Consider the following 57,671-nt stretch of genomic DNA (forward strand, 5'->3'; position numbering starts at 1 on the left):
AACGTACGTGGGTTCGGTCCTCCAGTGCGTTTTACCACACCTTCAACCTGGACATGGGTAGGTCACATGGTTTCGGGTCTACGACAACATACTCATTCGCCCTATTCAGACTCGCTTTCGCTACGGCTCCGCTTCTTCAGCTTAACCTCGCATGCTATCGTAACTCGCCGGTTCATTCTGCAAAAGGCACGCTATCACCCATTAACGGGCTCTAACTTCTTGTAGGCACACGGTTTCAGGTTCTATTTCACTCCCCTTCCGGGGTGCTTTTCACCTTTCCCTCACGGTACTGGTTCACTATCGGTCACTAGAGAGTATTTAGCCTTGGGAGATGGTCCTCCCGGATTCCGACGGAATTTCTCGTGTTCCGCCGTACTCAGGATACTCATAGGTGTGTTGTCAATTTCGTCTACGGGGCTTTTACCCGCTACGGCTGACCTTTCCAAGTCGATTCGACTATCCACAACAGCTACCACAGCTGAGTCCTACAACCCCAACAAGCAAGCTTGTTGGTTTGGGCTGTTTCCGTTTCGCTCGCCGCTACTAAGGAAATCGATTTTTCTTTCTCTTCCTGCAGGTACTTAGATGTTTCAGTTCTCTGCGTCTACCTTCTAATAGCTATGTATTCACTATTAGATAATATCCTATAAAAGATATTGGGTTCCCCCATTCGGAAATCTCCGGATCATAGCATACTTACTGCTCCCCGAAGCATATCGGTGTTAGTCCCGTCCTTCATCGGCTTCTAGTGCCAAGGCATCCACCGTGCGCCCTTATTCACTTAACCTTTTCTAACCTTATGGTTAGCTTTTTTTAATTAATGACTAACTAGCGATAGATAATCATTAATACATTTCACAGTTCTTTTTAAAGAAACTGTTCAACGCGGTGTTCTCGGTTTATGTTGATGTCTAACTTCAACTATCCAGTTTTCAATGAACAATTCGTTTGAGAGTAGACCTCTCAAAACCGAACAAAGTAAAGACAAAATGTGTTTTCCGTAATTTTCCTTAGAAAGGAGGTGATCCAGCCGCACCTTCCGATACGGCTACCTTGTTACGACTTCACCCCAATCATCTATCCCACCTTAGGCGGCTGGCTCCAAAAGGTTACCTCACCGACTTTGGGTGTTACAAACTCTCGTGGTGTGACGGGCGGTGTGTACAAGGCCCGGGAACGTATTCACCGTGGCATGCTGATCCACGATTACTAGCGATTCCGGCTTCATGTAGGCGAGTTGCAGCCTACAATCCGAACTGAGAACAGCTTTAAGAGATTAGCTAAACCTCGCGGTCTCGCAACTCATTGTACTGTCCATTGTAGCACGTGTGTAGCCCAGGTCATAAGGGGCATGATGATTTGACGTCATCCCCACCTTCCTCCGGTTTGTCACCGGCAGTCTCGCTAGAGTGCCCAACTGAATGATGGCAACTAACAATAAGGGTTGCGCTCGTTGCGGGACTTAACCCAACATCTCACGACACGAGCTGACGACAACCATGCACCACCTGTCACTTTGTCCCCGAAGGGAAAGCTCTATCTCTAGAGTGGTCAAAGGATGTCAAGACCTGGTAAGGTTCTTCGCGTTGCTTCGAATTAAACCACATGCTCCACCGCTTGTGCGGGCCCCCGTCAATTCCTTTGAGTTTCAGCCTTGCGGCCGTACTCCCCAGGCGGAGTGCTTAATGCGTTAACTGCAGCACTGAAGGGCGGAAACCCTCCAACACTTAGCACTCATCGTTTACGGCGTGGACTACCAGGGTATCTAATCCTGTTTGCTCCCCACGCTTTCGAGCCTCAGCGTCAGTTACAGACCAGAGAGTCGCCTTCGCCACTGGTGTTCCTCCATATATCTACGCATTTCACCGCTACACATGGAATTCCACTCTCCTCTTCTGCACTCAAGTCCTCCAGTTTCCAATGACCTTCCTCGGTTGAGCCGAGGGCTTTCACATCAGACTTAAAAGACCGCCTGCGCTCGCTTTACGCCCAATAAATCCGGACAACGCTTGCCACCTACGTATTACCGCGGCTGCTGGCACGTAGTTAGCCGTGGCTTTCTGGTTAGATACCGTCAAGGTGATAACAGTTACTCTATCACTTGTTCTTCTCTAACAACAGAGTTTTACGATCCGAAAACCTTCTTCACTCACGCGGCGTTGCTCGGTCAGACTTTCGTCCATTGCCGAAGATTCCCTACTGCTGCCTCCCGTAGGAGTCTGGGCCGTGTCTCAGTCCCAGTGTGGCCGATCACCCTCTCAGGTCGGCTATGCATCATGGTCTTGGTAGGCCGTTACCCCACCAACTAACTAATGCACCGCGGGCCCATCCATCAGCGACACTTAAAGCGTCTTTTATGATCTCGCCATGCGGCAAAATCAATTATGCGGTATTAGCACCTGTTTCCAAGTGTTATCCCCCTCTGATGGGCAGGTTGCCCACGTGTTACTCACCCGTCCGCCACTCATTTCTTTTCGGTGGAGCAAGCTCCGGTGAAAAGAAATGCGTTCGACTTGCATGTATTAGGCACGCCGCCAGCGTTCGTCCTGAGCCAGGATCAAACTCTCAATAAAAAGTTGATAACATCTTACGATGTTTAAGCTCATTTGTTTAAAACTTGCTAGCGAATTGCATTCACTAAATATGGTTTGTTTCTACATAGTAGAAACGCCCTACACATTTGGTTTGTCTTACTTTGTTCAGTTTTCAAAGGTCTAAACGTCGTTGCCGTAACAACTTTTATATCATAACAAAACAATAAGTTGTTGTCAACATCTTTTTATTATTTTTTAAAATTAAAAATAAATAATATAGGAAGCAACCAAATGATAATAACACGCATAACATTGATTCGTCAACATATTTTTAAAATTATTTTTAATAAAATAACAACTCATTTAATATACTACTTATTTAAAAAAAAGTAAACATATTTTTTAATTTATTTTTTATTTTAATTTATTTGATACAATGGGTAATATAAATAATTAGGAGGAATTCAACATGCAAATACTAGTAGCTGATGATGATAAAGAAATTGTTGAACTATTAAGCATCTATATAAAAAACGAAGGATATGACGTTGTTAAAGCTTATGATGGTAAGGAAGCTCTTAGTAAGATTATTACAAATCCTAACATCGCATTATTAATTCTTGATATTATGATGCCAAAAATGAACGGATTAGAAGTCGTTAAAGAACTAAGAAAGGAATCTCAAATTCCTATTATAATGTTAACAGCTAAAACAACTGATATGGATAAAATACAGGGATTGATTACAGGTGCTGATGATTATGTTACCAAGCCATTTAATCCTTTAGAAATTATGGCACGTGTAAAATCACTACTGAGAAGGACTAATATGCAAGTCCAATCTGAAGAACCTGACTTATTAGAGGTAGGACCTTTAATTATAAAAAAAGATTCACATGAAGTTGAAACTGATCAAGGTGTAAAAATACAACTAACAGCTTTAGAGTTTGGCATTCTTTATTTACTTGCTAGTCATCCAAATCGTGTGTTTAGTGCTGAAGAAATTTTTGAAAGGGTATGGCAACAAGAAAGTTTAGTTTCTGCGAAAACAGTCATGGTTCATGTTAGTCACTTAAGAGATAAGATTGAAGAAGCTACTAATGGCGAGAAAGTAATCCAAACAGTTTGGGGAGTGGGGTATAAAATTGAGGGATGATGAAAAAAAGAATCGTATTAAGCTAACCTCAAAGGAAACTAGTGAATTAATAATAGAAGGTATCATTACGATTATTTTACTGATCCTTCTGAATTTAGCACTATATATTCTCATCGACCAAATAGTAAATACTTCATTACCTATTGATGAATTTATGTGGCATATACAATATAATATCTTTTATGATTCCAGTCCCCCGATGTTTTGGCAAAAACCATTAATATTTATAATGGTTTTAGCAGATATTATTATACTATATTGGCGCCTAATTCGACGCTTCAAGCAAATGCAACAACAACACATTATTAGCGAGTTACATTATATTTCAAATGGGCATTATAACCATCGTATTCCCTTTGAATTAAAAGGTGACTTAGGACGACTAATAACTAGTATTAATGCCCTTGTCGATAGTACGGTTGATGCATTAGAAGAAGAACGTCGAATAGAACAATCAAAAGATGAATTAATTACCAATGTTAGCCATGACATACGGACACCTTTAACTTCTATCATTGGTTATCTGGGTTTAATAGAAGAAGGAAAATACCAAAATGAAGATGAATTATTGAAATACACACACACTGCCTACTTAAAATCAAGACAGATGAAAGTATTAGTTGATGATTTATTTGAGTATACTAAAGTCAGACAATCGAATGTTCCGTTAAATGCTATTACATTTGACATGAATCAATTAATTGAACAACTTACTGTAGATTATGAACTCGAAGCATCAAAAAAAGAAAAGTTAATAAATTTTATACCTCAAGAAGACTCATTAATGATGATAGGAGATACCGAAAAATTAGTAAGAGTGTTTGATAATCTTCTATCTAATGCTTTGAAATATGGTATTAACGGTTCACAAATAATTATAACATCTGATAAGATTGGAAACGAAGTAGTTATTGTCGTAAAAAACGATGGTGATCCTATACCTCAAGAAGCTTTAGACCATTTATTTGATCGTTTTTACCGCGTTGAAGAGTCTCGCTCACAACAAACTGGAGGTACTGGTCTTGGGCTAGCCATAGCTCAAAGTATTGTTGCTCTTCATGGTGGCTATATATACGCTAAATCAAATAAAAATTGGACTTCTTTTACTATACATCTACCTTTAGCACCGGCACAATAACCTAAACATTTTTAGAGTCTTTAATGAACCTATTGTTTTATACAATATAATTTGTTAAATTAGGTTCAGTTAAAAAATTAGGAGTGTACTATCTATGACACAATCAAACAAATACAAATATAAGGTAGTCATCTTACTTATTATTTTGTCAGTATTCCCAATTCATGTGTTAGCTGCAAGCAACGAACTTGATGTTCCAGCTAAATCTGCTATTGCGGTTGATTTTGACACGGGCAAAATTTTATATGAGAAAAACAGTAGTGAAGCACTACCTATCGCTTCAATGACAAAACTGATATCTGCCTATCTTGTATACGAATCAGTAAAAACTGGAAAAATAAGCTGGAATGATTCTGTTCCTTTTGATGACACTCTTATCAAATTGACTGAAAACCCTGACTTATCAAATATTCCTATAAAAAAAGAGTTAACTTATACTGTTGAAGATAGCCTTAAAGCCATGCTCATTTCTTCAGCTAACGTTTCTACTACCGGTCTCGCCAGACTAATATCTGGTACCGAACAAGCTTTTGTTGACCAAATGAACCTTAAAGTAGATGAATGGGGAATCAAGGATGCTAACTTTATCTCTGCATCCGGCCTTGATACTCAAGATTTACCAAAAGAAGATCGATATCCTAACTCAAAAGATGACGATGCCAACATGATGTCCGCAAAAAGTATGGTCATTGTCGCAAAACATTTGATTACTGATTATCCAGAGGTATTAGATATTACAAAGCAATCTCACTATACTTTGTTTCAAGGGACTAAAGATGAACAAACTTATTGGTCTTCAAATTTGATGTTGCCTGATTTATATTACTATACTAAAGGTGTAGATGGACTAAAAACTGGGACAACCCCTAATGCAGGTGCTTGTTTCATTGGCTCAACCGTTCAAGATGGACATCGCATTATAACTGTTGTCATGAATGTTGATGAGAAGTATAGTCGTTTTGAAGTCACAAGAAATATTCTAAACTATATTAAAACATATTGGGAATACCAAGAAGTTAACAGAGCTGGTTCAAACGCTATTGTTGAAAAATTAGATGTACCTAATGGAAAAGTTGCAACTGTTCCTTTAATTATAAAAAACTCAAGTTCTTTATGGGTAAACAAGCAAACAAGTGAATTAAAACAAGTGTTTAACCAAAAAAACGATAAACTTTCGGCACCACTTCAAAAAAATGATATCGTTGGGCAGCAAGTAACGACCGATATAAACGACAAGCTTGGCTATCTCGATCAAAAAGACACTGGGCAAGCAACTAGTGATGTGATGACAAAAAATGACGTACTAAAAGCGAATATTTTTGTCAGAGTATGGCGATCAATAAAGAACAGCATACAATAATGCTGTTTTTTATTTTATTAATTCTATGAATAGAAAAAGAGGAATAGCTAATGAAAAAATCACGTATGGCATATGATAAATTAAAAAGAAAACAAAAATGGATAGGTTTGTTATTCTTCTTGATTGGAAGTTTAATCACCATTAGTATCATTATTACAGTAATAGCATTGTACCCTAACGAATTGACATCTCTTGTAAAAACACACGCGACATCTCAATCAACTTCTAGTTCTAGTACATCCGTTGACGATAAACCCACATCTACTGATTCGTCAGAACCGTTACAACAAACTCATACATTTACTCCTAGAACTAATTTTGCCGAAAATGCAGAGACTCCACTTCTACTAAAACCATTAAAAGACAAACTAGAACAAGATATTGCATCTAGAGAATTATCAGGAACTTTACTAGCAATTAAAAATAATCAAGTTGTAATGTACAACTCATTTGGTTATGCAACTGATGTCCCTTGGAAGGCCCAAGAAAGCACTTATATGATTGCATCGATTCAAAAATTTTATACAGCATTACTTATATCGACTCTCATATCAGAAAATAAATTGTCATTAGATACTACTTTAAATAAATTCTTTCCGGAAATACCCGGTAGTGATCAGATTACAATTGATAGTATGTTATCTATGACATCAGGATTGAAAATTGATTTTTATAAAAAACCCAAAACTAAAGATGAATGGAAAGAATATGTTTTAAAAAATACTACTAATACATATTCTAATACTTGGACATACTCACCAGTTAACTACACTCTACTTGCAATGATAATAGAAAAATTAACTAATAAAACGTATGAAGAATACTTTAATAACACAGTTAAAGTACCTTTGAATTTAAAGCAAACAGGTTTTTATTCAAAGGAAATCCAAAATATTAATCTAGTTCCTCCATATGAAGAGAATGGGACACAAAAAAAAGATTCTAATGAGGATTATATATATATAAGAGAATTAGGTACTGGAAATATGTATGTTTCTCCAAAAGATTTTGCTATAGTTGTACAAGCTTTGATGGACGGTAAATTTGGTGATATTACATCTATTGAAAATATGTGGTTAAAACCAGGGCAATTTGATCAGACATTTTATAAATCAGGTTTATACAGAAAAAGATTAAATCAAAATGATTCTATTATTTTTTGGGGACATGGGGTTTTTAGAGGATACGAACCTACTGTGATATTTAATGATGATGCTAGCGATATGATCATTTATTTTAGTAATCAATACTTATCGAATAAATCAAATACGATTGCTACTCAAGAATTTTATGATATCCTCTCTTCACCTATAACATTCAATGAAGGGAATTCTTAAACATGAATCTAAATAGATTAATCGATTTATCTAAAAAAGAACCAAAATCTCTGGAAGAAATGGGATTAAAACTAGCTGAAGAAACTGGTGAGGTAGCCGAAGCAATTTTAAAATATAAAAAATCCAGTGGCAGTCAATACAAACATGGTACATTAGACGATTTAAAGGAAGAGTGTGCTGACACTTTACTTGTAGCTTTATCCTTATATTTTCAACTAGAAGGTAGCTCCATAGATGAACTAAACAATATCATTGAGAAAAAAGCTGGGAAATGGGAAAAGCACATGCAAATTAAAGAGTAGTTGACATCGCTACGAAAAATGGCTATAATTTTTGATAAATAGACTAAATATGAAAGACTAGTATTTATTGTGTGTGTTTAAAGAGAGTTAGCGGTTGGTGTGAGCTAATAACAACAAATAAAGAATCCACTTTCTATGATTATCTAACGAACTCATATGAACTAAGTTAGGTCGGCAAAATAGCAAACCGTTAAAAATTGCTTCTTATAGAGACAATTATTTTGTCTAAAATTTGGGTGGTACCGCGAATTCAAACTCTCGCCCCAGAAGGTCATAGGCTTTCTGGGGTGAGAGTTTTTTATTTATTTAAAATATTAAGGAGGAAATAATAATGTTAGATTTAAAATTTATACGTCAGAATACTGAATTAGTCAAAGAGAAATTAATGACACGTGGTGTTGAAGGAGAAAAGATTGATGAATTTGTTCATCTTGACCAAGAACGCCGTGATAACTTAGTTAAAGTCGAAACATTAAAAAAACATCGTAATGATGTATCACAAGATATCGCAAAATTAAAACGCGAAAAACAAAATGCTGATGATAAAATTCAAGAAATGAAACAAGTTGGTGAAGATATCAAAGTGCTGGATGAACGTATCAACACAATTGATGAACAACTAGAGTATATCGCCCATACCTTACCTAACTTACCAGCCGAAGGAGTTCCAATTGGTAATGCTGAAGACGAAAATATTGAATTAAGAAAATGGGAAACACCAAAACAATTTGATTTTGAGCCTAAGCCTCATTGGGAAGTTGCGGAAGAATTAGATATTCTTGATTTCGAACGTGGGGCTAAGGTTTCTGGTAGTCGATTCCTTTTCTATAAAGGTGCCGGAGCAAGATTAGAACGTGCCGTATATAACCTAATGCTAGACACTCATATCTATGAACATGGATATACTGAAATGATTCCACCATACATTGTTAATGACAAATCAATGTTTGGTACTGGACAATTCCCTAAATTTAAAGAAGATGTTTTCCAATTAGAAAACTCAAATTACACATTAATCCCAACAGCAGAAGTACCATTAACAAACTATTATCGTGATGAAATCTTAGATAATGATACCTTACCTGTTTACTTCACTGCTTTAAGTCCTGCTTTTCGTTCAGAAGCTGGTAGTGCTGGTAGAGATACTCGCGGATTGATTAGATTACATCAATTCAACAAAGTGGAAATGGTAAAATTCAGTAAACCGGAAACATCTTATGAAGAATTAGAAAAAATGACAAATAATGCTGAAGCTATTCTACAGAAATTAAATTTACCATATCGTGTCATTGTATTATGTACTGGTGATATGGGGTTCTCAGCAGCGAAAACATATGATATCGAAGTTTGGATTCCAGCTCAAGAAACATATCGTGAAATCAGTTCTTGTTCTAACTGTGAGGATTTCCAAGCAAGACGTGCGAAAATTCGTTACAGAGACGAAGAAGAAAAAGTGCAATACGTTCATACACTTAACGGATCAGGTTTAGCGGTCGGACGTACTGTTGCAGCTATTTTAGAAAACTACCAAAATGAGGATGGCAGTGTGACTATACCAGAAGCACTTGTACCTTATATGGGTGGTATGACTAAAATTACTAAATAACTTAAAAAGATGACTAATAGTCTTTAAAATCAAGAAGTTAACCCAAAAATAACTTTTCAAGTGAAAATCACTCAATTAACAAAACAAAAATCCCATGAAGTCAGTGTTTTACAAAACTGTTTTCATGGGATTTTTCTATTTAAAGACTTGTGGGTCAAACTCTTTTACTTAATGATTGACATATTTTTTTACTTTAGCAATAGATTGTTCAAATAATACCGTCTCTTTAGATGTTAAGTCCAAAGATAATGATTTAATAATTCCTTTTTTTCCAATAAAAGCAGGATACCCTATATGAATATTTTCTACTTCATGATAGATAGATAAAGGGTAAATTCTCTTTTCGTCTTTTAAAATAGACTGAATCAATCGTGATACCGTTGAAGCTATCCCAAAACTAGTCCAACTTTTACGTTGATGAATTTCCCATCCACCTAAACGAGTTGCCTCTTTCATTTCTTCTAATTCTTCTTCAGATAATTTAGTAAATTCTAGTAATTTTTGCGTACCCACTGTGACACTTGACCATGCCACAAATTGACTTTCTCCATGTTCACCTAACACGTATCCCCCGATTGATTGGCCAGAGATACCTAATTTTTCACCAACCACTCTTTTCATACGAATCGTATCTAAACTAGTTCCTGTACCAATCACACGATGAGCTGGAAAGCCACTTTCACGATGAACAAGTGTTGTAATCACATCACATGGGTTTGTAATGACTAAAAAGATACCTTTAAAGCCACTAGCAATCACTTTAGGAACTACTTGTCGAATAGACCTAGCATTATCAGATAGCTCAGACACGCGATCTTCATTATCAATAGACTGACTTCCTACACTAATGACTATAATATCCGCATCATTTAAATAACTGTACTCATGTAATAAAATAGTTGTTTTTACCTCTGTCATCATCATACTATCTGTGAGTTCTAAATATTCTGCTATTACTTTTTCTTTGTTTTTATCAATTAACACTAATTCATCTACTTGACATTTTGTACATAAGGTATAAGCAATATCTGACCCAACATGCCCTAATCCAATAATTCCAACTTTACTCAAATATAATCCCTTCTTTCTAAAAAAAGAGGCAGGAAAATCCCGACCTCTTTTAATCCATTTTATGAAATTGAATAGTTTGGTGCTTCTTTAGTAATTTGAACATCATGAGGATGAGATTCTCTTAAACCAGCGCCACTCATTTCAACAAATTGTGCGTTGTCTCTTAGCTCTTTTAAGTTACCAGCTCCAACATAACCCATTCCGGCACGTAAGCCTCCCAGCATTTGGAAGATAATATCTTGTACACTACCTTTGTACGCTACACGACCTTCAATACCTTCGGGAACTAATTTGTTTGCTTCATTAACAGAACTTTGGAAATAACGGTCACTTGACCCTTTTTCCATAGCTCCTAAAGAACCCATTCCACGGTATGTTTTAAAACGACGACCTTGGAAAATTTCAAATTCACCTGGAGACTCATCTGTTCCAGCTAGCATTGAACCTAGCATGACAACATATCCACCAGCAGCTAATGCTTTTACGATATCTCCAGAGTACTTAATACCACCATCAGCGATGATTGTACGACCATATTCACGAGCGACACCTGCTGCATCATAAATAGCTGTTAATTGTGGGACACCAACACCTGCAACAACACGTGTTGTACAAATTGAACCTGGGCCAATTCCGACTTTCACAACATCTACACCAACGTCATATAATGCACGTGTTGCTTCAGCAGTCGCAACGTTTCCTGCAATTAATGTGACATCTGGAAAGGCATCGCGAATTTCTTTAATTTTACGTATAACTCCCGCGCTATGTCCATGAGCAGTATCAATAACTAACGCATCAACACCAGCTTCAATTAAAGCACCGGCTCTCTCAAATGTATCACTTGTTACACCAACAGCTGCTGCAACTAATAAACGACCATGTTCATCTTTTGCGGCATTAGGAAATTCAATCACTTTTTCAATATCTTTAATCGTGATTAACCCACTCAAACGACCTTTAGCATCTACGATAGGTAATTTTTCAATTTTATGTTGTTGTAAAATATTTTCTGCATCTTTTAAAGATGTTCCAACTGGCGCTGTGACTAGTCCCTCTTTAGTCATAACATCCCTAATCATTAAATTATAGTCCGTCACAAAACGTAAGTCACGGTTTGTTAAAATACCAACTAATATTCTATTTTCTAATGTATCTACAATGGGTACTCCACTAATACGATATTTAGCCATTAAATGTTCTGCATCACTTACTTTATGCTCTGGTGTTAAAAAGAACGGATCGATAATAACGCCACTTTCAGAACGTTTTACTTTTCTTACCTCATCTTTTTGTTGTTCTACACTCATATTTTTGTGGATAACACCTAAACCACCTTGTCTAGCCATAGCAATTGCCATTTTACTGTCTGTAACAGTATCCATACTAGCACTCATAATTGGAATATTTAACTTAATCTTAGATGATAATTCTACACTTAAATCAACATCGTTTGGTAACACGTGACTTTCAGCTGGAATTAATAGAACATCATCAAATGTATACCCTTTTTTTGAAAATTTAGTTTCCCAATTTGACATTAGAAATTCGCACTCCTTTAATTTTGTTTTATTAACAAACTTACCAAATAATCTATCATTCGTCAATCTTATGCAAACGAAAAACCAAACAAATTTTCTTTAAAAAAATGTTTGGTCTTCTTATTTTTTAAGGACGTAAGAACATACTTCCTTGAATATTGTATTTTTTCTTTAATAAGTAACGGATACCAAATGCTACCACACCTAAAATAAGCGTTAAAACTGGGTCAAGTGAAGGATTGATTGCATGTGGGATAAAAGCAGATAATGAAAAAATCATTAACCATGGGATAAAACATAGTGCCATAATCCCACCTGTCTTCCATACACCAGGTCGTTTACTTCTATCAGCTCCTGGCATATCGTATATATAAATATAACGATAGATTAAGTAAAATGATAGACCACCTGACATCGCACCAATCGTGATACTTAATATGCCTTGTGTCGGTTGTGGTGATTTAGATACCATGGTTAAGATACCTGTCATAACTGATAAAAAAGTAAATAGCAATAAGCTATTATCTAACCACATCGAACCAAAATTGGTTTTAAGTGGCGCTGCTGGCTTTGTTGTTATAAATACAACAGCTTCTGTTGGCGTACCATATAGGTGCTTCGCTGTCAGACCAGTTTTTTGTCCTTCTATAAGTTCTTTTAACATAGTATTGAATGTTTCTATTTTTTGGCGTTCATCAACTTCTACGCCTTCTTCATCAAGTATCTTTTTTAAATCAAATATAAACTGATCATTTTTTTTAGTTAATTGTTTTTCTAATTCACGGTTTTCTGCAACTTTTTGTTGCAATTCTTCATTTGTTAACTCAGACATACTCTTGTCACCTATTCTTTCCATTAAACATTAAAACGGAACAACATTACGTCGCCATCTTGTACAACGTAATCTTTCCCTTCTAAACGTACACGTCCAGCATCTTTTGCTGCACTCATGCTGCCATATTCTTTTAAATCTATAAACGATACAGTTTCAGCACGGATAAAGCCACGCTCGAAATCTGTATGAATAATACCCGCACATTCCGGCGCTTTCATCCCTACTTTAAATGTCCAAGCACGTACTTCTTGTTCTCCAGCTGTAAAGTAAGTTGCTAACCCTAATAAATGATACGCTGTACGAATTAATTTATCTAAACCTGATTCTTCAATACCTAGTGCTTCTAAAAAATCTTTTTTATCATCTTCATCAAGTTCAGCTATTTCTTCTTCAGCTCTTGCACATACAGTAATCACTTCTGCATTTTCAGTTGCTGCAAATTCTTTTACTTGTTTGACATAATCATTATTTTCAACATCTGCTATCTCATCTTCAGCCACGTTGGCTACATATAATACAGGTTTAGTTGTTAATAGGAATAATCCTTTAACAATTGGTAATTCATCATCTGTAAATTCAATCGATCTAGCAGATTTACCCTCTTCTAATACTGGCTTGATTTTTTCTAAAACAGCTAGTTCTGCTACTGCTTCTTTATCTTTTGTCTTAGCTATTTTTGAGACACGAGCTAGACGTTTATCAACTGATTCCAAATCTGCCAACACTAACTCTAAATTAATCGTATCAATATCAGCTAATGGATCAACACGTCCTTCAACGTGTGTGATATTATCATCATCAAAACAACGCACGACATGACAGATAGCATCAACTTGACGAATGTGACTTAAGAATTTATTTCCTAACCCTTCACCTTTACTTGCTCCTCTAACAATCCCTGCAATGTCAGTAAATTCAAATGTTGCAGGTACTGTTTTTTTAGGCTTTACTAGTTTTGTTAATTCTTCCAAACGATAATCTGGTACTTCTACCATTCCCACATTTGGATCAATGGTTGCAAAAGGATAGTTAGCCGCTTCTGCACCCGCTTTTGTAATTGCATTAAATAAAGTTGATTTTCCAACATTAGGTAATCCAACTATTCCGGCTGTTAATGACATATTTATTTCCACTCTTTCTCTTATATTCTTTAAATTAGTCTTCTTTTTTCTCTAATACTTTTTTCATTTTTTTCTCAAATTCTCGTCGAGGCATCATGACAATATGCTGACAATTTAAGCATCTTATTTTGATATCCATTCCCATACGAATAATTTCCCATCGATTCGTTTGACAGGCATGTGGTTTTTTCATCTCGACAACGTCACCTAAATCATACATATGAACATCTCTCCTCGATTTTTGTCATACTACGTGATATATCTTAACACAATTTTATTATATTTATACTAGTTTTCATGTGATTTTTGATACTAAATCAATCAAATTGAATGTCTAAAATATCTAAAATTCTAGTCAAATCGGAATTAGATAAATATTCTATTTCTATTTTACCTTTTCCCTCTTTTTCTTGAATACTAACACTCGTTCCAAATTTATCCATTAGTCGCTCTTCACTTTCAATAATATAATATGGCTTTGGAATGTGTTCTTTCTTTTTAAAAGAATCTTTTTTAGTTGCATCATTCATCTGGTTGACAATTTGTTCCAATTGTCGAACTGTTAATCCTTCTTTAATTGCTCTATTTGCTACAATTAAAATGTCTTCTTTTTTCTTCAATCCTAATAACGTTCTAGCTTGTCCCATTGATAGAGACTCATTTTGTACTAAATCTTTCACTACTTTAGGTAAACTTAATAAACGTAGGTAATTTGCTATATATGGGCGACTCTTACCTAATTTTTCAGATAGCTCAACTTGTGTTAAATCAAGATTTTTCATTAACATTTCATAAGCTTCTGCTTCTTCTAACGGATTTAAATCTTCTCTTTGCAAGTTTTCTAGCACAGCTACTTGCATCATACGTGCTTCATCAAACTCGCGTACAATCGCTGGGATTGTTTCTTTACCAGCAAGTTTCGATGCTCTAAAACGGCGTTCACCTGCAATAATTTCATAACCTTTAACAGATGACTTTCTTACTATAATAGGTTGAAATACACCTGATTGTTTAATAGAATCGGCTAATTCTTCTAACGCTTTTTCATCAAATGTTTTACGAGGTTGATATGGATTTGGTCTTAAATCAGATAGTGGTAACTCTTGAACCGTTTCAGATTGAATGTCAACCTCTTCTATTGTTGATAAATCTTGAAATAATGCATCAATTCCTCGTCCTAATCCTTTATTCGGCTTGCTCACGATTCATCACTTCCTTTGCTAGTGCTTGATACACTTCTGCACCTCTAGATTTTGGATCATAATCAATAATCGCTTTACCGTGACTTGGTGCTTCAGACAATCTTACATTTCTTGGAATAATAGTGTCATATACTCGCTCTCTAAAATAAGTTCGTACTTCTTCTACTACTTCTGAACCTAAATTCGTTCTAGCATCATACATCGTTAACAACACGCCTTCTATACGTAAATCTGGATTAAAATGTTTTTGTACTAAACGTATCGTATTTAACAATTGGCTTAATCCTTCTAATGCATAATATTCACACTGAACAGGAATTAAAATGGAATCACTCGATGTAAATGAATTGATTGTTAAATGTCCTAACGATGGTGGACAATCGATTAATATATAATCATATTTATCTTCCACTTCTTTTAGAGCGAGTTTTAATCGTGATTCTCTTGCCATCATAGATGTTAACTCAATTTCTGCTCCAGATAGTTGAATTGTCGCTGGTGCGATATCCATTCCTTCTCTATTCGTTTTCTGAATGACTTCAGTGATGGGAACTTCATTAACTAAGACATCATAAATGTCTTGAGATACATCCGCTTTGCGTATGCCTATACCACTTGTCGCATTTCCTTGTGCATCCATATCTACTAATAATACTTTTTTTCCTTCGTACGCTAAACACGCACCAAGATTGACTGTAGTGGTCGTTTTACCAACTCCACCTTTTTGGTTTGCTACAGAAATAATTCTAGCCATAATAGGTCCCTCCGTTTCTTACTCATTGTGTCTAATGATTCATCAGGCACCTTTATTTTTATACTAATGGTTTTTTATTTGGTAATCCTGCTTTACGAGGATATTTATTTGGTGTAACTTTCTTTTTATCTATTTCAATAATAAATCGTTCATCTTCTGTTATAGGCAAACTAACCTCATGTTCTGATACAACTTTGCCACCAAGTGTTGCTATTGCTTTTTTAGCTTCAACTAATTCTTCCTCACTTTTAGCAGCTTTCATCGCTAAAAATTGACCGTCTTTTTTTACTAACGGTAAGCATAATTCTGCTAATACATTTAGCCTAGCTACTGCTCTAGCTGTCACTAAATCAAATGTTTCACGAAACTCTTTATTTTGTCCAAAATCCTCTGCTCTTGAATGATATAAATTAACTTGTTCTAATCCTAATTCGTTAGTAAGCTCTCTTAAAAAATTAATTCGCTTATTTAAAGAATCTACAATTGAAATTTCCATATTAGGAAAAGCTATTTTTAGTGGTATACTAGGAAAACCTGCTCCTGATCCAACATCGCATAAACTTAAACCATCTCTTGTCATATCTCGTTCAAAAGCTAATGTTAGTGAATCGTAAAAGTGTTTTAAATAAACATCTTTTTTTTCAGTAATTGCTGTTAAGTTGATTTTCTCATTCCATTCAACAAGCCGTTTGAAATACAATTCATACTGAGCCATTTGCTCGTCATTTAACTCTATCCCATATTCTTTCAAACTATTTTTAAACTCTTCTGGGGTCATCTTCATTCTCCTTCATGTGAAACAAAATAGTGTTTCACGGATAAATACACTTTATCGTATCTACCGAAAAAGTTCAATGGCGAGAACTTGTTTTTAATAAAAAAAGCAAACTTAACTAATACATAAGCTTGCTGTTAATCTAATATTATTTCCCAAATGTTTCACGTGGAACATTTTAACTTGTTCGAATATTTTCAAAATACGTTCTTAAAAAACCCACTATTTTTACTCTTTTTTCATCAATAGAATCTAGTGTTGATTCAATATCTCTAATAAAACTATTAATTGAGTCTTGTGTTACATCTTCATAATAAAAATAGTTATATCTTCTTTGTTGAAATTCTCTCAATTCTTTTATTAACTGTTTAAAATCTCTAAACAGTCCCTCTTGTATAAATGGTTCATATTGATTTAGTTTGCTATCTAATTCATTTAAATAATCACTACTTTTCACTATTCCTTCTTGAATTAATTTAATATAAGTTTCTTCTAAACTTGTTTCCGTATTCTCCTGTAGCAACTGTAAACTACCTTTCACACTTTTAGTTTTATCGATTGTTTTTTGCAATAACTCAAACAAATTCCAAAACAAATTGTATTCTTTTTCATATTGCTTTTGTGTCATGAATATAAAGCTTTCTTGTTTAGCAGAAAGTTTACTAATATCTTTATCTTGTTTTACTTGTTTTTCTGTTATTTTTTTATTTATCTGATTAGTTAAGTATATGGAAAAACTACTTAATAAAATAGCAATAATTCCAATAATAATTGATACACTCGTCATAGTATTCACCTCTAACTCTATTATATCAAAGTATCGTTCCTTTTGTGATTTATTTGAAATAAAAAAGACCTATTGCTAGGCCTTTTCACTGTCTATCTTTGCTATTCTTCCTTGTTCGATATAAACCATCAAAATGCTTATATCTGAAGGATTAACGCCACTTATTCGACTTGCTTGTGCAATTGTTTCTGGGCGGATTTTTTCTAACTTTTGAACTGCTTCTGTTGCTAAGCTGTTTATTGCTTTATAATCAATATTTTCTGGGATACGTTTTGCTTCCATACGTTTTAGTTTTTCAACTTTATCTTTGGCTTTTTTAATATATCCTTCATACTTCACTTGAATTTCTACTTGTTCAATCACATAACGAGGAAGTTCTTTTTCAGGACTTGGAATAAACGCACTCACATCATAATAAGTTATCTCTGGTCGTTTTAGAAAGTCACGAGCTAATATACCATCTTTTAATGGTGCTAACCCTCTTTCTTCAAGGAATGTTTGAATTTCTTGTGTTGGCTTCAATCTAATCTTTCCTAAACGTTCTAATTCATTTTCTACCATCTCTTTTTTCTCTTGATATTGAGTAAAACGCGTATCATCAACTAACCCGATTTCATGTCCCATATCTGTTAAACGTAAATCAGCATTATCATGACGTAATAGTAAACGATATTCAGCACGAGATGTTAATAAACGATATGGCTCATTTGTTCCTTTTGTTACTAAATCATCTATCAATACACCTATATAAGCATCACTTCTTTTTAAGATAAACGGTTCTTTACCTTGAATTTTTAAAGCAGCATTTATTCCTGCCATTAATCCTTGACAAGCAGCTTCTTCATACCCTGATGTTCCATTAGTTTGTCCTGCTGTATAAAGACCTGAAATCTTCATTGTTTCAAGTGTTGGACGTAATTGATGGGGCACAACGACATCATATTCAATGGCATAACCACTACGCATAATTTTAGCTTGTTCTAACCCTTCAATACTCTGAACCATCTCTTTTTGCACATCTTCTGGTAATGACGTTGATAATCCTTGTACATAGACTTCTTCAGTATGTTCTCCTTCTGGCTCTAAAAAGATTTGATGACGTGGTTTATCACTAAAACGCACAATTTTATCTTCAATGGATGGACAATATCTTGCGCCCACTCCTTCCACAATCCCAGTAAACATAGGCGCTCGATGTAGATTGTCACGAATCAATGTGTGAGTATCTAAATTCGTGTAAGTTAACCAACAAGGTAATTGATCTGTCAGATAGTTTTCATCATGACTCTCAAAGCTAAAATGATTTGGTTGCTTGTCTCCTGGTTGTTCTTCTGTCACCGAATAATCAATTGTGCTTGATTTTACGCGCGGTGGTGTGCCCGTTTTGAATCGTTCAATCTCTAAACCAATCTCTTTTAAGTTATTTGCTAATCCGATAGACGGTAGTGAATTGTTGGGTCCTGATGAATATTTTAATTCACCAATAATAATTTCTCCACGTAAAGCAGTTCCTGCTGTAATGATGACTGCCTTACTTGTATATTGTGTTCCTGTACTTAACTCAACACCATAACACACATCATCTTTGACTAATAATTTTTCAACGATTCCTTGTTTGACTACCAGATTATCTTCTTTTTCTAGCGTATGTTTTAATTCAGATTGATATGCATGTTTATCCGCCTGTGCTCGTAAGGCCCTTACAGCTGGACCTTTACCTGTGTTGAGCATACGCATTTGAATATAAGTTTTATCAATATTTCTCCCCATCTCTCCACCTAACGCATCAATTTCGCGCACCACTACTCCTTTAGCTGGTCCTCCGATTGATGGATTACATGGCATAAAACCAATCATATCTAAATTCAATGTCACAAGTAACGTACTCATGCCCATTCTCGCTGCTGCTAACGACGCTTCAGAACCCGCATGACCACCACCAACGACAATGACATCATAATCTCTTATTTCAGTATTTTCCATTACGTTAATCTCCTTATTTTCCTAAACAGAACTGACTAAATAACTGGGTAATTAATTCATCTTGAACATTCTCGCCCATAATTTCCCCCAGTAAATCCCATGCTCTTGTCATATCAATTTGCAACAAATCAACAGGCATATCAACTTCGATCCCTTCTAACACTTCATCAAGAGCCATATCAGCTTGTTCTAGCAATGCTACGTGTCTTGTGTTAGAAATATATGTTGCATCTTTTTCAGATGTATTAGAAGCAAAGAATGTGTCTTTTATTAACTGTTCTAATAAATCAATACCTCTACCTTCTAAAACTGATATCGGTAAAAATGGTGTTTCGCCTAATAAATTTTGTAATTCATTTTTATCTAATTTATTTGGTAAATCATTTTTGTTCAGTAATACAATACGTTGCATATCTTTTGTTAAAGAGATTAACTCACGATCCATCTCTGTAATAGCTTCACTTTGGTTTAACACAAGTAACACTAGATCTGCTTCAGATAATGCTTTTCGACTTCTTTCAACACCAATTTTCTCAACAATATCTTCTGTTTCTCGAATCCCTGCAGTATCAATTAATTTTAATGGTACACCACGAACATTGACAAATTCCTCAATAACATCTCTAGTTGTTCCTGCAATATCAGTCACAATCGCTTTATCTTCTCGTAATAAGTCGTTTAAAAGACTAGACTTACCAACATTTGGGCGTCCTATTATTGCTGTTGCTAATCCTTCTCGCAATATCTTTCCTTGTGTTGCTGTTTCTAATAAATGAGCAATGTCTTTTTTTACTTCAAGTGCTTTTTCTTTCATGATTTTAGTCGTCATCTCTTCGACATCATCATACTCAGGGTAGTCAATATTAACCTCTACTTGTGCTAAGGCCACCAACAATTTTTGTCTTAATGAATGAATTAACTGTGATAAACGACCATCTAATTGTCCAAGAGCTAAATCCATTGATTCACTTGTTTTAGCCTGTATTAAATCCATTACAGCTTCTGCTTGAGATAAATCCATACGACCATTTAAAAATGCACGCTTCGTAAATTCACCGGGTTCTGCTAATCTTGCTCCCTGTCTTAGTAATAGTTGTAAAATCTGATTCGCTACTACCATCCCACCATGACAATTAATTTCTACAATATTTTCGCGTGTAAAAGTCTTAGGCTCTAACATCACGGAATACATCACTTCGTCTAACACTTGATTCGTTTTAGGGTCTTTTATGTGTCCGTAGTGAATCGTGTGAGTAGGTACTTTTGTTAAATCTTTTTCTTTATAATTCGTCACACTTTGAGCAATTGTCACCGCATCATCACCACTCAAACGGACAATACTAATGGCGCCTTCACCTGGAGGCGTTGAAATGGCAGCAATCGTGTCAAACTCTTTAGTAATATTCATTTTTACCATCCTTTCTTAAAAAGTGCATATAAAAAAGCGCCCACTCCACCCCTTTACCTATGCAAAAAAGCATATACAAAAAAGTAGATAAGCACTTTGACTGCTATCTTATTTATAATCATAAAAATAATAGCATACTCTTAATCTATTGACAATGTATTAAACCGCGAAAAAAATAAGCCACACAAGAAATTTATGACTTATTTTGATGCAATTATTCAGATACTGATGCTGTTCTTAAGTTAAAGTAATCACCATATAAATGATAACTCATTCCTTTAATATTAGGATTAATTAAATAATTTGATGCACTTTGATAAAGAGGTACTTGTGCTGCATTGTCTTTAATTAAGATTTCTTCTGCTCTTTTATAATCTTCAAATTGTTTATCTGAATTATTTGCATTGACTGTTTTGGCATCATTCACTAATTTATCAAATTCCTCATTTTTGTATTCGCCATAGTTATAAGAAGAATCACTCTTATAAAGATTAAAGTAAGAATCTAAATCACTACTTCCAGCAATCCAACCTGAAAGTGACATTTCAAAATCTTTTTTCGTTCTAGATTCTAATAAATTATTCCTTGGTTGAGCTTTTATCTCTACTTTTAATCCCTCTAAACTATCTTCTAATTGACTTTGGACATATTCAGATATCTTTTTACCATTTTCATCATCAGAGGCTAATAACGATACTGTGACCTTATCACCTAAATCTTTTTTAGCTAGGTTCCATTCCTTTTTAGCTTCGTCCAAATTATGTTCTAGATAGTCGCCACTAAATTCACGAAAATCAGTAGACGTTTTAGGATTAGCATATAGATTTCGTGGAATTAGGCCATTTAATGGCTTTGATCCATCATTTAAAACATTCTCTGTTAAGGTCTTTTTATCTATTGCTTGAGCAAATGCTTTACGTAAATGCTCATTAGCTGTCGGTAAATCTTTTGCTTTATTAAAATCTAAATAATAATTGGCCACATCAGAATGAGTAACATATCCCTTATCTTCTTTATTTTGTGCTACATACTGACCTGTGATACGCACTAAATCCAACTCGCCTGATTGATATAGATTTATACCTGTATTATCATCTTTGATCGTGCTTACTTTTACTTCTTCCAATTTTACCGCATCCGCATCGTAATACTCTTTGTTCTTTTTCAACGTCCACGTGTCTGACGTACTATCCCAATCTGCGATAACAAATGGCCCACTATAGATTAAATGTTCGCTATCAATACCATAGTCTTTGCCTTGTTCTTTGACGTATTTTTCATTTTGAGGTGCTAACCAACCAATAGAAACAACCGTTAGAAATGATGGTTGTGCTTGAGTCAATTCAACCACAAATTCTGTTTCACTTGGTGCTGAAATTCCTAATTCAGAAACATCTGTTTTGCCATTTCTAATGTCTTGGCTATTTTTCACATTGTCTAATAAATAAGCATTAGGTCCAATGGTTTCTGGATTGACTAATTTTTTCCAAGCATAAACAAAATCATTTGATGTAATAGGCTCACCATTACTCCAGTTGATGTCTTTTTTCAAAGTAAATTTATATGTTAATCCATCGTCACTAATATCCACTTTTTCTGCTAATCCAGGAATTGGTGTACTATCATCATCAAATCGATATAGCCCTTCAAATAAATGTTGCACCATCGTAAAAGTATTTTTATCCGTTGTTTGTGTTGTGTCTAATGTTGAAATTGGTGCTGGTGAGCTAATTTCTATCACCTGACTTACTTTACCAGTTTCTTTTTCACCACTCTTTTCTTTCATTTCTCCTCCACTACACGCTGTTAATACAAGTGTTGTTAGAGCTAAACCCACAATCCATTTCTTTTTCATTTATTACCCTCCATATTTGACCTATCTTTACAAACGTCTAACTCTTTTGTTTTGGTTGAACATGACAAAATTATGATTAGCAGCTAGAAAAATGTAAACAAAAAAACTCCCATCCTTCTTTATAAAAGGACGAGAGCTTGCCGTTTAGCTATCGCGGTACCACCTTAATTGGCTTTGTAAAAAAGCCCACTTTCCCAGTACTATCATACTGTCACGCTATAACAGGCGTCCCTGAATTGATCTTAACTTATTCAACCAATCTGTTCAAAGGCCATTTTCCTTTTCCTATCACTATCTCTTTCCACCAAGCGAGACTCTCTTTAAGCTATCAAAAAAGTACTTTCCTTATCATCACATTTTGTCAATTAATGTTTGTAAAAGGATTATATCATATAATTTATTTTAGTCAATAAAAAGAGGGATAAAAAAAGTCACACTATCATTCGAAAGTGATAATGTCCTAAGTAGGTCGAAAGACAAAATGTCCCAAAATGATAAAATAACTTTATGAAAAGGATAAATCTAACAATGAATGAAACCAAAAAGTATCAAGTTATTAAAGCTGTCGCTGAAAATAAAAAACAAAAAAAGAGAGCTAGTGTTGAACTTAATTTATCTATACGACAAATTAACCGTTTAGTGAAATCATACAGGGAAAATGGTAAATCAGCATTTGTCCATAAAAATCGAGGGAGAAAAAATAAGCACTCTGTGCCTGAAAAAGTAAAACAACAAATAATCACTAGTTATCAATCGTTTAGTATTAAACCAAATATTAAGCATTTTACTGAAATACTGAAAAACGACCATCATATCTGTTATACAGATACTACAATTAGAAGCATCCTGTACAAAGAAAAAATACTTTCACCAAAGGCTCAAAAAAAGACAAAAAGAAGACTCAAACAATTAATAAAGCAAGAAGGTCAACAAACCAAACAATCAGAGAACCTATTGGTTCCAAGAGCTGAAGACTACCTAGAACTCCCTGAAAAGACCCATCCTAGTCGACCTAGAAAAAAATACAAAGGAGAATTAATTCAATTAGATGCTAGTTCATATAATTGGTTTGGAAATCAAATAACTCATCTTCATTTAGCTATTGACGACGCATCAGGTAATATTGTTGGCGCTTATTTTGACCAACAGGAAACGCTCAATGGTTATTACCATGTTCTTCATCAAATTCTGACAAAACAAGGGATTCCTGCCACTTTTCTAACAGATAAACGAACCGTCTTTGAGTACAACAGAAAATCAACAAAAGCTGTAGAAGAAGATACGTTCACGCAGTTTGGGTTTGCTTGTCATCAATTAGGTATTGACATAAAAACATCCTCTATTCCTCAAGCAAAAGGTCGTGTAGAACGTTTAAATGGGACAGTGCAATCAAGATTGCCTGTTGATCTTGAGATAGCAAATATACATTCTATAGAGGAGGCTAATCAATTTCTATCTGTATGGATTCGAAAGTTTAATCGACAATTTGGTCACAAAACTGCAGAAAGTGTTTATGAAACTTCTCCTACAACAGCTGAAATTAATTTATTACTAGCTACTGTCTCTCATCGTATAGTCGATAATGGCCATCATATTAAGTATCAAAATAAATTTTATCTTCCAACGGAAGGTGGTAGCGACAAATATTTTACAAGGAAAACGAAAGCATTAATTATAAAAGCTTTTAACGGGGAGATTTATGTTAATATAGCAGAAAAAATTTATCCTACTAGACGATTAAAAAACCACGAGACCTATTCAAAAGAGTTTGATGGGGTTTCTTCAGATATAAAAAAAGAAAGACGCAAGTACATTCCACCACAGTCACATCCGTGGAAACTTGAGTCTTTCAAAAGGTATCTTCAAAGTATTGACCGTACTATCGAAGAATATGAGGCTGAAAAAACAGCCTGAAACAAAAAGTACCTTATTTTACCAATAATGGTCACATTAGTGCAAGTTTTACGCAGTAAAGATTGCGCTAATGTGAGCCCTCATTTTGGGACATTTTTATTTTCGATTGACATAAAAAGAGGGATAAAAAAAGTCACACCCATTTTAGGCATGACTAGATAACATCTTATTTTTTTAACTCAACAACCAAATAGCGATGGGGTTCATTACCTTCAGAATGTGTTTTTATATCTTTTTCATTAGACAAAAGGGAATGAACTTGTTTACGTTCAAAGGCTGGCATTGGTTCTAAAAACACTGGCTGGGAAGTATTTCTTACCTTATTGACAGCTTGGTGAGCTAATCTTTTCACCACTATCTCACGTCTTTCACGGTAATCACCGACATTTACAATAACAGTTAAACGATTTTTAACCAATCGATGAATATAAACTTGTGATAAATATTGAATAGCATTTAATACTTTTCCATGCTTCCCGATCAACAAACCTTTTTTGTCTGTATCTAAGTGAAACACGACTTGATTATCATCTCTTTGTACTCGAACCATTGCTGGTGCTCCCAATGCTTTTGTCATGTCTGTTAGATACAATGATAATTCTGTAATCGCGTCATCAAGTGAAACATCTTTTGATGAGGAAACTGGTACTGACTTATCTTCTTCCACTATTTCCGAGTGTGTAACAGTGACAGGTTCTTCAATAACTTCTGTGGCTATGTTGTCTTCTACTACTTCAACAATTTCTTCCACTTCTGGTTCTTTGGCAACAACTGAAACAACGGCTTCTTTCTTACCAATACCTAAAAACCCTTTTTTTCCCTCTTCAATAATGGAGATATCCGCATCGACACGATTTAGATCAAGTGAAGCCAAACCTTTTTTTATGGCTTGATCAACATTTTCTCCTGTAAATGTAGGCATAATACGAACCCCCTCAGTTTATTTTTTTCGTTTTTTTGAAGTATTTGCTTTACGCAATGCTTTTTCTAATTCTCTTTTTCGCTGTTCTTCTGCTTCTTGTTCACGTCTAAGTTTATATGGATTATTAATCAACAACGTTTGTAATACTTGGAACGCATTTGATATTACCCAATAAAGTGATAAACCGCTAGCTAATTTAACACCCATAAATAAAATCATTAAAGGCATCACATAATTCATCGCCTTCATCGCACCTTGAACATTTGATTGGCTCATTGTTGTTAATCTTGTACTAATAAAAGTAAAGATAGCAGCTAGAATCGGTAAGATATATGTTGGATCTGGCTTACCTAGCTCTAACCATAAAAATGTTCCTTGTGTTAATTCTGGTATACGAGAAATTGCTTGCCACAATGCCATCATAATTGGTAACTGAACTAATAAAGGTAAACAGCCTGACAACGGATTAACTCCTGCATCGCTATATAAACGTTGCTGCTCTTCTTGTAACTTTCTAACTGTTTCCGAATCTTTTGATGCATATTTTTCTTGTAACTCTTTTAATTTCGGTTGTAATTCTTGCGTTTTACGCATACTTTTTGTTTGGTAATGCATCAATGGTAATAGAATAATTCTAATAATAATGGTAAAGATGATAATCCCAATCCCTGGATTTCCAAAAGATAACGCTTTAATTGCCTCACCAAAATAATACACAATATATCTATCCCATACACCAGCACTACTTTGATTGATTTCCCCTGTACCACATCCTGTCAAAATCAAGACAAGAACAAACATGGACAGAATAAACACCCATTTTTTCTTATTTTTCACTGACTAACCCTCTCTTATTTCATTAAATTAGCTAATTTAAACACGTGTACGATATTTTTCTTCACTTCTTCGAAAGATAAGTTAATGACTTGAGGTCTTGCAATTAATACAATATTGTAATTCGGCTGAATCATCTCTTTCATGTCGTATAAAGAAGTTCGTATTAATCGTTTCACATAATTACGTGTTACAGCATTTCCTACTTTTTTACCTACAGACAAGCCTACACGAAAATGAGTGTTTTCAGGTGATTCATAGACGTACACTATAAAATTTCTGTTGGCAAAAGATTGCTTATTCTCAATGATTTGTTGAAACTCTTTTTCTTTTTTAATTCGATACGCTTTTTTCATATTAAACCACTCTTATCATAGCATAAAGTCCGCTTTTTTTTAATTTATTATAAAAAAAAATCACTGATTCGTAGAGTCAGTGATTTATGCTGCTAATACTTTTCTTCCTTTACGACGTCTACTTGCTAATACACGGCGACCGTTTTTAGTACTCATACGTTTGCGGAACCCATGAACTTTTTGACGTTTACGTTTTTTTGGTTGATATGTTCTTTTCATCTTCATACACCTCCTATAAACTAATATGCTTTCTAAATAATCACATTAGACAGACTATGACATTATACAAATAAATATCCCCTTTTGTCAACTATATTAAGACTCTTCTTAATATATACTTATCCACAAAATATAAAATCTAATAACATCCCTGTTAAAAAATGATAAGTAATAAAAAAAAGATATATACTTAATCATGAGTTATCAACAACCACACAGCTATTTAAAAGTTATCAACAGTTTTTCTAAATCCTGTTAACAACTATGTATAAATATTGTTATAACAACGTTTGTATTTGTGTATATCTTGTTAATAAATAAAATTAATAAAAGATATACACAAAATAAAACTAGCTGTGCATATCTTTTATTAAGACTTGATAATAAAATATCCACAACTAAAAAATTCAGTGGAAAACTTTTTTTTTTAGTGCTAGAATATAAAAGACTATATTAGTTAGGGGGATAACTATGCCCGATTTTAATTTTATTTGGCAGGAACTTGTTGAAAACTATCGTAAATCACTAACTTCTCCAAGTTTTAGTGCCTGGATTGATCCTGCAAAACCGATTAATTTGCAAAATAATATATTAACAATCGAACTGCCATCAGATTTACATAAAAATTACTGGGAAAAAAATTTAGCTGCAAAAATTGTAGAAACTGGTTTTGAATTAACAGGTGAAGAAATTACGCCTGTTTTTATTATTCAAGACGATGAGCCTATTGTAACCAAAACACAAAAAGATTCTCCCGTAGAATTACCAAACATTGTCAAAAAAAATAGTAAAAAAGCGTTACTAAACTCTAAATATACCTTTGACACCTTCGTCATAGGAAAAGGAAATCAGATGGCTCATGCGGCTGCATTAGTTGTTTCAGAAGACCCTGGAGCCACATATAATCCACTATTCTTCTATGGTGGTGTAGGACTAGGGAAAACACATCTAATGCATGCTATTGGACACCAAATGTTGGCAAATAATGTTGACGCTAAAATAAAATATGTGACAAGTGAGTCATTTGCAAATGACTATATTAATTCAATTAAAAACAGTACTTCTGAAGATTTTAGGCAAGAATATCGTAATGTAGATTTACTACTAGTTGATGATATTCAGTTTTTTGCTGATAAAGAGGGGACACAAGAAGAATTTTTCCATACATTCAATACACTTTATAACGAGGGACATCAAATTGTATTGACTAGTGATCGTTTACCAAATGAAATTCCAAAATTACAAGAGCGATTAGTTTCAAGATTTGCTTGGGGGTTATCAGTAGACATAACACCTCCTGATTTAGAAACGCGTATTGCCATTTTGCGTAAAAAAGCAGATGCAGAAGGATTAGAAATTCCAGACGATACATTATCCTATATCGCTGGTCAAATAGATTCAAATATACGTGAATTAGAAGGTGCCCTAGTACGTGTACAAGCTTTTTCAACAATGAAAGGACAAGATATTACAACTAGTCTTGCTGCTGATGCATTAAAAAGTTTAAAACCTTTGAAAGAAAAAAGTGAATTATCTATTTTAGGTATTCAAGAAGAAGTATGTAAGTATTATCATCTGCAATTAAAAGATTTAAAGGGGAAAAAACGTGTCAAAACCATCGTTGTTCCTAGACAAATCGCTATGTATTTATCTCGTGAATTAACAGATAATTCTTTACCAAAAATTGGCGCAGAATTTGGTGGTAAAGATCATACGACAGTCATACATGCACATGAAAAAATTCAACAATTAATTGAAAAAGATATAACTATACAAAAAGAAGTAAATGATATTAAACAAAAACTTCTTTGAAAAGCTGTGGAAAAAAACAAAATTTAATATTGATTTATCCACAGCTTTTCAACAAGCTGAATCCTTTACCAGTTATCCACAAAAAGGGTTTATCCACAGTATGAACAGCACCTACTACTACTACTATTTTATATAATATTAATTAAAAGGAGATCTCTTAATGAAAGTTACCCTAAATAGATCAGCATTTTTAGAAGAATTAGCTACAGTTCAACGAGCTATTTCAGGTAAAACAACTATTCCTATTTTAACAGGAGTAAAATTAACGATTACAGAATCAGGTTTAACTCTTACAGGAAGTAATGCTGATATATCTATTGAAACATTTTTAAATGTAAACAATGAAAAAGCGAATATGTTAATTGAATCAACTGGCTCTATTGTAATTCAAGCTCGCTTTTTTAATGAAATCATCAAAAAATTACCCGAGCAAACATTAACATTAGAATTAATAGAAAATAATCAAGTCATTATTACATCAGGTAAAGCTTTATTTAATGTTAATGGATTAAATGCAGAGAGTTACCCTCAATTACCTATTGTAGATGATAAAACAAGCTTCAAATTACCTGCTAGGGTATTAAATAAACTAATTAGCGAAACTGTTTTCGCAGTATCTTCTCAAGAAAGTAAACCAATACTCACAGGGGTACATTTAACATTGAATAACAGCCAATTGCTAGCTGTGGCAACAGATAGTCATCGACTAAGTCAACGAAAAATTGAATTAGATAATGTAAATCAAGTATTTGATGTCGTTATTCCTGGAAAAAGTTTACTCGAATTATCACGTTCTTTTAAAGATGAAGAAGAATTAGTTGATATATCTATAATGGATAATCAAATTTTATTTAGAACAGAGACTATGAACTTTTATTCTCGATTATTAGAAGGTAATTATCCAGATACAAATCGATTAATACCTACAAGTTTTAATACAGAAATAAACTTTAATGTTTCTAATCTTTTATCAGCAATAGATAGAGCATCTTTATTGTCTCATGAGGGTCGAAATAATATAGTCAAACTGTCAATCGATTCAGAGAATGTTACTATATATGGAAATTCACCAGAAATTGGAAATGTAGAGGAGAAATTATCTTACTTAGAAGTTGAAGGAGAACCTATAGTTATATCTTTTAATCCAGATTATATGAAGGCATCATTAAAATCATTTGGTGATATTGATATTACAATTCGTTTTATTTCACCTATTCGTCCCTTTACATTACAACCTAAAGATGGAGACATTGAATTTATTCAATTAATTACCCCTGTCCGAACTAATTAAATATGAATTCCTCACTTATAACGTGAGGTTTTTTTATAAAAAGATCAAATTTAACGGAAAATGAAGAGATTAAAAGGAAGGTAATAACATGACTATTTATGATTATGTTGCCACATTGGATAATGGTGAAACTTACTCTATGGAACGATATAAAGGAAAAGTGATGATGATTGTTAATACAGCTACTAAATGTGGTTTAGCTTCACAATTTAAGGAGTTAGAAGAAATTTATCAAACATATAAAAATCAAGATTTTATTGTATTAGGATTCCCATCAGATCAGTTTCATCAAGAATTAAAAGATAGTAAAAAAGCAAGCCAAACTTGTCGAATGACGTATGGAGTAAGTTTTCCAATGCATGAAATATCCAAAGTTAATGGAGCATATGCCAATCCAATTTTTGATTATTTAGTTGGAGGAACATTTGGTTTTTTAGGTAATAAAATCAAGTGGAATTTTACAAAATTTTTAGTAGATAAAAATGGAAATGTCGTAAAACGTTTTGCACCTATGGATAAGCCAGAAAAAATGATTCCTTATATTAATAGCTTACTTGAAGAATAATTTTATCAGTCATTCTTTCAAATTCTAAAACAAAGTATTGATCGCTTCGATACTTTGTTTTTTTTGTTAAAGTAAAAATGCGTATGAAAAGCAAATTAATTTCGCATATCTAAATTCTAAAATAATCTACTTCATTTAATTTAATAACTAACTTTTATTCGTACTGTCGAATTTTATAAAAATATTCATTATTTTACGTTCTAAGAGATTTAGACTTAAAAATGAAAAAAGTATCGATTTATTCTATATATGCTTAAAAAACGATTTTACCAAAGAAAATTTGTTTTTAGACTGTAAAAAGGGTATAATGTAAGTAACCGTAAATTGAAACAGAGAAGGTGAAAATTTGTGAAAAAGGCATTTAAATTAAAGACAGAATACATGACTCTTGGTCAATTTTTAAAAGAAGTTGATGTGATTTCAAGTGGTGGAATGGCTAAGTGGTTTTTACAAGAGAATACAGTATTTGTAGATGGAGAACCAGAAAACCGTCGTGGCAGAAAATTATATGCAGATATGATGATAGAAATACCTGATGTAGGTACTTTTTTTATGGAAAAAAATACATTGGATGAAGAGTAATCATGCAACTAAATCAAATTGCCTTAACAAATTATCGTAATTATAATCAGTTAACATTAGATTTTTCACCTAAATTAAATGTATTTGTAGGAGATAATGCACAAGGTAAGACAAATTTATTAGAAAGTATCTATGTCTTATCATTAACAAAGAGTCATAGAAGTAATCATGAAAAAGAGTTAATTCAATGGAAAAAAGAATTTGCTCGAATTGAGGGGAATATCAGTAAAAAAAATGGGGACATTGATTTAACGATGATTGTTTCTAACAAAGGTAAAAAGACAAAAATAAATGGATTAGAACAGACCAAATTGAGCCAGTATATAGGCTATTTAAACGTCATATTATTTGCCCCTGAAGATTTATCCTTAGTGAAAGGCTCACCACAACATCGTCGAAAATTTCTTGATATGGAAATTGGACAAATCAACTCACAATATTTGCATCACTTAAGTAATTACCAATCTGTTTTGAAACAGCGCAACCAGTATCTAAAAAAATCAGCTTATAATAAAACACATGATGCAGTGTACTTAGATGTATTGAATGAACAATTAGCACAAGAAGGAAGTTTTGTGCTCTTTTCACGTTTGTATTTTATTGGATTATTAGAGAAATGGGCAAATACAATTCATGAGAGTATTTCATATGGTAAAGAAAAACTCAACATTACTTATAAAACATCTCTAGTGTTGACAGAAGAGATGACTCAAGAAGAGCTATATCATTTACTCATGAAAGAACTTAAACAATCAGAAGCAAGAGATTTAGCTCAATTAACAACAAGTGTTGGTCCACACAGAGATGATTTAGTTTTTATGGTTAATGGACAAAATGTTCAAACTTATGGTTCTCAAGGTCAACAACGAACAACAGCTTTGAGTGTTAAGCTAGCGGAAATTGAGTTAATTAATGATGAAATTGGTGAATATCCTATTTTATTATTGGATGATGTTTTAAGTGAATTAGATGATGCAAGGCAAGTACAATTGATGGAATTTATTGATAATAAACTCCAAACATTTTTAACAACAACGAGTGTGTCGCACTTAAATGATAAATTAAACATTAAACCTGAAGTATTCTATGTAACAAATGGAGAAGTAGAAAGGATGAGTGAAGACGTTGACGGATAAACAAGTAAACGAAGGCCAAGCTTCAGCATATGATGCAAGTCAAATTCAAGTCTTAGAAGGATTAGAAGCGGTAAGAAAGCGCCCAGGAATGTATATTGGATCGACCGGTCCACAAGGTTTGCACCACTTAGTATGGGAAATTGTCGATAACTCGATTGACGAGGCGTTAGCAGGGTATTGTACAGAAATTAATGTCACGATTGAAGAAGACAACAGTATCACAGTCAAAGATAATGGACGTGGTATTCCAGTAGGGATTCAAGAAAAAACGGGACGACCAGCTGTTGAAACCGTCTTTACAGTCTTACACGCTGGAGGAAAATTTGGCGGTGGGGGTTATAAAGTCTCAGGTGGTTTACATGGTGTAGGTTCATCCGTTGTAAACGCGTTATCTGAATCACTTAATGTTAAAGTTCATGTTGATGGGAAAATTCATCATCAAGAATTTAAGCGAGGAAAAGTTGTAGATGACTTAGAAGTAATTGGTGAAACAGACCATCGTGGAACAGTTGTTAACTTTAAACCGGATGCTGAAATTTTTAAAGAAACAACCGTTTTTGAATATGATAAATTAGCAACGCGTATTCGTGAATTAGCTTTCTTAAATCGAGGGTTACGTATTAGTATTACTGATAAACGTGTGAGTCCTGAAAAAGAAGAATCTTACCACTACGAAGGTGGGATTAAGAGTTATGTTGAGTATTTAAATGCTGGGAAAACAGTTCTTTTTCCAGATCCAATTTACACAGAAGGTGAACAACAAGATATTAGTGTTGAAGTAGCAATCCAGTACACTGACGATTACCATACTAATTTGTTGAGTTTTGCTAATAATATCCATACCTATGAAGGGGGAACACATGAGTTTGGTTTTAGAACTGCTTTAACACGTGTGATTAATGATTATGCAAAACGTCAAAAATTATTAAAAGAAAATGACGAAAATTTAAGTGGGGATGATGTACGTGAAGGAATGACAGCTGTTATTTCTATCAAACATCCAGAACCACAATTTGAAGGACAAACAAAAACGAAATTAGGTAACTCTGAAGTAAGAACAGTTACAGATCGATTATTCTCAGAAGCCTTTAATAAATTTTTGTTAGAAAATCCTGATGTAGCAAAACGCGTCGTTGAAAAAGGAATTTTAGCATCTAAAGCTCGTTTGGCAGCTAAAAGAGCACGTGAAGTAACACGACGTAAGGGAGCTCTTGAAATTAGTAGTTTACCTGGTAAGTTAGCTGATTGTTCAAGTCGTGATCCTGAGAAAAGTGAATTATATATTGTCGAAGGGGATTCTGCGGGAGGATCAGCAAAAACTGGTCGTGACCGTAAGTATCAAGCCATTTTACCTATTCGTGGGAAAATCTTAAACGTCGAAAAAGCAAGCATGGAAAAAATATTGGCCAATGCAGAAATTCGTTCACTATTTACAGCAATGGGAACGGGGTTTGGTGGCGATTTTGATGTATCAAAAGCACGTTATCATAAATTAATTATCATGACCGATGCCGACGTCGATGGGGCACATATTAGAACCCTTTTATTAACGCTATTTTATCGTTATATGCGTCCAATTGTTGAAGCTGGATATGTCTATATTGCTCAGCCGCCATTATATGGAGTAAAACAAGGGAAAAAGATTACATATATTCAACCTGGAAAAGATGCAGACGAAAGATTAGCACAAGCAGTCGCCGATCTTCCAGCGACACCAAAACCAAGTATTCAACGTTATAAAGGTCTAGGTGAGATGGATGACCATCAATTGTGGGATACAACAATGGATCCAGCCAAACGTACAATGTTACGCGTAACAGTTGAAGATGCTGCTAAAGCAGATGCTGTGTTTGATATGTTGATGGGGGATAAAGTAGAACCCCGTCGTGAGTTTATCGAGGCCAATGCACATTATGTTAAGAATTTAGATATTTAAGTAAGGGAGATACGTTCATGTCTGAAGAAATCAGAGAAAATATTCAAGATATTAATTTGACACAAGAAATGGAAGAGTCCTTTATTGATTATGCCATGAGTGTCATTGTGTCTCGTGCGTTACCAGACGTAAGAGATGGATTAAAACCTGTTCATCGTCGTATTTTATATGGGATGAATGAAATGGGTGTAACACCTGATAAGGCACATAAAAAATCAGCACGTATCGTTGGGGATGTTATGGGTAAATACCATCCTCATGGTGATAGTGCGATTTATGAATCCATGGTGCGTATGGCTCAACCATTTAGTTACCGTAACATGTTAGTTGATGGGCATGGTAACTTTGGCTCTGTCGATGGTGACGGGGCTGCCGCGATGCGTTATACGGAAGCTCGTATGAGTAAGATTGCGATTGAAATGTTACGTGATATCAATAAAAATACCGTTAATTTCCAAAAGAATTATGATGAAACTGAAAGAGAACCAGAAGTATTACCTGCACGATTTCCTAACCTTCTAGTTAATGGGACAACTGGTATTGCGGTTGGTATGGCGACGAATATACCACCGCATAACTTATCTGAAGTCATTGATGCGTTGAAGTTGTTGATGGATAATAAAGAAGTAACAACGAATGAATTAATGGAAGCTCTACCTGGTCCAGATTTCCCAACTGGTGGACTTGTTATGGGAAAATCTGGTATTCGTAAAGCTTATGAGACTGGTAGAGGCTCAATTATTGTTCGTGCTAAAGTGGATATTGAAGAAAAATCTAATGGCCGCGAACGCATCATTGTAACAGAAATTCCATATATGGTGAATAAGGCAAAACTAGTTGAACGTATTGCTGAGTTACATCGTGAAAAACGAATCGAAGGTATTACTGATTTAAGAGATGAATCATCACGTGAAGGTATGCGTATTGTCATCGAGATTCGTCGAGATACAAGTGCATCTGTTGTGTTGAATAATTTATACAAATTAACCTCACTACAAACAAGTTTTGGTTTTAATATGCTAGCCATTGTGAAAGGTGTGCCGAAAGTTTTAGGATTAAAATCAATTCTAGAATATTATCTAGAACATCAAGAAGAAGTCATTGTTCGTCGTACAGAATTTGATAAACAAAAAGCAGAAGCACGTGCTCATATCTTAGAAGGATTGAGAATTGCGTTAGATCATATTGATGAAATTATTAAAATTATCCGTGCATCTGATTCTGATGATGTGGCAAAAGCAACTTTGATGGAACAGTTTGATTTATCGGATAGACAATCACAAGCAATTTTAGATATGCGTTTACGTCGTTTAACTGGTTTAGAACGTGAAAAAATCGAAGCGGAATACCAAGATTTATTAGTATTAATTGCTGATTTGAAAGACATATTAGCTAATCATCATAGAGTACTTGAAATCATCGCTGAAGAGCTTGATGAAGTACAACGTAAATATGGTGATGATCGTCGTACAGAATTATTAGTCGGCGAAGTATTGAGCCTTGAAGATGAGGACTTAATTGAAGAAGAAGATGTCGTGATTACATTAACTCATAATGGCTATATTAAACGCTTGCCAAGTACAGAATTCCGTACGCAAAATCGTGGTGGACGTGGTGTACAAGGTATGGGCGTGCATGATGATGATTTTGTAGAAAACTTATTGTCATGTTCGACACATGATACGTTATTATTCTTTACTGATACAGGTAAAGTCTATCGTGCCAAAGGATATGAAATTCCTGAGTATGGTCGTACAGCTAAAGGAATTCCAGTGATTAACTTGTTAGGCATTGATTCGTCTGAAAAAATTGAAGCGATTATCAATGTTGAAGGTAAAGCTGATTCGAATCAATATCTATTCTTCACAACTAAGCTAGGAACGGTAAAACGTACTTCAGTTCAAGAGTTTGCTAACATCAGGACAAATGGATTGAAATCTATTGGCTTAAAAGATGGGGATTCATTAATCAACGTAGCTTTGACTAATGGTGATGATACAATCATTATTGGAACTAACTTAGGTTATTCAGTTACCTTTAAAGAAGAAGCGGTGCGTTCAATGGGACGTAGTGCTGCTGGAGTTCGTGGTATTCGTTTAAGAGAGCATGATTATGTTATTGGCATGGATATTTTAAAACCAGACATGGAAGTATTAGTTATTACTGAAAATGGTTATGGCAAGAGAACACATGCTAAAGAGTATCCAATTAAAGGTCGTGGCGGTAAAGGGATCAAGACCGTCAATATTACTGAAAAAAATGGTCATCTTGTCGGCTTAACAACTGTTAGTGGCGAAGAAGACATCATGTTAGTAACGAACAAAGGTGTTATCATCCGTTTTGAATTGAATTCAGTTTCTCAAACTGGACGTTCAACCCAAGGTGTCCGCTTGATTCGTTTAGAAGAAGATGCTTTAGTATCTACTATGGCGACAATTGAAGTTGAAGAAGATGAGGAAACTATTGTCTCAGAAGAAATTGAAATTGAAGTCACAGAAGAAGTAGAAGAAGAAAATAATTCTGAAGAATAAAAGTAAAACCATTCAAAATATACTGTATTTTGAATGGTTTTTTTACAAAAAAGTTTAAATAAAGGGGTGTATAAATGAATGAAGTAGGATTTATAGGACTAGTTTTTATAGGAGTGATTTGTTTTATTATATTTGTAAGCATGAAAGAACGCCGAAGATACCGACAAATGATTCAAAAGAGATGGGGAAAAGATCCATCTGCGTATCACTCTCCAAATGAGGAGTACTTGACTGAAGCAACGTATTACCTACTTAGTATGATGAATAGGAAAGACAATGTTAATTCAGCTACTTGGCATGATTTAGACATGTTTGACGTGTTTAAAAAGATAAATTTAACCTATAGTAAATATGGTGAAGACATGCTCTACTCATCTTTAAAGTCAGTGGAATTAGACTCACCACATCATTATATTGTAGTGGAAGAATGGCAAGACTATCTGGGAAAAAATAATGATGTTAGGGAAGAACTGCAATATCAATTGAATCAATTAGGAAAAAGGTAAACACAAATGGGATTTATCGTTATTTTTCTGATGAGTTAATGCCACTTACTATTTTATCCAGTCCATTTATTAAGATTGCAGCATGTTTACCAATTATATCGCTTTTTCTGATGATACTGACACCTAAAATTGGTTTAGGAATTTTTATTGCATCAATATTTTTCAATGTAGTTTTTTATTTGATTTATAAAGCAAAACTAGAGATGGAATTAATAATGTTATCTTATTTTGTCCAAACAATAGGTATATCGGTTAAAGTATCTAAGCTGTCTTTCATTGAAGATAAAATCAGGCCATTAATTAATCCCTTAAAGTCAGTATTAAAATATGGATTTTTTTTCAGAATAAAATCAGGTAGTGAAGTAGAAGTCTTGATAGAATCAATTTCAGCGATGTTTTTATTACCTTTTGTATCTTTTCAATTGGTGGATAAAAAATTTAGACAACATCAAGATGAGTTACAGGAATTATGTTTATTGTTAGGGAAACTGGATGCTAATTGTGGTGTTTTAAATTTTAGACAAATGAATGAAGGTGATTGGTGTAAACCAGATTTTTCTAATGAAACAGCCATTGAGGTAAAGTCGTTAATTCATCCTTTAATCCAACGACCAGTTGCTAATTCGTTTGATTGTCATAAAACAGTCCTTATAACGGGCTCTAACGCTTCTGGAAAGTCAACCTAAAATCATTAGGTATTAGTTGTATTCTCTCTCAGACGTTAAATATGGCTTTAGCAGATGAGTTTAAGTTAAGACCTGGTCTAGTGATGTCATCTATGGGAGTCAGCGATAGTATTTCTGAAGGTGATAGTTATTTCATGTCTGAAATAAAGTCATTAAAAGAGATGATTGATAGTGTCGCTACGGGGTGTTTTAGCTATTGTTTTATTGATGAGATTTTACGTGGAACGAATACAATCGAACGTATTGGTGCTTCTGCAAATACAATAAAATGGTTGAGTCAGAATGATTGTCTATTATTTGTAGCAACTCATGATGTGGAACTTCCGCATATTTTATCAAAACATTGCGAAATGATTTATTTTTCAGAAACTGTAAGAGATGATCAATTTTCATTTGATTATAAACTAAAAAGAGGTATTAACACACAAAGAAATGCTATTAAATTATTAGATATTGTTGGGTTTCCTAAAGAAATTACCCAGAATGCCACTCATGATATTAAACAGTTTGAAGAAACACATCATTGGCAAGAAGTCGATTAAAATAAAGATATTATAAATTTATATTGCAATGAATCATCTAAAAGTGTATAATTTAATACTGTGAGTAAATGAAAATTTACTCTCCTTGTTCCTTACAAATAAGGAACCTTTAGTCCATAAGGAGGTGAAAATCAATGAGTCAGGTATCAAATTATGAAATCATGTATATAATTCGTCCTAACATTGATGAGGAAGCAAAAAATGCTCTAGTAAATCGTTTCGATTCAATCTTGAAAGATAATGGAGCAGAAGTTTTGGAATCTAAACAATGGGAAAAACGTCGTTTAGCTTACGAAATCCAAAATTTCCGTGAAGGTATCTACCATATCGTTAAAGTTTCTTCTACAGATGCTGCAGCAATCAATGAATTTGATCGTTTAGCAAAAATCAATGATGACATTTTACGTCACATGGTTGTTAAAGAAGAAAACTAATAATGTTTCACGTGAAACATTTATAACGAAAGGAGATTAACCAATGATTAACAATGTTGTATTGGTAGGTAGACTTACTCGCGACCCAGATTTGAGATATACGTCAAATGGTTCTGCCGTAGCCACTTTTAACTTGGCTGTTAATCGTAATTTTACTAATCAAAGTGGAGAACGAGAAGCAGATTTTGTTAACTGTGTGATTTGGAGAAAACCAGCTGAAACTTTAGCAAACTATGCTAAAAAAGGAACTCTTTTAGGAGTTGTTGGCCGTATTCAAACAAGAAACTACGAGAATCAACAGGGACAAAGAGTGTATGTGACTGAAGTGGTTTGTGAGAATTTCCAATTATTAGAATCTAAAAACGCATCAAGTCAAAGACAACAACAATCTGGTGGCTTTGATAACAATGCTGGTGGATTTAATGATTTTTCTCAAAATAATCAAAATACACAATCATCATTTGGCCAATCTTCAAGTAATGACATGCCGAACTTCAATCGTGATAACAGTAATCCATTTGGAAACTCATCATCGATAGACATTTCGGATGACGATTTACCATTCTAATAATAGAGGAGGGCATAAAATGGCAGCTCAACAAAGAAGAGGCGGACGCCGTCGTCGTAAAGTATGTTACTTTACAGCTAACCATATTGATCATATTGATTATAAAGATGTTGAATTATTATCACGCTTTGTTTCAGAACGTGGTAAAATTTTACCTCGTCGTGTGACAGGTACATGTGCTAAACATCAACGTAAATTAACGATTGCAATTAAACGTGCAAGAATTATGGGATTATTACCATTCGTTAGTGAAGACTAATTAAAATCAATCAAAAGACATTCTAATGAATGTCTTTTTTTTGTTTCACGTGAAACAATGAAGAATAGTTTAGAAATACTATGGATTATGGTAAAATGATAAGAGTATATAACTAGAATCGTTAGGAGAGTGGATATAGATGAAAGTTATCTTTTTAGAAGATGTTAAAGGAAAAGGAAAAAAAGGAGAAGTGAAAGATGTTGCCGTAGGGTATGCACAAAACTTTTTGATAAAAAAAGGATTAGCTAAAGAAGCAACATCTCAAAGCTTAAGTGAATTAAAAGGAAAAGAAAAAGCTAAAGCAAAAGAAGATGCTGAGATTTTAGAGGAAGCGAAACAATTAAAAGAAAAATTTGAATTTGAAGGTTTTGAAGTTATTATAAAGTCAAAAGCCGGAGAAGATGGACGCTTATTTGGATCTATTCCTTCAAAACAAGTTGCAGATGGCTTACAAAAGCAACATAACATTAAGGTAGATAAACGTAAAATTGAAATGGAACAACCAATTAAAGCATTAGGTTATACAACTGTTCCAGTGAAATTACATAAAGAAGTGGTCGCAAAACTACGCGTTCATGTTGTAGTTGAGTAACCGGAAATTGAGGGTTGTAATCTATGGAACATATTCAACAAGATAGAGTGCCACCTCAAAGCATCGAGGCAGAACAAGCAGTTTTGGGTTCTGTCTTTTTAAATGCCGATGCTTTGATTGAGGCAATGGAATATATTGATTCAGCAGATTTTTATCGTCGTTCACATCAATTACTTTTTCAAACGATGTTAGATTTAAATAATCGTAATGAAGCAATTGACGTCATTACAATGAAAACAGAACTAGAGCAGAAACAATTAATTGAAGATGTAGGCGGTATTAGTTATTTATCTGAATTGACAACGAGTGTTCCAACTGCAGCAAATGTCGGTTACTATGCAAAAATAGTGGAACAAAAATCATTGCTACGTCGATTAATACAAACAGCTACTGATATTGTAACTAGAGGGTTCGAGCAAGACGAAGATGTGGAATTTATTTTAGATGAAGCTGAACGTCAAATACTGGAAGTGTCAGAAAAAAGAAATAGGAGTGGCTTTTTAGCGATATCTGATGTATTAAGTGACTCCATCGCGCAGATTGAGCAGTTATCACAACAGGGTGACGATATCACGGGATTGCCTACAGGTTATCATGCACTAGATAAAATGACAGCAGGGCTTCAATCGGAAGAATTAATTATTTTAGCAGCTCGTCCAGCGGTAGGTAAGACCGCTTTTGCCTTAAACATCGCACAAAACGTAGGAACTAAAACAGATGAATCAGTTGCTATTTTTAGTCTAGAAATGAGTGCTGAATCGTTAGTAAATCGTATGCTATGTTCAGAAGGTTCTATCGAAGCAAGTCATTTGAAAACGGGTCAATTAACTGATGAAGAGTGGAATAGTCTAATTGTTGCGATGGGTAGTTTGTCACGAGCAAATATTTTTATTGATGATACTCCAGGAATCAAAATATCTGAAATTAGAGCCAAATGCCGAAAATTAGCTCAAGAACAAGGTGATTTGGGATTAATTTTAATAGATTACTTGCAGCTGATTGAGGGAACAGGACGCGAGAACAGACAACAAGAAGTGTCTGAGATTTCACGTCAGTTAAAAAAATTAGCTAAAGAGTTAAAAGTTCCTGTTATTGCGTTATCACAGTTATCACGTGGTGTCGAACAACGACAAGATAAACGTCCCGTATTAAGCGATATTCGTGAATCTGGTTCTATAGAGCAAGATGCAGATATTGTAGCCTTTTTATATCGTGATGATTATTATCAACGAGATGGTGAGGACGGTGATGATGAGCCGGTACAAGAGTCTAATAATATTATCGAAGTTATTATAGAAAAAAATAGAAGTGGTGCAAGAGGAACAGTAGAATTGATGTTTATCAAAGAATATAATAAGTTTACCTCCATTTCACCACGCGAAGAGTTTTGATGTTCGTGATTTGTGATTGAAATGTGTTTTTTTATTTTAAATGTTCTGATTTAGTTGTGTTTGAGGTTTCTTTTTGGTAATATAGTCAAGTAATGAATAAAAGAGAAGAACGGAGTGTTCGTATGTCATCAGTTGTAGTAGTAGGAACTCAATGGGGAGACGAAGGTAAAGGGAAAATCACTGACTTTTTAAGTGAAAATGCAGAAATTATTGCAAGATACCAAGGTGGAGACAATGCAGGCCACACTATTCAATTTGATGGAACAACTTACAAACTCCATTTAATTCCATCTGGTATTTTTTACCAAGATAAAATAAGCGTGATTGGAAATGGCGTAGTAGTGAACCCAAAATCATTGATCAAGGAATTAAACTATTTAAAAGAGCACAATATTCCAACAACTAATTTAAGAATATCAGACAGAGCGCATGTAATTTTGCCATACCATATTCTTTTAGATCAACTTCAAGAAGATGCTAAGGGTGATCAAAAAATCGGAACAACAATTAAAGGGATTGGTCCTGCTTATATGGATAAAGCTGCTCGTGTAGGTATTCGTATAGCTGATTTATTAGATAAAGATATTTTTGAAGAACGTTTGAAAGTGAATTTAGAAGAAAAAAATAAATTATTCACTAAAATATATGAAGTCGATCCAATTTCATTTGAAGAAGTGTTTGACGAATATTATGAGTATGGTCAATTAATCAAAGAATACGTAACTGATACATCAGTTATCTTAAATGAAGCATTAGATAATGGAAAACATGTACTATTTGAAGGTGCTCAAGGAGTTATGCTAGATATTGATCAAGGGACGTATCCATTTGTCACATCATCTAATCCATTAGCTGGTGGTGTAACAATCGGAACAGGTGTCGGTCCTTCAAAAATTGATAAAGTGGTGGGTGTTTGTAAAGCTTATACCTCTCGTGTTGGTGATGGACCATTCCCAACAGAATTATTTGATGAAACAGGACACCAAATTAGAGAAGTAGGTCGCGAATATGGAACAACAACAGGCCGTCCAAGACGTGTTGGTTGGTTTGATAGTGTTGTGATGAGACATTCTAGACGTGTGTCAGGTATTACGAATCTTTCATTGAACTCTATTGATGTATTAACAGGATTACCTGTCATCAAAATTTGTGTAGCTTACGAACTAGATGGTAAAGAAATAACTCATTATCCAGCGAGTTTAAAAGAGTTATCTAGATGTAAACCAATCTATGAAGAATTACCAGGTTGGGAAGAAGATATTACAGGTTGTAAAACATTAGAAGAACTACCAGAAAACGCTAGAAATTATGTTAAACGTGTATCAGAATTAGTTGATGTCCGTATTTCAACGTTCTCTGTAGGTCCAGATAGAACACAAACAAATATCTTAGAAAACGTTTGGGAACAAATTTAAATGCCCAATAAATAGAACAAAAATGGAGAGTTATCGAACTCTCCATTTTTTTATTATATAATAGCGTGAGACCAATAATAGGGAGAAAATAAAAAATGACTTATAAATTTGATTTGTTGGTAGATTCATGTTGTGATTTATCACATGAACTGTTGCAAGAAACAGGTATTCGAAAAATAAGTATGACAATCCAATTAGATGGTAAAGAGTATCTTGATGATTTTCAAGAAACGCTTGATTATGAATGGTTTATGTCTGAATTAAAAAATGGTGCAACACCAACGACCTCACAAATTAACATTGGCAATTATTTAGATATTTTTAGAGATTACGCTTCAGGCAATCAACCGTTACTTTATGTTTGCTTCTCTTCAGGGCTTAGTGGTTCATATAATAATGCACTCACAGCTTTAGCTATGTTGGAAGAAGAAAGTGGCAGTAGTGTGCCTATTACTATAGTTGATTCATTAGCGGCTTCTTTAGGAGAAGGACTAATCATAGAGAATGTCTTATCACTTAGACGACAAGAAAAAGAAATATCAGAAGTTTTAGATTGGCTTAAGACTAATATACCGCGTGTTCATTCATGGGTGACGGTTGATGACTTAAAACATTTGGAACGTGGTGGAAGAATTTCGAAAACGAGTGCTGTGATTGGTAGTATGATTAAAGTTAAACCAATTATTTGTATGAATGCAGAAGGAAAATTAATTAATACCGGAAAAGTTAGAGGACGCAAACATTCTCTTGATAAGATTGTGGAGTTAACGAAAGATACGATAGAAAATGAAACAACACAAGATATTTTGATTGCATACGCTGGGGATGAAGAGTCAGGAGAAGCATTAAAAAGAATATTAGAAGAAAAAATTAATGTGCAGAGTATCTCAGTGCGCCGAATGGGACCAACTATTGCTAGTCATACAGGATATGGCGCATTAGCTATTTTTTCATTTGGTAAAGAAAAATAAATAACCAAACAGACATCCATTAATTAACGGTAATAGATGTCTGTTTTGTTATTATATTATCTATTTATTATGATAAATAGTATAATTATGTCATCATTAAAATTAGGAGTTGCGATATATGGAGTTTTTTACATACAATTATTTTGTTAATCAATCTAGTAACAGCCATATTTATCAATATTTATTAGTTATATTGGCTTTGATAATTATTCTATTATTGATTCTAAGGCGTTCAAAAAATAAAAGTCGATTAAAATATCGTGATTTGATTATTCTATTATCATTACTTTTAGTCTTTTTAATAGGAATTCAGACAAATGACTATCAAAAAGGTAAGGCAGAAAAAGGAAACTACTCTCAGATGCTTTTCTTTTTAGATGCAGTTAGTAAGAAAAAATTAGTTGATCCTGAAACAATCAGCGTGAATTATAAGTATTTAAAAGATGAGATGGTACTTAAAATAAATAATAAGTATTATCAGGTAAACTTTAACAGTGATTTTACAACATTTAAACTAGAAGAGACAGTGTTAGTCAATGATGAATCAATCAAGGTAACAGGGAAGTGATGAGAAAATGAAAGAGTATTTAGATATAGGAATTAAGTTAGCTATAGGGATTATTACATTGATTTTTCAGATGAATTTATTAGGAAAAGCTAATTTGGCGCCAACGTCACCACTAGATCAATTACAGAACTTTGTTTTAGGGGGAATTATAGGTGGGATGATATACAATGCTCAAATATCAATCTTACAATACTTTCTGGTGTTGGTGATGTGGACATTTTTAGTAACATTGTTTAAATATTTAAAAGAGAATGTTGCGATTGTAAAAAAAATGATAGATGGATATCCCACAACATTGATAAAAAACGGCAAAGTATTGGTAGATGAATGCAGTAAAAAAGGCATTTCCGCTAATGATTTAATGTTTAAATTAAGACAAGCCAATGTCTATGAAACACGTTCAGTAAAACGTGCAATCCAAGAACAGAATGGTCAGCTGACTATTATTTTATATGGCGAGGAAAATGTTAAATACCCTATAATTACGAATGGATACATTAATCAGGAAGTATTAGAAATGATTGAACGAGATGAATCTTGGTTATTTAATGAATTAAATAAACAGGGAGTAGAAATTCAAAATGTTTACTTAGGTGAATGGATAAATGGTGAGTTAATTCTTAGTTTATATGATTAAAAAAGAGGCTGACCCAAAAGTCTTAAAATAGAAAAATCCCATGAAATCAGTTTATTAAAACACTGACTTCATGGGATTTCTATTTTGTTAGTTTAGTGATTTTCATTTAAAAAGTTACTTTTTGATCAGCCACTTTTATTTGAATATCTTTTTTAATTGCTCTTTTACTGTCTCATTTTCTAAGAACTCATCATAGGTTGTTTCTGCACGGTCAATTACACCTTGATCTGACACTGCGATGATACGATTTGCAGTTGTTTGGATAAACTGGTGGTCATGTGACGAAAAAAGAATAGAACCGCTAAAGGCGATTAAGCCATCATTTAGAGCTGTAATTGATTCTAAGTCTAAATGGTTGGTTGGATCATCTAATACAAGTACGTTTGACTTAGATAACATTAGTTTCGACAACATACAACGTACTTTTTCTCCCCCAGATAACACATTAACAGGTTTTAATACATCTTCGCCTGAGAAAAGCATACGTCCTAAGAAACTACGTAAAAATGTATTATCATTTTCTTCTTTTGAAGCATATTGGCGTAACCAATCCACGATGGTCATATCATTGTTGAATTCTTCTGTTGTGTCTTTAGGTAGATAAGCTTGAGATGTTGTAACACCCCAACGAACCGAACCAGTATCTGGCTCCATTTCACCCATAATAATTTTGAAAAGAATAGTCGTTGCGATATCATCTTTTGCAATAAAGGCTACTTTATCATCTTTTCTTAGTGTAAATGAGATATTGTCTAGAATTTTCTTCCCATCAATTGTTTTTGACACATTTTCAACTTGCAATAAGTCATTTCCAATTTCACGTTCTGGGTTAAATCCTACAAATGGGTAACGACGTGATGATGGTTGGATATCATCTAGTTCAATTTTATCTAACATTTTTTTACGAGAAGTTGCTTGTTTAGATTTAGAAGCATTGGCACTAAATCTTGCAATAAAGGCTTGTAATTCTTTGACTTTTTCTTCTTTTTTCGCATTTTGATCTGCTTGAAGTCTAGCAGCTAACTGGCTAGACTCTAACCAGAAATCATAGTTCCCAACGTATAGCTTAATTTTTCCGAAATCTAAATCAGCCATGTGTGTACATACCTTGTTTAAGAAATGACGGTCATGGGAAACCGTAATAACAGTATTGTCAAAGTTGATTAAAAATTCTTCTAACCATGCGATAGACTCTCTATCAAGACCATTTGTTGGCTCATCTAGTAGTAATACATCAGGTTGGCCAAATAGTGCTTGAGCAAGCAATACCTTTACTTTTTGTCCGGCTGTTAGTTCACTCATTTTCAGACTATGTAAGTCTTCTGTGATATTTAAACCTTGTAGTAAACTTGCCGCTTCTGGTTCAGCTTCCCAACCATTTAATTCCGCAAATTCTCCTTCAAGTTCAGCTGCTTTAATCCCATCTTCATCAGAAAAATCTTCTTTCATGTAGATGGCATTTTTTTCTTGCATCACTTCATAAAGACGTTTATGTCCCATTATAACAGTATCTATCACCGTTTCGTCCTCATAGTCAAAATGATTTTGTTTAAGTGTTGCTAATCGCTCATCAGGTCCTAAAGCAACATATCCTGTGGTTGGTTCAATTTCATTTGAAAGTATCTTTAAGAAAGTTGACTTTCCAGCACCATTTGCACCAATTAATCCATAACAATTTCCTGGTGTGAATTTTATATTTACATCGTCGAATAGTTTTCTATCCGGGAATTGTAAACTTACATCTGAAACAGTAATCAAAATAAATCCCTCACTTTTTCTTTATTAATGTTGTTGTAATGTCTATCGTATCTCCCCGATTATATCGGGTTTAAACACTTGGTGCAACCATATGAATAAAAAGAACCTTAATCAAGGAAATGATTAAGGTTTAAAACGTTCTTTGTAAAATCGATTTTGTAATAGTATAGATTATTTCTTTAGTGTTTTGTTTATTATTAGGAAGAGATTGGATGCCGTCTAGAGCACGATTTGTGTAGTGAGATGCTAATTCATAGGCTTTTTCTACACCATGGCAATCGATTACTAAATCATGGATTTTTTTCGCATCTTCTTGTGTCATGGCTTCTTTTTTACTAAGTATCGGCTCAAAAAAGTCAGGATGTTCTGCAATACTACAAATCAAAGGTAAGCTATAAATCCCTTGCCTAACATCTTCTAATACAGGTTTTCCAAGAGTTTCTTCACTTTGAGAATAATCTAAAATATCATCCACAATTTGGAATGCAAGACCGATGTCTTTTCCAATTTCACGACATTTATTCGCAAGATTTTTACTTCCGCCATTTTCAAAGCATCCAATAAAACAACTTAATGCAAATAATTCCGCTGTTTTTCCGGTGATATTGGCTAAATAGTCATCAACAGTGACATTGATATTATAGCGTTCACTCATTTGGCCAAGTTCTCCTAGTAGAACTTTTTCCATACTTGTTGTATTAAGCTCAATACTTTTTAATGAATTTTGGTATTGAATTAATAATTTAAAACAAACGATGAATAGATAGTCACCAGAGTATACCGCGATGTCAGTGCTAAAAGCAGCATTCATCGTTTTAGTTCCACGTCTAGTATCAGCGACATCAACAATATCATCATGAATTAACGTAGCAGTATGAAGTGTTTCAATCGCAGCAGCAAGAGCAATGGTCTTTTTCTTATCCACTTTTGTTCCAAATTCGGAGAATAAAAGCAGATACGCTGGACGAAGTAGTTTCCCACCAGAGTGGAAAATAGCTAATATAGCATCTTCGACTTCTTTATTAGGTAGATAAATTGATTCTGAAATTAAATTTAATGTTTTTTGTAAGTCTTTTTTTAAGGACGGATATGACGTCCACATATCATGAGGTTCCATCAATAGTCTCCTTATTTTAGAGTATGTTTATCATAGGCCAACTGAAATTCTTGTAGTGTTTTCACATGTAACATTAAATAATTGGCAGCAATTCCTATAGCGACCCCGGCTAAAATACCAATCCATGAAAGAATGGGTAGGTAGAGCATAACAGTCCATGATTTGGCAATCCAACTAGCGATGAGAAGTTGTCCCACATTGTGTAGGAAGCCACCAAAAGCACTGATCCCAATTGTACTAATACGTTTTGGACCCAATTGTTTGAGTGTAAGCATCCCAAAATAACTTAGAAAGGCTCCCGCAGCACTATACATTAATGTTGAGACAGTTCCGCCTAGTAGTGTGGTTAAAAACAAACGTAAAACGACTAAGGTAAAACTATCCTTCATAGGCATAGTAAAAATTGCAATAATGGTAATTAAGTTAGCTAATCCAAGTTTGGCACCTGGAGCAAATGCAAAAGGAAAAGGAATCATATTTTCAAGTAAACCTATAATAACACCTTGAGCAACAAGTAGAGCAATGTAGATAATTTTTTTATTTTTTGACATGATTATTCTCCTATCATAGTGAGAATACTATCAATTTATTCATAGTGCAATACTTTGAATAAAAAGAAAGCTCTAGAAATAATTCTAGAACTTTCTGATGAAGTATCTTAGGTTATGATTTTTCACCGTATCGAGCTTTGACGTCTCCATACCACCAATTACCTAATTTGCGTTGAATCCATGGGATAACCCATTTATCTAATCCAAAGGCACGTCCAGAACCATTCATTAAAGCAAAGGCAACAAATAAGAACCAAATGTTAACCCAATAGAACATACCTGACAGACAGAACATAACTACTAAAACAATCGTAGTCTCATTAGCTAACCAAGTAAATAAACCAAAGATAATGGCTAGAGCTAGAGCTACTTCAAATAGTGTCATGAATTTTTGCATAAATAAAGCAACTTCAGTATTTGGCATCATGAATTTCATAATAGAGCCAAACCAGTCAGGCATTGATTTAAAGACAAGCATTGGTTCTTCACCAAAGGCATAACTTAATCCAAACGTTGGATCAGCAGTAGCAGTAGTTGCAGCAGCATCAGCGGCTTGAGAAGCACCTGATGTTGCATCAGCTGGTTGTAACCATTCAAACGGAAACGCAACAGTGTTGGTGAACCATGAGCCATCACCAAACCACGTACTTGGTTGTAATACTTTACCATTACCAATGACTTTTTTCATGGCTTCAACTAACCAAACACATCCGTAGAATACGCGTAATGGAACAGACCATAACACATTACTATTACGTGACGTATGTCCTCTGAAAACATTTCGTTCATCTTTAATTCGGAAAAATTCATGCATAATATATTGGAACATATAATAACCTGAGCGAATATCAAAGAAGTATCTTAAGTTAATAATGTGTTTCATCAACATTGCAAAGAATCCACTTAAGTGATATTTATCAAAGACACAAGCAACAGCATATTTAGAACCAATAGATACCATGAAGCCATCATATTTTCCTTTATAAGCTTCTTTTTCAGTTCCATTGATAGTAGCTAAAATATTTTTTGCAGCACAGATACCAGTTTGTTCAGCTGCTTGTACAATTTGTGGTGTTGGTCGGTTTTCTTTATCAGCTTCTTCAAAGTAAACTAAATCTCCGACAACAAAAATATTTTTTTCTTCGTAACCTTTTGCTTGCATGTACTCATTAGCAACTAAACGATTTGCACGTGCAGCAGGCATATCGAATTTTTCAGCATCACTATTTGCTTTAACACCAGCAGTCCAAATTAATGTATGAGTTGGAATTTTTTCACCAGATTTTAAGATGATGTGATCTTCGTGTACTTCAACGATAGGCATATCTTTTAATATGCTAACCCCTTTTTTAGTTAGATATTTTTCAGCTTTTCCAGCATCATTTCGGTCTAACATGTTTAAGATAGTTGGAGCAGCTTCAACCACCATTAAATTGATATCTTCTGGTTTAATTTTATTATTTTTAGCTAATCGGTCTTTCCAGTCGATTAATTCACCGACCATTTCAATACCGGTAAATCCAGAACCACAAACAACAAAATTCAACATCGCTTTACGTTTTGTTTCATCTGGCTCAACAGCCGCAAGCGCAACCGTACGTTCGATGTGCTCTCTAATTTTAATAGCGTCATCCATAGACCATAGAGTAAATCCATGTTCTTTAACACCAGGTGTACCAAAGTCATTAGGTTCTCCTCCCATACCTAAAACTAGGTAGTCAAAAGAATAAGAACCTTGTTTGGTTTTAACGATTTTGTTCTCTTTATCAATTGTTGTGACTGTATCTGTTACAACACTGACATTTTTACGTTTACAGAATAAACGTTGTAAATCATATTGGATTGCTTCTGGCTCAACACGCCCGCCTGCAACTTCATGTAATTCTGTCATCATCGTTTGATAAGAATGACGATCAATTAATGTAATATGAGCATCTGGATTCTTTTTTAATTTTTTTGATAACATCTTTGTAGCAGCTATTCCAGAATAACCTGCTCCGACAACTACTATTTCAGTCTTTGCCATAAAACACTCTCCTTTTATTTTTTATAAAAATTAGTTTGTGAATTGTGCAGAATAAGTACTATTTATAATAACGTGAAAAAATTTACACAATTACTTACAATTATACAGTGTTATAAAAAAAAAGTCTAACAAATCTTTGATATTTAAAAAAAACTAAAAATAGAAAGAATTGAGAGAATGATTAAAAAAATGTGAAAATATGAATAAAGTTATTTAAAGGCATTGCATTTTTAGTCACAATATTATAAGATTACAAGTGATTAGAAGTTCACAAAGAATATAAAAAGGCGGGTTATTCATATGAAATTCAAAAAATTAGTGTCAGGCGTTGCAATGTTAGCGTTATCTACAGTTTTGTTAGCTGCTTGTGGTGGGGATAAAAAGGATGATACATCTGCTTCATCAAGTACAGCTTCATCAAGCACCGCAGTAGCAGATTCTTCATCAACAGCAGATTCATTTGTAATGGGTGAATTAAAAGATGGTGAGTATAAGTTAGAAGAAAAAAATTACAATAATGGTTACCGTGTCGTATTTACAATAGTTGTAAAAGATGGAAAAATCACCGAATCTAACTATGATAATGTGAATGAAGAAGGTAAATCAAAAGTTGATGATGCAGACTATAACAAAAAAATGGAAGAAGTTGCTAAAACATCACCAGAAAAATATATACCAGAGTTAAATAAAGCATTATTAGAAAAACAAAATCCTTCAGATATTGATACCATAACTGGTGCGACACACTCAACAGATAGCTTCAAAGAATATGCAAAACAATTAATTGAAGCAGCTGAAAAAGGTGATACTAAAACAATTGAAATTGACAATCAAGTAGAAAAATAATAAACTAATATTTGATTAATAATGAGTGGCAAGCTTTTAAGTTTGCCACCTTTTTTATTTTTAAAAGTTTATAGCGAGGGAAGCATTCATGAAAAAAAATATAATCACGAGTATGCTATTATTAACTTTCACGAGTTTTTTAATAGCAGGGTGTTCAAGTAAGAAAACAGATTCTAATACAACAGCTAAACAAGAAAAACTTGTAAAAGAGCCTTATTCAGAAAGACAATTTTTGATGGGAACTTATGTACAAGTCAAAATTTACAATGAAGGAAAAGAAGATGTATTAAAAAAAGCGTTTGATCGCATAGGTGTATTAGATAGAGAAATTACAGTTAATGAAAAAGGATCTGAAGTGGATGAGATTAATAATCAGGCAGGGATTAAACCAGTAAAGGTCAGTTCAGATGTGTATGATTTGATCAAAGCTGCTGTAGAGTATACAGAAGACTCTAATGGAGGGTTTGATTTAGCTATTGGACCAATCACACAACTATGGCATATTGGATTTGACGATGCTAGAAAGCCTGACCAAAGTGAGATTGATGAAGCACTTAAAAAAGTAGATTATAAAAAAGTAGTTTTAAATGATAAAGAGCAAACTGTTTATTTAGAAGAAAAAGGGATGAGTCTAGATTTAGGTGCCATTGCTAAAGGATACATTACAGATGAGGTAGTGTCTGTCTTAAAAGATAACAACGTCACAAGTGCTATTGTTGATTTAGGGGGAAACGTCTATGTGTTAGGTGATAATCCTAGGAGTGATTCAGGTAAGTGGAAAGTCGGAATTCAAGATCCCAATGAAGCTAGAAATACTGTCGTTGGAACAGTAGAAGAAAAAAATAAATCACTTGTAACGTCTGGCATCTACGAACGTTATTTAAAAGTTGGCGACAACGTTTTTCATCATTTGTTTAACGCTAAAACAGGCTACCCATTTGATAATGAGATTGCAGGTGTGACGATTGTATCAGATACATCGATTGCTGGAGATGCCCTGTCAACAGCTGTGTTTTCTAAAGGTGTTAAAGAAGGTATGGCTTATGTAGATAGCCTGGATGGTGTCGATGCCATTTTTATTACAAAAGATGATAGTATCTACATAAGTAAAGGATTACAAGGTAACTTTAAGTTAAATGAAGAATCTCCTTATAAGCTTAAAGATATAAAAGAGTTGAAGTAGTGTTAAAAGGAGGAGTTATTTATTCATGGCAGTGTTTTTTGAATTAGTTGAAATTCGAACAAAACTAGCAAGTGTTTTTCCTTATTTTATTGGATTATTATTTTCGTTGTACTATTTTGGGCAAGTAAACTGGGTTAATATGTGTCTATTTTTTATTGGGATGTTTGTTTTTGATATGGCAACCACAGCGATTAATAACCTGATGGACTATTTAAAAGCTAAGGATGATAGCTATCAACAGTTGACTAACATTATTGGAAGAGCTGGGTTAAAAGTATCAAAAGTTAGAGACATGATTATTGGAATGATTGTATTTTCTAGTATCATTGGTTTGTTGTTAACGTTTCGTACAAGTCTATTATTGCTTCCAATGGGTGGTCTATGTTTTTTGATTGGTATCTTTTATACATTTGGTCCAGTCCCGTTATCGAGAATGCCACTAGGAGAGTTATTTAGTGGTGTGACGATGGGATTTGGCATTTTCTTTATCACGTTATATTTAAATGTGTATGATACAGGATTTTTAGCTCTTAATTTTGCGAATGGTCAGTTCATGCTATCAGGCAATATTAAGGAGTTAATCGTCAGTGTATGGGCATCTATTCCTATGATGTTTACCATTGCCAACATTATGCTAGCCAATAATCTATGTGATTTAGATCAAGATATTTTAAATCATCGTTATACGTTACCATTCTATATTGGTAGACAAAATGGCGTGTACCTATTTGACTTATTAATGTATAGTTGCTATTTTGTGATAGTCATTGGGGTTATACTAGGCATTTATCATTGGAGCATGTTGATTATTTTAGTGACATTTCCACTGGTTAAAAAGAATGTCTCTCAATTTAATAAGAAACAAGAAAAAGGAACCACGTTTTCTGTAGCTATTAAAAATCTAGTATTATTTAATGGGGCACAGATTATAGGATTATTATTAGGGATTATATTAACTTAAGTAATATAAAAGTATTTTATAATGGCTTTCTAGTGGGTTAGGGCGATTATAAAATGCTTTTTTATTTGGTATATAGTAAAATTATCTTACCTATAAAAAGGGGGAGAAGAAGATGTCAAAAAAACAATATCAGTGTGAAAAATGTGGGTGTTTAGACTATACAGCGGATCAAATTCAAGCAACAGGTGGCGATTTTTCAAAAATATTTAATGTTCAAAATAAAAAATTTACAACAATTAGTTGTAAGCAATGTGGTTTTACCGAATTATACCGTAATGAAACATCATCAGGAATGAATATTTTAGATTTCTTAATTGGCGGATAGGAAATGAAAGTAAAAGAGGCTGACCCAAAAGTCTCTTTACAGAAAACGGCTGTACACTAAATCGTGTTGATAGATTAAATTCTATCAATGCGATTTTTTATTTTAGGCATAGAAAAAGGGGCATTCTTATTGGTAAAATTAAGTCGACTATAACTAACATTACAAAGGAGAATACCCCTATGGATAATAATACAAGAAAACTACTCAATTTAACAGATGATTCTCTTATTTTTAATGAGGATTGGTTGTCTCGCGAAGCGAGAAACAACCGCTCAGTTAACATGATTACAGGAAGATTAGTGAATAAAGATAAGCAATGCAAGAAATGTGGATGTTATCAATCCGTTAAAAATGGAACGTATCAAACCATTAGTCAATTGCCTGAAGTTGAACGTCGCCCAACTTATCTAAAACTTCACAGAGAACGTTACCTTTGTAGAAACTGTGGATCAACTTTCAGTGCTTCTACTTCTCTAGTAGATGACTATTGTCAAATTTCTAAACAGCTTAAATACCAAATTGCCTTTGACTTAAAAGAGAATCAATCACGTAAAAAAATCGCAGAATACCACAGTGTCTCTGAAAATACTGTTAAACGTGTGTTAGTATCATTTACGAATAATCAGCAACCTAATTTTAACTTCTTGCCCACAGCTCTTTGTGTAGATGAGTTTAGCTCTACTTCTGATTGTCATGCTGGAATGAGCTTTATTTGTGCTGATGCGGCATCTAAAAAAATAATCGATATCTTACCTGATAAAAGATTGCATAAGTTGGTTTCTTACTTTATGAAGTATTCCAGAAAATCACGTCTAAAAGTAAGATTTTTGGTCATGGACATGAATGCAAGTTACGGTCAACTATTAAAAACAGTCTTTCCAAACGCCGAAATCGTTACAGATCGATTTCATATCATTCAACATATTAACCGCTCTTTCAACACCTTAAGAATAAAAGAAATGAAACAGCTAAAACGCCACAATCAAGAGGAAGGAAAGCAGTATCGAAGATTAAAGCGTTATTGGAAACTCCTTTTAAAGGACAGTTCTGAATTAAACTATAAACACTTTTATTATCGTCCTTTATTCAAGAGAAATATGTCATCTACCGAATTGGTAGATGAGTTACTTTCTTATAGTTCTCTATTAAAAAAAGCGTATCATTTTATGCAAGAATTGAAGTATGCTTATAGAACCAACGATTATGTTTTATTTTTAGAGTTATGTTCAAAGATACCTGTTGAATTACCAAAGTATTTTAAAGATAAATTCAAGATATTTGGTAAGTTCTCCCAAGGAGTCATGAATGCCTTTAAATACTCCTATTCAAATGGTTTCTTAGAAGGCATTAATAATAAAATTAAAGTGATTAAACGTGTGGCCTATGGCTATCGAAACTTTCTACTATTCAAACGACGTATCTTTTTGATTCAAAATCAAGTTTTTCAGGTTAAATAAAAAAGCGAGAGAATTTCTTCCCTCACTTCAATTAATTCTATTTCATTTTTGAGACTTTTTCATCAATATTATTGTCCATCAACACGATTTGACATAGAGCCCAGAAAACAAGCATTCCAAAATGAAACCTCTCATTTCAGAATGCTTGTTTTTTCGTGCTCTCTCACTAATATCCTTCCTATTTTTTCTGGCTCTATAATTTCTACTGTTGGTAACGAAAGTTACTAGCAGTTTTTAGTACACAAAAACATGTGTTATCCGTTAGAATGAAATTGCGAAACAACAATCTAAGGAGGATACCACATGTCATACTCACAGACTATCAAAGATATCTTAAATATACTAGACCTAAATATTATTTTTAATGAAAATTGTTTGTCTACTAGGAAAATAAAGGGAGTTTTCTCTAGAGTATTTGAAGGTTTTTTAGATGAAACACCAGAATGTTGTCTTCATTGCGAAGAAAAGGATACACACATTATTAAGTGGGGATATACTACTAGTTTAATTAAAGTTCCTGCTATTTCGGAATACGTTACATATGTTCAATTAAAGAAACGTCGTTTCTTGTGCAAAGATTGTAAATCGACATTTGTTTTAGATACGCCTTTTGTTTCTAGAAACAATTCTATTTCTAACAATTTAAAACGTCTTGTTGCTAAAAAACTAACTTCTAAACAATCTATGAGTGACATTTCAAAACAAGCAAACGTTTCTACTTCAACTGTTTATCGGGTACTTAAAGAATGGTATCACCCCATTCAGAAATATAGTTATTCCTTACCAGCTGTCCTTTGTTTTGATGAGTTTAAATCTGTAAAAAAAGTAGCTGGATCTATGAGTTTTATTATGATAGATGGTGACACTAAGGAGTTAATTGATATTTTACCTGATCGAAGATTACCTAAGATCGAGAAATACTTTAACGGATTCTCTTTATCTAACAGAGAACAAGTGAAGTATGTTGTTTCTGATATTTATCAACCCTACATCATCTTAACTAAGAGACTTTTTCCTAACGCTAAAGTCGTTTTAGATAAATTTCATCTAGTTCAACACATTGGTAGAGCTTTTCAAAAAATACGAATTAGAATAATGAATCAATTAAAGCATAAAGATAATCGAATTATTTATAGACGAATAAAAAAATATTGGAAATTACTTCAAAAAAGTTATGGCAAACTAGACTTTATTCAACAACAATGGCACTCTTCATTTAAAACGTATCTTTCTGAAAAAGAATTACTTGAACGCCTACTTACTTACAATGCTGAACTTACAGATGCTTATAATATTTACCAACAGATTTTAAGAGCTTTTCAAACAAAAGATTATTCTTTATTTGTAGATTTAATCAATCAAAAAACTCTTTTTCAAGAGTATATACCTGTTTTTAAAACATTTAGAAAGTATCAAGAAGAAATAAAAAATACTTTTGAAACATCGTATTCAAACGGTCCTTTAGAATGTATGAACAATCATATTAAAGTCATTAAGCGTAATGCCTATGGCATGAGAAGTTTTTATAATTTCAAATTACGAATAGCAATTTGTTTAAAAAAATCTGTATTCAAGACACCAAAAAAGATCTAGAAAACATGTTGTTTTCTAGATCCTAAATTCTAACGTTTTAACTCTTACCAACAGTAGTTGACAAAGAGCCTTTTTTCTCAGTTTTCTTAAATTGAGTGCCATTAACGCAAATCCCAGCTCCTGTGAAATCTTATCTTTTCCTCTTACAGAGAATCGATTGAATGCCAAATTAGCCTTCAGATTTCCAAAGGCTGGTTCAACATCTATTTTTCTTTGACGGTATATTTCTCCTGTGACATCCTCTTTCAAAAGCTCTCTTACGTGAGCCTTAAAATATTCCCAATTCCCATTTTTTTGAATCACTCGATTTTTACTACTCTTCGCACGAGTACATAATGCTCTAACTGGGCAATTTAAACAAGACTCACATTCATACATTTTAAGTTGTCTTTTGAATCCAGATTTATCCGCTCGAGTAGAGT

51 protein-coding genes, 2 rRNA genes, 2 pseudogenes and 2 other annotated features (2 of these 57 running past the window's edge) are annotated in these 57,671 nt (G+C 33.8%); of the genes and pseudogenes, 32 read left to right on the forward strand and 23 right to left on the reverse strand.

Features of this window, described 5'->3' with window-relative positions:
* Both BW731_RS05690 and BW731_RS05695 read right to left on the reverse strand, forming a co-directional pair.
* Window positions 1-787, reverse strand: a 23S ribosomal RNA gene (locus BW731_RS05690); it reaches 2,125 nt to the left of the window's first position.
* Window positions 788-1,014: 227 nt separating this feature from the next.
* Window positions 1,015-2,573: ribosomal RNA gene (locus BW731_RS05695) — 16S ribosomal RNA — on the reverse strand.
* The 16S and 23S rRNA genes sit together here, the layout of an rRNA operon.
* 430 nt (window positions 2,574-3,003) lie before the next feature.
* Between BW731_RS05695 and BW731_RS05700 the strand changes: the two genes are divergently transcribed.
* The 6 genes and pseudogenes from BW731_RS05700 to serS all read left to right on the forward strand — a co-directional run bounded on the left by BW731_RS05700 (window position 3,004) and on the right by serS (window position 9,433).
* Entirely contained in the window at window positions 3,004-3,690 is a 687-nt protein-coding gene (locus BW731_RS05700; RefSeq protein WP_071457774.1) for a response regulator transcription factor, read from the forward strand.
* 235 nt (window positions 3,691-3,925) lie between these two features.
* Window positions 3,926-4,828 (forward strand): annotated as a pseudogene (locus tag BW731_RS05705) (sensor histidine kinase); the annotation flags it as partial.
* Window positions 4,829-4,922: 94 nt separating this feature from the next.
* Complete coding sequence (locus tag BW731_RS05710) at window positions 4,923-6,188, forward strand: serine hydrolase (protein ID WP_079346421.1); 1,266 nt, start codon at window positions 4,923-4,925, stop codon at window positions 6,186-6,188.
* Window positions 6,189-6,238: 50 nt separating this feature from the next.
* Entirely contained in the window at window positions 6,239-7,525 is a 1,287-nt protein-coding gene (locus BW731_RS05715; protein ID WP_079346423.1) for a serine hydrolase domain-containing protein, read from the forward strand.
* Window positions 7,526-7,527: 2 nt separating this feature from the next.
* On the forward strand, window positions 7,528-7,827 hold the full coding sequence (locus BW731_RS05720; RefSeq protein WP_079346425.1) for a MazG-like family protein: 300 nt from the start codon (window positions 7,528-7,530) through the stop codon (window positions 7,825-7,827).
* Window positions 7,828-7,865: 38 nt separating this feature from the next.
* Window positions 7,866-8,096 (forward strand) — a binding site (T-box leader).
* A 62-nt stretch (window positions 8,097-8,158) separates the two neighbouring features.
* Window positions 8,159-9,433: a serine--tRNA ligase gene (serS, locus tag BW731_RS05725; protein ID WP_079346427.1), complete on the forward strand. Its 1,275-nt coding sequence runs from the start codon at window positions 8,159-8,161 to the stop codon at window positions 9,431-9,433.
* Between the two features lie 168 nt (window positions 9,434-9,601).
* Here serS and BW731_RS05730 read toward each other — a convergent pair whose 3' ends face one another.
* The 12 genes from BW731_RS05730 to BW731_RS05785 form a co-directional block, all read right to left on the reverse strand.
* Window positions 9,602-10,504, reverse strand: a complete 903-nt coding sequence (locus BW731_RS05730; protein ID WP_079346429.1) for an L-lactate dehydrogenase — start codon at window positions 10,502-10,504, stop codon at window positions 9,602-9,604.
* Window positions 10,505-10,563: 59 nt separating this feature from the next.
* Window positions 10,564-12,045 (reverse strand): IMP dehydrogenase, encoded by a 1,482-nt coding sequence (gene guaB, locus BW731_RS05735; RefSeq protein ID WP_079346431.1) that lies wholly within the window; start codon window positions 12,043-12,045, stop codon window positions 10,564-10,566.
* 127 nt (window positions 12,046-12,172) lie between these two features.
* The gene (locus tag BW731_RS05740) at window positions 12,173-12,877 is read right to left on the reverse strand and encodes a DUF1129 domain-containing protein (protein ID WP_158080165.1); all 705 of its coding nucleotides are present in this window, start codon (window positions 12,875-12,877) and stop codon (window positions 12,173-12,175) included.
* A gap of 23 nt (window positions 12,878-12,900) precedes the next feature.
* Entirely contained in the window at window positions 12,901-14,001 is a 1,101-nt protein-coding gene (ychF, locus tag BW731_RS05745) for a redox-regulated ATPase YchF (protein WP_079346435.1), read from the reverse strand.
* Between the two features lie 34 nt (window positions 14,002-14,035).
* Complete coding sequence (locus BW731_RS05750; RefSeq protein ID WP_071457782.1) at window positions 14,036-14,221, reverse strand: DUF951 domain-containing protein; 186 nt, start codon at window positions 14,219-14,221, stop codon at window positions 14,036-14,038.
* 97 nt (window positions 14,222-14,318) lie between these two features.
* Window positions 14,319-15,203, reverse strand: a complete 885-nt coding sequence (locus BW731_RS05755; protein WP_079346437.1) for a ParB/RepB/Spo0J family partition protein — start codon at window positions 15,201-15,203, stop codon at window positions 14,319-14,321.
* On the reverse strand, window positions 15,187-15,957 hold the full coding sequence (locus tag BW731_RS05760) for a ParA family protein (RefSeq protein WP_079346439.1): 771 nt from the start codon (window positions 15,955-15,957) through the stop codon (window positions 15,187-15,189). Before BW731_RS05760 ends, BW731_RS05755 begins: the two co-directional genes overlap by 17 nt.
* A 58-nt stretch (window positions 15,958-16,015) precedes the next feature.
* Window positions 16,016-16,735: a 16S rRNA (guanine(527)-N(7))-methyltransferase RsmG gene (rsmG, locus tag BW731_RS05765; RefSeq protein ID WP_079346441.1), complete on the reverse strand. Its 720-nt coding sequence runs from the start codon at window positions 16,733-16,735 to the stop codon at window positions 16,016-16,018.
* A 175-nt stretch (window positions 16,736-16,910) separates the two neighbouring features.
* Window positions 16,911-17,519: a hypothetical protein gene (locus BW731_RS05770; RefSeq protein WP_079346443.1), complete on the reverse strand. Its 609-nt coding sequence runs from the start codon at window positions 17,517-17,519 to the stop codon at window positions 16,911-16,913.
* A gap of 75 nt (window positions 17,520-17,594) precedes the next feature.
* Complete coding sequence (gene mnmG, locus BW731_RS05775) at window positions 17,595-19,502, reverse strand: tRNA uridine-5-carboxymethylaminomethyl(34) synthesis enzyme MnmG (RefSeq protein ID WP_079346445.1); 1,908 nt, start codon at window positions 19,500-19,502, stop codon at window positions 17,595-17,597.
* Between the two features lie 13 nt (window positions 19,503-19,515).
* Window positions 19,516-20,910, reverse strand: coding sequence for a tRNA uridine-5-carboxymethylaminomethyl(34) synthesis GTPase MnmE (gene mnmE, locus BW731_RS05780; protein ID WP_079346447.1), 1,395 nt, complete (start codon window positions 20,908-20,910; stop codon window positions 19,516-19,518).
* 214 nt (window positions 20,911-21,124) lie between these two features.
* A complete protein-coding gene (locus BW731_RS05785; RefSeq protein WP_079346449.1) occupies window positions 21,125-22,765 on the reverse strand; it encodes a peptide ABC transporter substrate-binding protein in 1,641 nt (546 codons plus the stop codon).
* A gap of 122 nt (window positions 22,766-22,887) precedes the next feature.
* Window positions 22,888-23,126 (reverse strand) — a binding site (T-box leader).
* A gap of 167 nt (window positions 23,127-23,293) precedes the next feature.
* On the opposite strand from BW731_RS05785, the gene BW731_RS05790 reads away from it, so the two are divergent.
* Window positions 23,294-24,679, forward strand: a complete 1,386-nt coding sequence (locus BW731_RS05790) for an ISNCY family transposase (protein WP_079345715.1) — start codon at window positions 23,294-23,296, stop codon at window positions 24,677-24,679.
* 166 nt (window positions 24,680-24,845) lie between these two features.
* Here the strand turns inward: BW731_RS05790 and jag are convergent, their stop codons facing one another.
* The 4 genes from jag to rpmH all read right to left on the reverse strand — a co-directional run bounded on the left by jag (window position 24,846) and on the right by rpmH (window position 27,010).
* Entirely contained in the window at window positions 24,846-25,601 is a 756-nt protein-coding gene (gene jag / locus BW731_RS05795; protein WP_079346451.1) for an RNA-binding cell elongation regulator Jag/EloR, read from the reverse strand.
* Window positions 25,602-25,619: 18 nt separating this feature from the next.
* Window positions 25,620-26,438, reverse strand: a complete 819-nt coding sequence (locus BW731_RS05800; RefSeq protein WP_079346453.1) for a YidC/Oxa1 family membrane protein insertase — start codon at window positions 26,436-26,438, stop codon at window positions 25,620-25,622.
* Between the two features lie 14 nt (window positions 26,439-26,452).
* Entirely contained in the window at window positions 26,453-26,791 is a 339-nt protein-coding gene (gene rnpA / locus BW731_RS05805; protein WP_079346455.1) for a ribonuclease P protein component, read from the reverse strand.
* An 84-nt stretch (window positions 26,792-26,875) separates the two neighbouring features.
* Window positions 26,876-27,010, reverse strand: coding sequence for a 50S ribosomal protein L34 (gene rpmH, locus BW731_RS05810; RefSeq protein ID WP_071457793.1), 135 nt, complete (start codon window positions 27,008-27,010; stop codon window positions 26,876-26,878).
* Between the two features lie 471 nt (window positions 27,011-27,481).
* On the opposite strand from rpmH, the gene dnaA reads away from it, so the two are divergent.
* The 19 genes from dnaA to BW731_RS05905 all read left to right on the forward strand — a co-directional run bounded on the left by dnaA (window position 27,482) and on the right by BW731_RS05905 (window position 45,432).
* Entirely contained in the window at window positions 27,482-28,822 is a 1,341-nt protein-coding gene (gene dnaA / locus BW731_RS05815) for a chromosomal replication initiator protein DnaA (protein ID WP_071455927.1), read from the forward strand.
* A gap of 160 nt (window positions 28,823-28,982) precedes the next feature.
* On the forward strand, window positions 28,983-30,113 hold the full coding sequence (gene dnaN / locus BW731_RS05820) for a DNA polymerase III subunit beta (RefSeq protein ID WP_071455928.1): 1,131 nt from the start codon (window positions 28,983-28,985) through the stop codon (window positions 30,111-30,113).
* 88 nt (window positions 30,114-30,201) lie between these two features.
* Complete coding sequence (locus BW731_RS05825; RefSeq protein ID WP_079346457.1) at window positions 30,202-30,678, forward strand: glutathione peroxidase; 477 nt, start codon at window positions 30,202-30,204, stop codon at window positions 30,676-30,678.
* A 348-nt stretch (window positions 30,679-31,026) separates the two neighbouring features.
* The gene (gene yaaA / locus BW731_RS05830) at window positions 31,027-31,260 is read left to right on the forward strand and encodes a S4 domain-containing protein YaaA (protein ID WP_079346459.1); all 234 of its coding nucleotides are present in this window, start codon (window positions 31,027-31,029) and stop codon (window positions 31,258-31,260) included.
* Between the two features lie 2 nt (window positions 31,261-31,262).
* Entirely contained in the window at window positions 31,263-32,396 is a 1,134-nt protein-coding gene (recF, locus tag BW731_RS05835; RefSeq protein ID WP_079346461.1) for a DNA replication/repair protein RecF, read from the forward strand.
* Entirely contained in the window at window positions 32,386-34,332 is a 1,947-nt protein-coding gene (gyrB, locus tag BW731_RS05840) for a DNA topoisomerase (ATP-hydrolyzing) subunit B (RefSeq protein WP_079346463.1), read from the forward strand. Before recF ends, gyrB begins: the two co-directional genes overlap by 11 nt.
* Before the next feature lie 17 nt (window positions 34,333-34,349).
* Entirely contained in the window at window positions 34,350-36,863 is a 2,514-nt protein-coding gene (gyrA, locus tag BW731_RS05845) for a DNA gyrase subunit A (RefSeq protein WP_079346465.1), read from the forward strand.
* Between the two features lie 74 nt (window positions 36,864-36,937).
* Entirely contained in the window at window positions 36,938-37,369 is a 432-nt protein-coding gene (locus BW731_RS05850; RefSeq protein ID WP_079346467.1) for a hypothetical protein, read from the forward strand.
* 38 nt (window positions 37,370-37,407) lie between these two features.
* Window positions 37,408-38,055 (forward strand): hypothetical protein, encoded by a 648-nt coding sequence (locus BW731_RS05855; protein ID WP_079346469.1) that lies wholly within the window; start codon window positions 37,408-37,410, stop codon window positions 38,053-38,055.
* A gap of 41 nt (window positions 38,056-38,096) precedes the next feature.
* Window positions 38,097-38,597: a MutS-related protein gene (locus BW731_RS05860; protein WP_079346471.1), complete on the forward strand. Its 501-nt coding sequence runs from the start codon at window positions 38,097-38,099 to the stop codon at window positions 38,595-38,597.
* 134 nt (window positions 38,598-38,731) lie between these two features.
* Complete coding sequence (gene rpsF / locus BW731_RS05865; RefSeq protein WP_071455935.1) at window positions 38,732-39,031, forward strand: 30S ribosomal protein S6; 300 nt, start codon at window positions 38,732-38,734, stop codon at window positions 39,029-39,031.
* 43 nt (window positions 39,032-39,074) lie between these two features.
* On the forward strand, window positions 39,075-39,599 hold the full coding sequence (ssb, locus tag BW731_RS05870; protein ID WP_079346473.1) for a single-stranded DNA-binding protein: 525 nt from the start codon (window positions 39,075-39,077) through the stop codon (window positions 39,597-39,599).
* Between the two features lie 19 nt (window positions 39,600-39,618).
* Window positions 39,619-39,858, forward strand: coding sequence for a 30S ribosomal protein S18 (rpsR, locus tag BW731_RS05875; RefSeq protein ID WP_071455937.1), 240 nt, complete (start codon window positions 39,619-39,621; stop codon window positions 39,856-39,858).
* A 139-nt stretch (window positions 39,859-39,997) separates the two neighbouring features.
* On the forward strand, window positions 39,998-40,450 hold the full coding sequence (rplI, locus tag BW731_RS05880; RefSeq protein ID WP_079346475.1) for a 50S ribosomal protein L9: 453 nt from the start codon (window positions 39,998-40,000) through the stop codon (window positions 40,448-40,450).
* A 23-nt stretch (window positions 40,451-40,473) separates the two neighbouring features.
* The gene (dnaB, locus tag BW731_RS05885) at window positions 40,474-41,841 is read left to right on the forward strand and encodes a replicative DNA helicase (RefSeq protein ID WP_079346477.1); all 1,368 of its coding nucleotides are present in this window, start codon (window positions 40,474-40,476) and stop codon (window positions 41,839-41,841) included.
* A gap of 122 nt (window positions 41,842-41,963) precedes the next feature.
* Complete coding sequence (locus BW731_RS05890; protein ID WP_079346479.1) at window positions 41,964-43,256, forward strand: adenylosuccinate synthase; 1,293 nt, start codon at window positions 41,964-41,966, stop codon at window positions 43,254-43,256.
* 95 nt (window positions 43,257-43,351) lie between these two features.
* Window positions 43,352-44,227: a DegV family protein gene (locus BW731_RS05895; protein WP_079346481.1), complete on the forward strand. Its 876-nt coding sequence runs from the start codon at window positions 43,352-43,354 to the stop codon at window positions 44,225-44,227.
* Between the two features lie 118 nt (window positions 44,228-44,345).
* Window positions 44,346-44,795, forward strand: a complete 450-nt coding sequence (locus BW731_RS05900; protein ID WP_079346483.1) for a DUF3290 family protein — start codon at window positions 44,346-44,348, stop codon at window positions 44,793-44,795.
* Between the two features lie 7 nt (window positions 44,796-44,802).
* Complete coding sequence (locus tag BW731_RS05905) at window positions 44,803-45,432, forward strand: DUF421 domain-containing protein (RefSeq protein WP_079346485.1); 630 nt, start codon at window positions 44,803-44,805, stop codon at window positions 45,430-45,432.
* 135 nt (window positions 45,433-45,567) lie between these two features.
* Here BW731_RS05905 and BW731_RS05910 read toward each other — a convergent pair whose 3' ends face one another.
* The 4 genes from BW731_RS05910 to BW731_RS05925 form a co-directional block, all read right to left on the reverse strand.
* The gene (locus tag BW731_RS05910; RefSeq protein ID WP_079346487.1) at window positions 45,568-47,190 is read right to left on the reverse strand and encodes an ABC-F family ATP-binding cassette domain-containing protein; all 1,623 of its coding nucleotides are present in this window, start codon (window positions 47,188-47,190) and stop codon (window positions 45,568-45,570) included.
* Between the two features lie 130 nt (window positions 47,191-47,320).
* Entirely contained in the window at window positions 47,321-48,307 is a 987-nt protein-coding gene (locus BW731_RS05915; RefSeq protein ID WP_079346489.1) for a polyprenyl synthetase family protein, read from the reverse strand.
* Window positions 48,308-48,318: 11 nt separating this feature from the next.
* On the reverse strand, window positions 48,319-48,858 hold the full coding sequence (locus tag BW731_RS05920; protein WP_079346491.1) for a Gx transporter family protein: 540 nt from the start codon (window positions 48,856-48,858) through the stop codon (window positions 48,319-48,321).
* Window positions 48,859-48,970: 112 nt separating this feature from the next.
* Window positions 48,971-50,884 (reverse strand): NAD(P)/FAD-dependent oxidoreductase, encoded by a 1,914-nt coding sequence (locus BW731_RS05925; RefSeq protein ID WP_079346493.1) that lies wholly within the window; start codon window positions 50,882-50,884, stop codon window positions 48,971-48,973.
* A gap of 300 nt (window positions 50,885-51,184) precedes the next feature.
* Here BW731_RS05925 and BW731_RS05930 point away from each other — a divergent pair.
* The 6 genes and pseudogenes from BW731_RS05930 to BW731_RS05955 all read left to right on the forward strand — a co-directional run.
* Window positions 51,185-51,715, forward strand: a pseudogene (locus BW731_RS05930) (FMN-binding protein); the annotation flags it as partial.
* A gap of 103 nt (window positions 51,716-51,818) precedes the next feature.
* Window positions 51,819-52,913, forward strand: coding sequence for an FAD:protein FMN transferase (locus BW731_RS05935; RefSeq protein ID WP_079346497.1), 1,095 nt, complete (start codon window positions 51,819-51,821; stop codon window positions 52,911-52,913).
* 25 nt (window positions 52,914-52,938) lie between these two features.
* Window positions 52,939-53,874, forward strand: coding sequence for a 1,4-dihydroxy-2-naphthoate polyprenyltransferase (gene menA / locus BW731_RS05940; protein WP_079346499.1), 936 nt, complete (start codon window positions 52,939-52,941; stop codon window positions 53,872-53,874).
* A gap of 112 nt (window positions 53,875-53,986) precedes the next feature.
* A complete protein-coding gene (locus tag BW731_RS05945; protein ID WP_079346501.1) occupies window positions 53,987-54,199 on the forward strand; it encodes a zinc ribbon domain-containing protein in 213 nt (70 codons plus the stop codon).
* A 179-nt stretch (window positions 54,200-54,378) separates the two neighbouring features.
* Window positions 54,379-55,656, forward strand: coding sequence for an ISL3 family transposase (locus BW731_RS05950; RefSeq protein ID WP_079346503.1), 1,278 nt, complete (start codon window positions 54,379-54,381; stop codon window positions 55,654-55,656).
* A 303-nt stretch (window positions 55,657-55,959) separates the two neighbouring features.
* Complete coding sequence (locus tag BW731_RS05955; RefSeq protein ID WP_079346505.1) at window positions 55,960-57,249, forward strand: ISL3 family transposase; 1,290 nt, start codon at window positions 55,960-55,962, stop codon at window positions 57,247-57,249.
* Window positions 57,250-57,264: 15 nt separating this feature from the next.
* On the opposite strand, the gene BW731_RS05960 is transcribed toward BW731_RS05955, so the two are convergent.
* A protein-coding gene (locus tag BW731_RS05960; RefSeq protein ID WP_408645964.1) for an IS1182 family transposase crosses the window boundary here: on the reverse strand, window positions 57,265-57,671 show its end. It continues 1,156 nt past the right edge of the window; the window shows 407 of its 1,563 coding nt (coding positions 1,157-1,563); the start codon falls outside the window, past its right edge — the gene reads right to left on this strand; the stop codon is at window positions 57,265-57,267.

The sequence above is a fragment of the Vagococcus martis genome, assembly GCF_002026305.1.
Taxonomy (GTDB): Bacteria; Bacillota; Bacilli; order Lactobacillales; family Vagococcaceae; genus Vagococcus; species Vagococcus martis.

What these genes read in the sequence shown, in the direction of transcription:
- menA (WP_079346499.1), top strand. Translation starts at nt 52,939, where the DNA reads ATGGCAGTGTTTTTTGAATTAGTTGAAATTCGAACAAAACTAGCAAGT.
- ssb (WP_079346473.1), top strand. Translation starts at nt 39,075, where the DNA reads ATGATTAACAATGTTGTATTGGTAGGTAGACTTACTCGCGACCCAGAT.
- BW731_RS05790 (WP_079345715.1), top strand. Translation starts at nt 23,294, where the DNA reads ATGAATGAAACCAAAAAGTATCAAGTTATTAAAGCTGTCGCTGAAAAT.
- BW731_RS05785 (WP_079346449.1), bottom strand. Translation starts at nt 22,765, where the DNA reads ATGAAAAAGAAATGGATTGTGGGTTTAGCTCTAACAACACTTGTATTA.
- BW731_RS05700 (WP_071457774.1), top strand. Translation starts at nt 3,004, where the DNA reads ATGCAAATACTAGTAGCTGATGATGATAAAGAAATTGTTGAACTATTA.
- rpsR (WP_071455937.1), top strand. Translation starts at nt 39,619, where the DNA reads ATGGCAGCTCAACAAAGAAGAGGCGGACGCCGTCGTCGTAAAGTATGT.
- BW731_RS05950 (WP_079346503.1), top strand. Translation starts at nt 54,379, where the DNA reads ATGGATAATAATACAAGAAAACTACTCAATTTAACAGATGATTCTCTT.
- rnpA (WP_079346455.1), bottom strand. Translation starts at nt 26,791, where the DNA reads ATGAAAAAAGCGTATCGAATTAAAAAAGAAAAAGAGTTTCAACAAATC.
- serS (WP_079346427.1), top strand. Translation starts at nt 8,159, where the DNA reads ATGTTAGATTTAAAATTTATACGTCAGAATACTGAATTAGTCAAAGAG.
- guaB (WP_079346431.1), bottom strand. Translation starts at nt 12,045, where the DNA reads ATGTCAAATTGGGAAACTAAATTTTCAAAAAAAGGGTATACATTTGAT.
- BW731_RS05895 (WP_079346481.1), top strand. Translation starts at nt 43,352, where the DNA reads ATGACTTATAAATTTGATTTGTTGGTAGATTCATGTTGTGATTTATCA.
- BW731_RS05770 (WP_079346443.1), bottom strand. Translation starts at nt 17,519, where the DNA reads ATGACGAGTGTATCAATTATTATTGGAATTATTGCTATTTTATTAAGT.
- jag (WP_079346451.1), bottom strand. Translation starts at nt 25,601, where the DNA reads ATGCCTACATTTACAGGAGAAAATGTTGATCAAGCCATAAAAAAAGGT.
- BW731_RS05710 (WP_079346421.1), top strand. Translation starts at nt 4,923, where the DNA reads ATGACACAATCAAACAAATACAAATATAAGGTAGTCATCTTACTTATT.
- dnaB (WP_079346477.1), top strand. Translation starts at nt 40,474, where the DNA reads ATGGAACATATTCAACAAGATAGAGTGCCACCTCAAAGCATCGAGGCA.
- BW731_RS05955 (WP_079346505.1), top strand. Translation starts at nt 55,960, where the DNA reads ATGTCATACTCACAGACTATCAAAGATATCTTAAATATACTAGACCTA.
- mnmE (WP_079346447.1), bottom strand. Translation starts at nt 20,910, where the DNA reads ATGAATATTACTAAAGAGTTTGACACGATTGCTGCCATTTCAACGCCT.
- rsmG (WP_079346441.1), bottom strand. Translation starts at nt 16,735, where the DNA reads ATGACCCCAGAAGAGTTTAAAAATAGTTTGAAAGAATATGGGATAGAG.
- BW731_RS05920 (WP_079346491.1), bottom strand. Translation starts at nt 48,858, where the DNA reads ATGTCAAAAAATAAAAAAATTATCTACATTGCTCTACTTGTTGCTCAA.
- BW731_RS05945 (WP_079346501.1), top strand. Translation starts at nt 53,987, where the DNA reads ATGTCAAAAAAACAATATCAGTGTGAAAAATGTGGGTGTTTAGACTAT.
- BW731_RS05935 (WP_079346497.1), top strand. Translation starts at nt 51,819, where the DNA reads ATGAAAAAAAATATAATCACGAGTATGCTATTATTAACTTTCACGAGT.
- ychF (WP_079346435.1), bottom strand. Translation starts at nt 14,001, where the DNA reads ATGTCATTAACAGCCGGAATAGTTGGATTACCTAATGTTGGAAAATCA.
- BW731_RS05750 (WP_071457782.1), bottom strand. Translation starts at nt 14,221, where the DNA reads ATGTATGATTTAGGTGACGTTGTCGAGATGAAAAAACCACATGCCTGT.
- BW731_RS05890 (WP_079346479.1), top strand. Translation starts at nt 41,964, where the DNA reads ATGTCATCAGTTGTAGTAGTAGGAACTCAATGGGGAGACGAAGGTAAA.
- BW731_RS05860 (WP_079346471.1), top strand. Translation starts at nt 38,097, where the DNA reads ATGGCTTTAGCAGATGAGTTTAAGTTAAGACCTGGTCTAGTGATGTCA.
- BW731_RS05740 (WP_158080165.1), bottom strand. Translation starts at nt 12,877, where the DNA reads ATGTCTGAGTTAACAAATGAAGAATTGCAACAAAAAGTTGCAGAAAAC.
- BW731_RS05925 (WP_079346493.1), bottom strand. Translation starts at nt 50,884, where the DNA reads ATGGCAAAGACTGAAATAGTAGTTGTCGGAGCAGGTTATTCTGGAATA.
- dnaN (WP_071455928.1), top strand. Translation starts at nt 28,983, where the DNA reads ATGAAAGTTACCCTAAATAGATCAGCATTTTTAGAAGAATTAGCTACA.
- BW731_RS05915 (WP_079346489.1), bottom strand. Translation starts at nt 48,307, where the DNA reads ATGGAACCTCATGATATGTGGACGTCATATCCGTCCTTAAAAAAAGAC.
- BW731_RS05715 (WP_079346423.1), top strand. Translation starts at nt 6,239, where the DNA reads ATGAAAAAATCACGTATGGCATATGATAAATTAAAAAGAAAACAAAAA.
- BW731_RS05905 (WP_079346485.1), top strand. Translation starts at nt 44,803, where the DNA reads ATGAAAGAGTATTTAGATATAGGAATTAAGTTAGCTATAGGGATTATT.
- BW731_RS05760 (WP_079346439.1), bottom strand. Translation starts at nt 15,957, where the DNA reads ATGGCTAGAATTATTTCTGTAGCAAACCAAAAAGGTGGAGTTGGTAAA.
- BW731_RS05900 (WP_079346483.1), top strand. Translation starts at nt 44,346, where the DNA reads ATGGAGTTTTTTACATACAATTATTTTGTTAATCAATCTAGTAACAGC.
- rpsF (WP_071455935.1), top strand. Translation starts at nt 38,732, where the DNA reads ATGAGTCAGGTATCAAATTATGAAATCATGTATATAATTCGTCCTAAC.
- BW731_RS05850 (WP_079346467.1), top strand. Translation starts at nt 36,938, where the DNA reads ATGAATGAAGTAGGATTTATAGGACTAGTTTTTATAGGAGTGATTTGT.
- dnaA (WP_071455927.1), top strand. Translation starts at nt 27,482, where the DNA reads ATGCCCGATTTTAATTTTATTTGGCAGGAACTTGTTGAAAACTATCGT.
- rpmH (WP_071457793.1), bottom strand. Translation starts at nt 27,010, where the DNA reads ATGAAAAGAACATATCAACCAAAAAAACGTAAACGTCAAAAAGTTCAT.
- BW731_RS05720 (WP_079346425.1), top strand. Translation starts at nt 7,528, where the DNA reads ATGAATCTAAATAGATTAATCGATTTATCTAAAAAAGAACCAAAATCT.
- mnmG (WP_079346445.1), bottom strand. Translation starts at nt 19,502, where the DNA reads ATGGAAAATACTGAAATAAGAGATTATGATGTCATTGTCGTTGGTGGT.
- BW731_RS05825 (WP_079346457.1), top strand. Translation starts at nt 30,202, where the DNA reads ATGACTATTTATGATTATGTTGCCACATTGGATAATGGTGAAACTTAC.
- gyrA (WP_079346465.1), top strand. Translation starts at nt 34,350, where the DNA reads ATGTCTGAAGAAATCAGAGAAAATATTCAAGATATTAATTTGACACAA.
- recF (WP_079346461.1), top strand. Translation starts at nt 31,263, where the DNA reads ATGCAACTAAATCAAATTGCCTTAACAAATTATCGTAATTATAATCAG.
- BW731_RS05855 (WP_079346469.1), top strand. Translation starts at nt 37,408, where the DNA reads ATGCCACTTACTATTTTATCCAGTCCATTTATTAAGATTGCAGCATGT.
- rplI (WP_079346475.1), top strand. Translation starts at nt 39,998, where the DNA reads ATGAAAGTTATCTTTTTAGAAGATGTTAAAGGAAAAGGAAAAAAAGGA.